This is a genomic window from Methylibium sp., assembly GCF_965279545.1.
Lineage (GTDB): Bacteria > Pseudomonadota > Gammaproteobacteria > Burkholderiales > Burkholderiaceae_C > Methylibium.
Genome location: NZ_OZ257250.1, coordinates 507,984 through 565,654, shown reverse-complemented (window position 1 = coordinate 565,654; position 57,671 = coordinate 507,984). Strand labels below are relative to the sequence as shown.

Annotated in this window: 45 protein-coding genes, 1 other RNA gene and 1 pseudogene (2 of these 47 cut by a window edge); 21 read left to right on the top strand and 26 right to left on the bottom strand. The window is 69.7% G+C overall.

Annotated elements, in window-relative coordinates:
- From hemH to ACQY9S_RS02605, 7 genes and pseudogenes are all read left to right on the top strand, one after another.
- On the top strand, positions 1–981 hold the 3' portion of the coding sequence (hemH, locus tag ACQY9S_RS02635) for a ferrochelatase (protein WP_428423023.1). Its footprint begins 111 nt before the window's first position; only the last 981 of its 1,092 coding nucleotides appear in the window; its start codon lies beyond the left edge, outside the window; the stop codon is at positions 979–981.
- Positions 978–1,382: an RNA-binding S4 domain-containing protein gene (locus ACQY9S_RS02630; RefSeq protein ID WP_428423022.1), complete on the top strand. Its 405-nt coding sequence runs from the start codon at positions 978–980 to the stop codon at positions 1,380–1,382. The genes hemH and ACQY9S_RS02630 overlap by 4 nt, the downstream gene beginning before the upstream one ends.
- 251 nt (positions 1,383–1,633) lie before the next feature.
- A pseudogene (gene grpE / locus ACQY9S_RS02625) lies at positions 1,634–2,074 on the top strand (nucleotide exchange factor GrpE); the annotation flags it as partial.
- Positions 2,075–2,151: 77 nt separating this feature from the next.
- Positions 2,152–4,110 carry a molecular chaperone DnaK gene (gene dnaK / locus ACQY9S_RS02620; protein WP_428423021.1) on the top strand — a complete coding sequence of 653 codons (1,959 nt, stop codon included), beginning with the start codon at positions 2,152–2,154 and terminating at the stop codon, positions 4,108–4,110.
- 81 nt (positions 4,111–4,191) lie between these two features.
- Entirely contained in the window at positions 4,192–5,325 is a 1,134-nt protein-coding gene (gene dnaJ, locus ACQY9S_RS02615) for a molecular chaperone DnaJ (RefSeq protein WP_428423020.1), read from the top strand.
- A 100-nt stretch (positions 5,326–5,425) separates the two neighbouring features.
- Positions 5,426–7,144: a phosphoethanolamine transferase gene (locus ACQY9S_RS02610; protein WP_428423019.1), complete on the top strand. Its 1,719-nt coding sequence runs from the start codon at positions 5,426–5,428 to the stop codon at positions 7,142–7,144.
- Positions 7,131–7,850, top strand: a complete 720-nt coding sequence (locus ACQY9S_RS02605; protein ID WP_428423018.1) for a phosphatase PAP2 family protein — start codon at positions 7,131–7,133, stop codon at positions 7,848–7,850. Before ACQY9S_RS02610 ends, ACQY9S_RS02605 begins: the two co-directional genes overlap by 14 nt.
- Before the next feature lie 184 nt (positions 7,851–8,034).
- Here the strand turns inward: ACQY9S_RS02605 and kdpE are convergent, their stop codons facing one another.
- The 10 genes from kdpE to ACQY9S_RS02555 all read right to left on the bottom strand — a co-directional run bounded on the left by kdpE (position 8,035) and on the right by ACQY9S_RS02555 (position 22,399).
- Positions 8,035–8,739, bottom strand: coding sequence for a two-component system response regulator KdpE (gene kdpE, locus ACQY9S_RS02600; RefSeq protein ID WP_428423017.1), 705 nt, complete (start codon positions 8,737–8,739; stop codon positions 8,035–8,037).
- Complete coding sequence (gene kdpD / locus ACQY9S_RS02595; RefSeq protein ID WP_428423016.1) at positions 8,736–11,450, bottom strand: two-component system sensor histidine kinase KdpD; 2,715 nt, start codon at positions 11,448–11,450, stop codon at positions 8,736–8,738. The genes kdpE and kdpD overlap by 4 nt, the downstream gene beginning before the upstream one ends.
- 25 nt (positions 11,451–11,475) lie before the next feature.
- Entirely contained in the window at positions 11,476–12,441 is a 966-nt protein-coding gene (gene corA, locus ACQY9S_RS02590; protein ID WP_428423015.1) for a magnesium/cobalt transporter CorA, read from the bottom strand.
- 70 nt (positions 12,442–12,511) lie between these two features.
- Positions 12,512–13,087 (bottom strand): potassium-transporting ATPase subunit KdpC, encoded by a 576-nt coding sequence (gene kdpC, locus ACQY9S_RS02585; RefSeq protein ID WP_428423014.1) that lies wholly within the window; start codon positions 13,085–13,087, stop codon positions 12,512–12,514.
- 16 nt (positions 13,088–13,103) lie between these two features.
- Positions 13,104–15,185 carry a potassium-transporting ATPase subunit KdpB gene (kdpB, locus tag ACQY9S_RS02580; RefSeq protein WP_428423013.1) on the bottom strand — a complete coding sequence of 694 codons (2,082 nt, stop codon included), beginning with the start codon at positions 15,183–15,185 and terminating at the stop codon, positions 13,104–13,106.
- A 16-nt stretch (positions 15,186–15,201) separates the two neighbouring features.
- Positions 15,202–17,010 carry a potassium-transporting ATPase subunit KdpA gene (kdpA, locus tag ACQY9S_RS02575; protein ID WP_428423012.1) on the bottom strand — a complete coding sequence of 603 codons (1,809 nt, stop codon included), beginning with the start codon at positions 17,008–17,010 and terminating at the stop codon, positions 15,202–15,204.
- Entirely contained in the window at positions 17,010–17,099 is a 90-nt protein-coding gene (kdpF, locus tag ACQY9S_RS02570; protein WP_428423011.1) for a K(+)-transporting ATPase subunit F, read from the bottom strand. The genes kdpA and kdpF overlap by 1 nt, the downstream gene beginning before the upstream one ends.
- A 239-nt stretch (positions 17,100–17,338) precedes the next feature.
- Positions 17,339–18,439 (bottom strand): PA0069 family radical SAM protein, encoded by a 1,101-nt coding sequence (locus tag ACQY9S_RS02565; protein WP_428423010.1) that lies wholly within the window; start codon positions 18,437–18,439, stop codon positions 17,339–17,341.
- A gap of 68 nt (positions 18,440–18,507) precedes the next feature.
- Positions 18,508–20,988, bottom strand: coding sequence for an EAL domain-containing protein (locus ACQY9S_RS02560; RefSeq protein ID WP_428423009.1), 2,481 nt, complete (start codon positions 20,986–20,988; stop codon positions 18,508–18,510).
- A gap of 70 nt (positions 20,989–21,058) precedes the next feature.
- Positions 21,059–22,399 (bottom strand): HD-GYP domain-containing protein, encoded by a 1,341-nt coding sequence (locus ACQY9S_RS02555; protein WP_428423008.1) that lies wholly within the window; start codon positions 22,397–22,399, stop codon positions 21,059–21,061.
- Between the two features lie 124 nt (positions 22,400–22,523).
- Between ACQY9S_RS02555 and ACQY9S_RS02550 the strand changes: the two genes are divergently transcribed.
- Positions 22,524–23,153 carry a LysE family transporter gene (locus ACQY9S_RS02550; RefSeq protein WP_428423007.1) on the top strand — a complete coding sequence of 210 codons (630 nt, stop codon included), beginning with the start codon at positions 22,524–22,526 and terminating at the stop codon, positions 23,151–23,153.
- Positions 23,154–23,192: 39 nt separating this feature from the next.
- Here ACQY9S_RS02550 and ACQY9S_RS02545 read toward each other — a convergent pair whose 3' ends face one another.
- From ACQY9S_RS02545 to ACQY9S_RS02535, 3 genes are read right to left on the bottom strand one after another with little or no spacing between them, the layout of a single operon-like run.
- On the bottom strand, positions 23,193–25,088 hold the full coding sequence (locus ACQY9S_RS02545; protein WP_428423006.1) for a propionate--CoA ligase: 1,896 nt from the start codon (positions 25,086–25,088) through the stop codon (positions 23,193–23,195).
- A 27-nt stretch (positions 25,089–25,115) separates the two neighbouring features.
- Positions 25,116–25,679 carry an isochorismatase family protein gene (locus tag ACQY9S_RS02540; protein WP_428423005.1) on the bottom strand — a complete coding sequence of 188 codons (564 nt, stop codon included), beginning with the start codon at positions 25,677–25,679 and terminating at the stop codon, positions 25,116–25,118.
- Entirely contained in the window at positions 25,679–26,341 is a 663-nt protein-coding gene (locus ACQY9S_RS02535) for a TetR/AcrR family transcriptional regulator (protein ID WP_428423004.1), read from the bottom strand. The genes ACQY9S_RS02540 and ACQY9S_RS02535 overlap by 1 nt, the downstream gene beginning before the upstream one ends.
- A gap of 114 nt (positions 26,342–26,455) precedes the next feature.
- On the opposite strand from ACQY9S_RS02535, the gene ACQY9S_RS02530 reads away from it, so the two are divergent.
- A complete protein-coding gene (locus tag ACQY9S_RS02530; protein ID WP_428423003.1) occupies positions 26,456–28,090 on the top strand; it encodes a 4-hydroxyphenylacetate 3-hydroxylase family protein in 1,635 nt (544 codons plus the stop codon).
- A gap of 10 nt (positions 28,091–28,100) precedes the next feature.
- Here ACQY9S_RS02530 and ACQY9S_RS02525 read toward each other — a convergent pair whose 3' ends face one another.
- Both ACQY9S_RS02525 and ACQY9S_RS02520 read right to left on the bottom strand, forming a co-directional pair.
- Positions 28,101–29,081 (bottom strand): MDR family oxidoreductase, encoded by a 981-nt coding sequence (locus ACQY9S_RS02525; RefSeq protein ID WP_428423002.1) that lies wholly within the window; start codon positions 29,079–29,081, stop codon positions 28,101–28,103.
- A gap of 44 nt (positions 29,082–29,125) precedes the next feature.
- Positions 29,126–29,788, bottom strand: a complete 663-nt coding sequence (locus ACQY9S_RS02520; RefSeq protein WP_428423001.1) for a TetR family transcriptional regulator C-terminal domain-containing protein — start codon at positions 29,786–29,788, stop codon at positions 29,126–29,128.
- A gap of 156 nt (positions 29,789–29,944) precedes the next feature.
- Here ACQY9S_RS02520 and ACQY9S_RS02515 point away from each other — a divergent pair, with 156 nt between their 5' ends.
- The 8 genes from ACQY9S_RS02515 to chrA all read left to right on the top strand — a co-directional run bounded on the left by ACQY9S_RS02515 (position 29,945) and on the right by chrA (position 38,028).
- Positions 29,945–30,652, top strand: a complete 708-nt coding sequence (locus ACQY9S_RS02515; protein ID WP_428423000.1) for a C40 family peptidase — start codon at positions 29,945–29,947, stop codon at positions 30,650–30,652.
- A 43-nt stretch (positions 30,653–30,695) separates the two neighbouring features.
- On the top strand, positions 30,696–31,823 hold the full coding sequence (moaA, locus tag ACQY9S_RS02510; RefSeq protein WP_428422999.1) for a GTP 3',8-cyclase MoaA: 1,128 nt from the start codon (positions 30,696–30,698) through the stop codon (positions 31,821–31,823).
- A gap of 7 nt (positions 31,824–31,830) precedes the next feature.
- Positions 31,831–32,448, top strand: coding sequence for a molybdenum cofactor guanylyltransferase MobA (gene mobA, locus ACQY9S_RS02505; protein ID WP_428422998.1), 618 nt, complete (start codon positions 31,831–31,833; stop codon positions 32,446–32,448).
- Complete coding sequence (locus ACQY9S_RS02500; RefSeq protein WP_428422997.1) at positions 32,441–33,019, top strand: GNAT family N-acetyltransferase; 579 nt, start codon at positions 32,441–32,443, stop codon at positions 33,017–33,019. Before mobA ends, ACQY9S_RS02500 begins: the two co-directional genes overlap by 8 nt.
- Positions 33,020–33,030: 11 nt before the next feature.
- Complete coding sequence (gene moeA, locus ACQY9S_RS02495; RefSeq protein ID WP_428422996.1) at positions 33,031–34,332, top strand: molybdopterin molybdotransferase MoeA; 1,302 nt, start codon at positions 33,031–33,033, stop codon at positions 34,330–34,332.
- A gap of 47 nt (positions 34,333–34,379) precedes the next feature.
- Positions 34,380–35,819 carry a dihydrolipoyl dehydrogenase gene (locus tag ACQY9S_RS02490; protein WP_428422995.1) on the top strand — a complete coding sequence of 480 codons (1,440 nt, stop codon included), beginning with the start codon at positions 34,380–34,382 and terminating at the stop codon, positions 35,817–35,819.
- Positions 35,820–36,198: 379 nt separating this feature from the next.
- Positions 36,199–36,624 (top strand): c-type cytochrome, encoded by a 426-nt coding sequence (locus tag ACQY9S_RS02485; RefSeq protein ID WP_428425559.1) that lies wholly within the window; start codon positions 36,199–36,201, stop codon positions 36,622–36,624.
- Between the two features lie 66 nt (positions 36,625–36,690).
- Positions 36,691–38,028, top strand: a complete 1,338-nt coding sequence (gene chrA / locus ACQY9S_RS02480; protein ID WP_428422994.1) for a chromate efflux transporter — start codon at positions 36,691–36,693, stop codon at positions 38,026–38,028.
- Between the two features lie 3 nt (positions 38,029–38,031).
- Here chrA and ACQY9S_RS02475 read toward each other — a convergent pair whose 3' ends face one another.
- Entirely contained in the window at positions 38,032–38,487 is a 456-nt protein-coding gene (locus tag ACQY9S_RS02475) for a ribonuclease H family protein (protein ID WP_428422993.1), read from the bottom strand.
- A gap of 74 nt (positions 38,488–38,561) precedes the next feature.
- Positions 38,562–39,386 (bottom strand): class I SAM-dependent methyltransferase, encoded by an 825-nt coding sequence (locus ACQY9S_RS02470; protein WP_428422992.1) that lies wholly within the window; start codon positions 39,384–39,386, stop codon positions 38,562–38,564.
- Here ACQY9S_RS02470 and gloB point away from each other — a divergent pair.
- Complete coding sequence (gloB, locus tag ACQY9S_RS02465; RefSeq protein ID WP_428422991.1) at positions 39,385–40,164, top strand: hydroxyacylglutathione hydrolase; 780 nt, start codon at positions 39,385–39,387, stop codon at positions 40,162–40,164. The genes ACQY9S_RS02470 and gloB overlap by 2 nt on opposite strands.
- Positions 40,161–41,813: a transglycosylase SLT domain-containing protein gene (locus ACQY9S_RS02460; RefSeq protein ID WP_428422990.1), complete on the top strand. Its 1,653-nt coding sequence runs from the start codon at positions 40,161–40,163 to the stop codon at positions 41,811–41,813. The genes gloB and ACQY9S_RS02460 overlap by 4 nt, the downstream gene beginning before the upstream one ends.
- Before the next feature lie 15 nt (positions 41,814–41,828).
- Here ACQY9S_RS02460 and recR read toward each other — a convergent pair whose 3' ends face one another.
- The 3 genes from recR to dnaX form a co-directional block, all read right to left on the bottom strand.
- Positions 41,829–42,419 (bottom strand): recombination mediator RecR, encoded by a 591-nt coding sequence (recR, locus tag ACQY9S_RS02455; RefSeq protein ID WP_428422989.1) that lies wholly within the window; start codon positions 42,417–42,419, stop codon positions 41,829–41,831.
- A gap of 132 nt (positions 42,420–42,551) precedes the next feature.
- Positions 42,552–42,878 (bottom strand): YbaB/EbfC family nucleoid-associated protein, encoded by a 327-nt coding sequence (locus ACQY9S_RS02450; protein ID WP_428422988.1) that lies wholly within the window; start codon positions 42,876–42,878, stop codon positions 42,552–42,554.
- Positions 42,879–42,895: 17 nt separating this feature from the next.
- Positions 42,896–44,749, bottom strand: a complete 1,854-nt coding sequence (gene dnaX, locus ACQY9S_RS02445; protein ID WP_428422987.1) for a DNA polymerase III subunit gamma/tau — start codon at positions 44,747–44,749, stop codon at positions 42,896–42,898.
- A gap of 120 nt (positions 44,750–44,869) precedes the next feature.
- Between dnaX and ACQY9S_RS02440 the strand changes: the two genes are divergently transcribed.
- On the top strand, positions 44,870–45,985 hold the full coding sequence (locus ACQY9S_RS02440; RefSeq protein WP_428422986.1) for an AIR synthase-related protein: 1,116 nt from the start codon (positions 44,870–44,872) through the stop codon (positions 45,983–45,985).
- A gap of 55 nt (positions 45,986–46,040) precedes the next feature.
- Positions 46,041–46,138, top strand: an RNA gene (gene ffs, locus ACQY9S_RS02435) — signal recognition particle sRNA small type.
- Between the two features lie 424 nt (positions 46,139–46,562).
- Here the strand turns inward: ffs and ACQY9S_RS02430 are convergent.
- The 6 genes from ACQY9S_RS02430 to ACQY9S_RS02405 form a co-directional block, all read right to left on the bottom strand.
- Complete coding sequence (locus ACQY9S_RS02430; protein ID WP_428422985.1) at positions 46,563–48,599, bottom strand: diguanylate cyclase domain-containing protein; 2,037 nt, start codon at positions 48,597–48,599, stop codon at positions 46,563–46,565.
- 411 nt (positions 48,600–49,010) lie between these two features.
- A complete protein-coding gene (locus ACQY9S_RS02425; protein ID WP_428422984.1) occupies positions 49,011–49,967 on the bottom strand; it encodes an alpha-E domain-containing protein in 957 nt (318 codons plus the stop codon).
- 21 nt (positions 49,968–49,988) lie between these two features.
- On the bottom strand, positions 49,989–51,425 hold the full coding sequence (locus tag ACQY9S_RS02420; RefSeq protein WP_428422983.1) for a circularly permuted type 2 ATP-grasp protein: 1,437 nt from the start codon (positions 51,423–51,425) through the stop codon (positions 49,989–49,991).
- Between the two features lie 73 nt (positions 51,426–51,498).
- Positions 51,499–52,458, bottom strand: coding sequence for a transglutaminase family protein (locus ACQY9S_RS02415; protein ID WP_428422982.1), 960 nt, complete (start codon positions 52,456–52,458; stop codon positions 51,499–51,501).
- Positions 52,436–55,087: a circularly permuted type 2 ATP-grasp protein gene (locus ACQY9S_RS02410; protein WP_428422981.1), complete on the bottom strand. Its 2,652-nt coding sequence runs from the start codon at positions 55,085–55,087 to the stop codon at positions 52,436–52,438. The genes ACQY9S_RS02415 and ACQY9S_RS02410 overlap by 23 nt, the downstream gene beginning before the upstream one ends.
- Before the next feature lie 18 nt (positions 55,088–55,105).
- Positions 55,106–57,671: the 3' portion of a DUF2126 domain-containing protein gene (locus tag ACQY9S_RS02405; RefSeq protein ID WP_428422980.1), read on the bottom strand. It continues 917 nt past the right edge of the window; only the last 2,566 of its 3,483 coding nucleotides appear in the window; its start codon lies beyond the right edge, outside the window; the stop codon is at positions 55,106–55,108.

Genomic DNA, 57,671 nt, shown 5'->3' with positions numbered 1-57,671 from the left:
TACCTGGCCGAGTTCCTGAGCGATCCGCGGGTGGTCGAGATCCCGCGCGCCCTCTGGCTGCCCATCCTGCACGGGATCATCCTGCGCGTGCGGCCCGCGAAGTCGGCGGTCAAGTACGCCAGCATCTGGACGGCGGAGGGCTCACCGCTGAAGGTCTGGACCGAGAAACAGGCCAAGCTGCTGACGGGCTACCTGGGCGAACGCGGCCATCCGGTGCTCGTGCGCGCGGCGATGCGCTACGGCCAGCCCTCGGTCGCGAGCCAGCTCGATGCCCTGAAAGCCGACGGCGCGACGCGCATCCTCGTGCTGCCGCTGTACCCGCAGTACGCGGCCGCCACTACGGCCAGCGTGTTCGACGCCGTCTACGCCTGGGCCGGGCGCACCCGGCGCGTGCCCGAGCTGCGCTTCGTGAACCACTACCACGACGACCCCGGCTACATCCTCGCGCTCGCCCGGTGCATCGAAGACCACTGGATGAGCCACGGCCGCGCCGACCGGCTGGTGCTCAGCTTCCACGGCGTGCCCGAGCGCACGCTGCGCCTGGGCGATCCCTACCACTGCGAGTGCCAGAAGACCGCGCGGCTGCTGGCCGAGCGGCTGCGGCTGCCCTCCGGACAGGTGCTCGTGACCTTCCAGAGCCGGTTCGGCAAGGCCAAATGGCTCGAGCCCTACACCGAGCCGACGCTGGTGCAGCTGGCGCAGCAAGGCATCAAACGCGTCGACGTGGCCTGCCCCGGCTTCACCTCCGACTGCCTTGAGACACTCGAAGAGATCGCCCAGGAGGCGCGCACGGCCTACCTGCATGCCGGGGGTGAAGAGTTCCGCTACATCGCCTGCCTGAACGACCGCCACGAGTGGATCGCAGCGCTCAGCGACATCGCGATCCGCCACCTGCAGGGCTGGCCGACCCAGAGCGCACCGGACCCGGCAGCACTGCAGGCCCAGGCCGACCGGGCCAGACGGCTCGGAGCCGGATCGTGAGCGGCACCGGCGTGCGCCTCGACAAGTGGCTGTGGGCGGCGCGCTTCTTCAAGACGCGCAGCCTCGCCGCCGAAGAGATCGGCAAGCACCGGGTGGACGTCAACGGCCAGCCGGCCAAGGCCTCGCGCGAACTGAAGATCGGCGACGAACTCGTGCTGCGCCAGGGTGGCGTGTCACGCACGGTGCTCGTGCGTGGCGTGTCTCAAATGCGTGGACCGGCGCCGCAGGCCCAGGCGCTGTACGAGGAAACCGCGGCCAGCATCGCGTTGCGGGCCGCCCAGGCTGCGCAGCGGCGCATCGCACCCGATCCCGCCCTCAGCATCGACCAGGGACGCCCCACCAAGCGCGACCGCCGCCAGCTCGCCGACTGGGACCGCTGGAGCGCTTCGCTGGACAAGTGAACCCGCGGGCACGACCCTTGCCGCCCGGCATGGAGCCCGGCCCACGATCACCGTCCGGCCACGTGCCATAGCACGCATCAAAATACCCCTCTTGAAAAAACGGGCACCACCCCCAGTTCCCTACCGACCCGCAGAAGCTCTCGCTGAAAATGGAAAAACCTGAAGAAAATCAAGCACCTGGCACGACCGATCCGTCCAGGCCCGGAGCCGCTCCCGACTTGAGCAGCGCCCCCCCGACGCCTGAGCAGCGCCTGACCGAGTTGGAAGCCAAGCATGCGGAGATGGCCGATGCCTACCTGCGTGCCAAGGCCGAGGCCGAGAACACCCGCCGTCGCGCCGACGAGGAGATGAGCAAGGCACGCAAGTTCGCGGTCGAGAATTTCGCCGATGGCCTGCTGCCGGTGAAGGACAGCCTCGAGGCCGCTCTCGCGATCGAGAACGCCAGCGTCGAGCAGTTGCGCGAGGGCACGCACGCCACGTTGCGCCAGCTCGCCGCGGCGCTGGAGCGCAACAAGGTGGTCGAGATCGTGCCGCCGGCCGGCACGAAATTCGACCCGCACCAGCACCAGGCGATCACCGTGGTGCCGGCCGAGCAAGAAGCGAACACCGTGGTGGCCGTGCTGCAGAAAGGCTACTTGATCGCCGACCGCGTGCTGCGCCCGGCACTGGTCACCGTGGCGGCGCCTAAATAACACCGTGCCACCTTGAATCGCGGGAAGTTATCCACAGCTTTCCTACCACCAGATTTCAGTTTGAAGGAGTTTTGACCATGGCCAAGATCATCGGCATCGACCTGGGGACCACCAACTCGTGCGTCGCCATCATGGAAGGCAACACCACCAAGGTGATCGAGAACAGCGAGGGCGCGCGCACCACGCCGTCGATCATCGCCTACCAGGAAGACGGCGAGGTGCTCGTCGGCGCGTCGGCCAAGCGCCAGGCCGTCACCAACCCGCGCAACACGCTGTACGCGGTGAAGCGCCTGATCGGCCGCAAGTTCACCGAGAAGGAAGTGCAGAAGGACATCGACCTGATGCCCTACACCATCGCCGCGGCCGACAACGGTGACGCCTGGGTCGAAGTGCGCGGCAACAGGCTCGCACCGCCGCAGGTCAGCGCCGAAGTGCTGCGCAAGATGAAGAAGACCGCCGAGGACTACCTCGGCGAGCCGGTCACCGAGGCCGTGATCACCGTGCCCGCGTACTTCAACGACGCCCAGCGCCAGGCCACCAAGGACGCCGGCCGCATCGCCGGCCTCGATGTCAAGCGCATCATCAACGAGCCGACTGCAGCCGCGCTGGCCTTCGGCCTGGACAAGCACAACGATGGCAAGGGCGGTGACCGCAAGATCGCCGTCTACGACCTCGGCGGCGGCACCTTCGACATCTCGATCATCGAGATCGCCGACGTCGACGGCGAGATGCAGTTCGAGGTGCTGTCGACCAACGGCGACACCTTCCTCGGTGGTGAAGACTTCGACCAGCGCATCATCGACTACATCATTGCCGAGTTCAAGAAGGAACAAGGCGTCGATCTGGGCAAGGACGTGCTCGCGCTGCAGCGCCTGAAAGAGGCGGCCGAGAAAGCGAAGATCGAGCTGTCGAACAGCACCCAGACCGACATCAACCTGCCCTACGTGACGGCCGATGCCTCGGGCCCGAAGCACCTGAACATCAAGCTCACGCGTGCCAAGCTCGAGGCGCTGGTCGAGGAGCTGATCGAGCGCACGATGGCGCCCTGCCGCACCGCCATCAAGGACGCCGGCGTGTCGGTCGGCCAGATCAACGACGTGATCCTGGTCGGCGGCATGACCCGCATGCCCAAGGTGCAGGAGAAGGTCAAGGAGTTCTTCGGCCAGGAGCCGCGCAAGGACGTGAACCCCGACGAGGCGGTGGCCGTCGGTGCCGCGATCCAGGGTCAGGTGCTGGCCGGCGACCGCAAGGACGTGCTGCTGCTCGACGTGACCCCGCTGTCGCTCGGCATCGAGACGCTGGGCGGCGTGATGACGAAGATGATCACCAAGAACACCACCATCCCGACCAAGTTCGCGCAGACCTTCTCGACCGCCGACGACAACCAGCCGGCGGTGACGATCAAGGTGTTCCAGGGCGAGCGCGAGCTGGCCTCGGGCAACAAGATGCTGGGCGAGTTCAACCTCGAGGGCATCGCGCCGTCGCCGCGCGGCATGCCGCAGATCGAGGTCAGCTTCGACATCGACGCCAACGGCATCCTGCACGTGGGTGCGAAGGACAAGGGCACCGGCAAGGAAAACAAGATCACCATCAAGGCGAACTCGGGTCTCAGCGAGAGCGAAATCCAGGCGATGGTGAAGGACGCCGAGCTCAATGCCGCCGAGGACAAGAAGAAGCTCGAACTGGTGCAGGCCCGCAACCAGGCCGACGCGATGGTGCACAGCGTGAGGAAGAGCCTCGCCGAGCACGGCGACAAGCTCGACGCCGGCGAGAAGGACAAGATCGAGGCCGCGCTGAAGGACACCGAGACGGCGCTCAAGGGCGAGGACAAGGCCGAGATCGAAGCCAAGACCGAGGCGCTGATGACCGCGAGCCAAAAGCTCGGCGAGAAGGTCTATGCCGACATGCAGGCGGCCCAGGCCGCTGCCGGCCCGGCAGCGGGCGGCAGCGCGCCCGCTGCCGACGCGGCACCCCCGAAGGCGGCCGACGACAATATCGTCGATGCCGAGTTCAAGGAAGTCAAGGACCAGAAGTAAGAGACTTCAGTCCCCTCGTGAGCCTCCCCCGTGGGCTGATGCCAGCGCACGGGGGCTTTGCACATCCAGAAGGCAGCCCTCATGGCGAAGCGTGACTACTACGAGACCCTCGGCGTCGCCAAGAACGCCAGCGACGAAGACATCAAGAAGGCCTATCGCAAACTGGCGATGAAGTACCACCCCGACCGCAACCAGGGCGACGGGGGGAAGAAAGCCGAAGAAAGCTTCAAGGAGGCCAAGGAGGCCTACGAGATGCTTTCCGACGGCCAAAAGCGTGCGGCCTACGACCAATACGGCCACGCCGGCGTCGACCCCAACATGGGCGGCCGCGGCGGCGAGGCCTATGGCGGCTTCGCAGAAGCCTTCGGCGACATCTTCGGCGACATCTTCGGCCAGGGTGGGCAGCGGCGCGGCCCCGGTGGGCAACAGGTCTATCGCGGCAACGACCTGAGCTATGCGATGGAGATCACGCTCGAGGAAGCCGCGCGCGGCAAGGACACGCAGATCCGCATCCCCAGTTGGGACAGCTGCAGCAGCTGTGACGGCACCGGCGCCAAACCCGGCACCAGCGCCAAGACCTGCCCCACCTGCAATGGATCCGGTCAAGTGCACCTGCGCCAGGGCTTCTTCAGCATCCAGCAGACCTGCCCCGGCTGCCATGGCAGCGGCAAGATCATTCCCGAGCCCTGCGCGACCTGCAATGGCGCCGGCCGTATCAAGACCAACAAGACCCTCGAGGTCAAGATCCCCGCCGGCATCAACGAGGGCATGCGCATCCGCTCGGCCGGCAACGGCGAGCCCGGCACCAATGGCGGGCCGGCAGGGGACCTGTACATCGAGATCCGCATCAAGGCGCACGACATCTTCGAGCGCGACGGCGACGACCTGCATTGCACGATCCCGATCGGTGTCGCGACCGCAGCACTCGGCGGTTCGATCGAGGTGCCCACGCTGGGCGGCAAGGCCGAGATCGAGTTGCCCGAAGGCACCCAGCACGGCAAGACCTTCCGCCTGCGCGGCAAGGGCGTCAAGGGCGTGCGCTCCAGCTACCCGGGCGACCTGTACTGTCACATCGCGGTGGAGACGCCGATCAAGCTGACGGAACACCAGCGCAAGCTGCTGAAGGAACTCGACGAAAGCCTGAAGAAGGGCGGCGAGCGCCACTCGCCGAACGCCAAGAGCTGGACCGACCGGGTCAAGGACCTGTTCAAGTGAACCGTTGCGACCGGTCGCAAGCCCGGTCGCAGCCAAGGGCCGCAGCCTGGGGGCGCAGGCCTTAAGGCCACGCTAATGCGGCGACACCACAGTGGTGCGGATGTCGTTGCCGTACCCGCTCTCCCGCCTCCCAGCCCTCGCCCGCGGACGCACCGCACCCGACAACACCCAGCCCGCACGCGACCGTAGCCCGCTCGCACTGATCTGGCTCTGCGCGCTGTGGATCGCCGGCCCGGCCAACTGGCCGCTGTGGCGGGCCTTCATCGATCTGCCCGATCTCACGGGGGGCCGTGGCGTGCTGTTCGGCATCGCCTTCGGCTTGATGATCGCGGCGCTGACCGCGGCGCTGCTGAGTTTGCTGGCCTGGCGCCACGCGCTCAAACCGGCCATCACGCTGCTGCTCGTAACGGCCGCGGCGAGCGCCCATTTCATGGGCAGCTACGGCATCGTCATCGACCCGACGATGATGCTCAATGTGATGGGCACCGACCCGCGCGAAACACGCGACCTGTTGAGTGTTCCTCTGTTCGGCTCCCTGCTGCTGCTGGCGGCCTTGCCGCTGTGGTGGGTGTGGCGACTTCCGGTCGACTACCGGCCCTGGCCCGCCCGTGCGGCCCGCAATGCGCTCGGGCTGATCGGCGCGCTGGCACTGCTCGTTGCGATGACCCTGCTGTCGTTCCAGGACCTGTCGGGCACGATGCGCAACCACAAGGAGTTGCGCTACCTGGTGAACCCGCTCAACGTGTTCTATTCACTGGGGCGCGTGGCCTACGCCGCACAAGCCAGGCCGGCCGGGCCACCGTTGCCGATCGGCCTCGATGCCCGGCCCGCCGCGCCGCTGCCGGGTCAGCGCACACCGCTGCTGCTGCTGGTGGTCGGCGAGACCGCGCGCGCGGATCACTTCGCGCTCAATGGCTACGACCGCGACACCAACCCGGAACTGCGTGCGCTCGGCGTGTTGAGCTTCCGCAGCGTCACGTCCTGCGGCACCAACACCGCCGCCTCGCTGCCTTGCATGGTGTCGCACCTTGGACGCACCGCCCACGAAGCCCGCGACCACGATCACGAGAACCTGCTCGACCTGCTGCAACGTGCCGGCCTCGCCGTGCTGTGGATCGAGAACCAGGCGGGCTGCAAGGGCGTGTGCGAGCGCGTGCCGCACACCCGCCCCGAGCTGCCGGCGCCCGGCGCCACGCCGCCCGATGCCACGCTGTGCCCTCGAGGAGAGTGCCTGGACGAAGCCATGCTGCACGGACTCGACCAGCGCCTCGCCGCCCTGCCGGCCGACAAGCGCGCCCGCGGCGTGGTGCTGGTGATGCACCAGATGGGCAGCCACGGGCCGGCCTACTCGCAGCGTTCGCCGGCCGACCGCAAGCGCTTCGAACCGGAGTGCACGAGCAACGTGCTGCAGCAATGCGACCACCAGCAACTGGTCAACGCCTACGACAACTCGATCGCCTACACCGACCACGTGCTGGCGCGCGCCTCTGCCTGGCTGCAGCAGCAGACGACCGGCTACGACCCGGCGCTCCTCTACCTGTCTGACCATGGCGAATCGCTGGGCGAGAACAACATCTACCTGCACGGTCTGCCCTTTTCGATCGCCCCGCGCGAACAGACGCAGGTGCCGCTGATTGCCTGGCTGCCAGCGCAGAGGCTGCAGGCCGACCGGCTCGACCTGCGATGCCTGCGCGGGCGTCTCGACACCGCGCTGAGCCACGACAACCTGTTCCACACCGTGCTGGGCCTGGCGCGCGTGCAGGCCAGCGAGTACCGATCGGCACTCGACATCCTGGCCCCCTGCCGTGCCGCGTCCTGAACCCTCGCGCCTCCCGACCGCACAGCGCGATCTGCTGCTCGCGCTGGCCGGTCTGGCACTGCTGATGCTGTGGGACGGCAGCGGCCTCGACCTGGCGCTGCTGCGGCTCGTCGGCAACGCCGACGGCTTTCCCTGGCGCGAACACTGGCTGACCGCGGGCCTGCTGCACAGGGGCGGCCGCTGGCTGAGCGTGGCGCTGTTCACCCTGACGGTGGCCGTCGCGGTGTGGCCGTTCGGCCCCTGGCGCGGCCTCACGCCGCGCGAGCGCCTCTGGTGCCTGGGCGTCACGCTCATCTGCCTGCTGCTGATCCCGCTGCTCAAGCGCCACAGCCTGACCAGTTGTCCCTGGGAGCTGCAGGAGTTCGGCGGCGTGGCGCACTATGTTTCCCACTGGCGCTTCGGCGTCGCCGACGGCGGTCCGGGACACTGCTTTCCGTCGGGTCACGCCTCGGGCGCGTTCTCCTTTCTCGCGCTGGCCGTCGTGCTGCGTGCGAAGCGCCCCGCTGTGGCGCGGTCGATGCTGATCGCGCTGTGCGTGATCGGTGCGCTGTTCGGTTTCGCGCAGATGGCGCGCGGTGCGCACTACCTGAGCCACACGCTCTACACCGCCTGGCTGTGCGGAAGCCTCACGGCGCTGTCCTGGCATGCCCTGATGCAACCTGCCGCGCCCAGGCAGCCTCAGCCCCAAGGCCTGCCGGCAGACTGACGGGTCAACCCAGCGCGGGCGGGCGTGAATAACCGGCCCATGCGGCGGTGGTGAGTGCTGGCGAGGGCGTCGGCAACCCACGCTCACGAACTGCTGCAACGAGCCGAAGAGCGCCGGCTGATTTGATGCGGGTGAACGCGACTGGCTATCGATCCTCCCGAAGTGGCCCGGCACGGGCTGACCCTCAGGGCACCGCCTGGACCATGAAGCGATAGCCGACGCCCGTTTCGGTCAGGAAATGCGCCGGCCGCGCAGGATCGGCCTCGAGCTTGCGCCGCAGCTGACTCATGTAGATGCGCAGGTAGTGGCTCTGCTCCACCGCGTTCGGCCCCCACACCTCGCGCAGCAGCTGGCGATGCGTCAGCACCTTGCCGGCGTTGGCGATCAGCAGCGCGAGCAGCCGGTACTCGATCGGGGTGAGGTGCACGGCCTCGCCGTCGCGCGTCACCACGCGCGCCGCGAGATCGATGTCGACGGCTCCGAAATGCAGGCGCGCCGTCCCGGCCTCCGCGACGCCCTGGGCGCGGCGCCTTGCCACCCGCACCCGCGCCAGCAGTTCGCCGACGCCGAACGGCTTGGTCAGGTAGTCGTCGGCACCGGCATCGAGTGCCGCGATCTTGTCGGCCTCGTCGCCGCGCGCCGACAGCACGATCACCGGCACCTGCGACCAGCTGCGCAGGTCGTGCAGGTAGTCGACGCCATCGCCATCGGGCAGGCCGAGGTCGAGCACGACGAGATCAGGCCGCCGCGTGCCGGCTTCGACGAGACCCTGCTTCAGCGTGGCGGCCTCGAACACCTGCCAGCCTTCGCCCTCCAGCGCGGCGCGCACGAAGCGGCGGATCTGCGGTTCGTCTTCGACGATGATCGCGGTGGGGGTCGGCTCACTCATGGCGCCACGGCGGAGTCGACTGCCAGCGGTTCTTCGGGCATAGGCAGCGAGGGCGGCGTGCCGAGGGGCAAGGTGAAACTGAAGGTCGCCCCCGGCCGCCCCGCCGGGCCGGCGCCCCGCTCGGCGTGGATGCGGCCGCCGTGCGCCTCGACGATGGCACGGCAGATCGCCAGGCCGAGCCCCACGCCCGGCGTCGCGGATTCGCGCTCGCCGCGCACGAACTTCTCGAACAGCGCGTCCTCGCGCCCGGCCGGCAGACCGTGTCCTTCGTCGCGCACGCTCACGAGCAGATGGGCTCCATGCACCCGGGCCGCGATCGTCACGCGGCTGCCGGCAGGCGTGTACTTGGCGGCATTCTCCAGCAGGTTGCACAGCACGCGCTCGATCAAGGCCGCATCGAAGTTCACCAGCGGCAGGCTGGCCGGCAGGTCGGTGAGCACGGGATGGCCGGCAAGCGCCAGGCCAAGCGCCCGCAAGGCACTGCCCACCACCTCCTCGATCGGCTGCCACTGCTTGTCGAGGTGCACGGCGCCGCTCTGCAGCCGTGCCATGTCGAGCAGCTTGCCCACCATGGCGTTCAGGCGCCGGGCCTCGGCACTGAGCGCACGCGCCAATTCCTGCGCGTCGCCCTGCGTGCCGTCGACCAGCGTGTCGGCCAGGCCGTAGAGCGCCGCCAGCGGCGTGCGCAGGTCGTGCGACAAGGCCGAGAGCAGCGAGTTGCGCAAGCGCTCCGATTCGATCTGTACCGTCGCCTGCTGCGCCACCTCGACGTAGTGCACGCGTTCCAGCGCGATCGCCCCCAGCACCGCGAAGGTCTCGAGCTGCTGGCGCTGCTCCGGTATCAGCAGCAGCCGCGGCTGCGCGGGCTGCAGCGCCAGCACGCCGCGCGCGCGCATCGGCGCCTTCAGCGGCAGGTAGAGCCAGGCGCTGCCGGGCAGCGTGTCGGTGCCCAGGCCGGCGGGCTCGGCGTGATCGAGCGCCCATTGCGCCGTGCCGAGGTCCAGCCCCGGCGCATCGGCCCCGGTGCGCGGCGGCTGCAGGCGGCCGTCGTCGTCCTGCAGGAAGACGCGGGCGCGCCCGCGGAACTCGCGCTCGATCGCACGTTCGGCCGTCTCGACCACCTGCTCCGTCAGCAACTCGCCGGACAGGTCGCGCGCCAGCTCGAACAGCGCCCGCGAACGCGCCTCGCGGTGCGTGGCCACCCGCACCTGGTAGCGCAGGCCGGCCGTCAACTGGCCGGTGACCAGCCCCACCACGAGCATCACCGCGAAGGTCAGCAGGTACTGCACGTCGGACACCGCGAACGACAGCTGCGGCGCGACGAAGAAGAAGTCGAAGGCCGCGACATTCAGGAACGCGGCCAGCACCGCCGGCCCGCGGCCGAAACGCAGCGCAACGCCGACCACCGCGAGCAGGAACAGCATCACGATGTTGGCCAGGGCCAGGATCGGCTGCAGCGGCAGCGCGACGAGCGTGGTCAGGCCGCAGGCCGCCGCGGCCCACAGATAGCGCCAGGGCCTGGCAGGCAGTGTCTTGCCGTCGTCGCGCTGCCACCGCTGCGGCGACGGCGCGCCGCGCTGGCCCTCCCCGACCTCGATCAGGTCCACATCCGGCGCCAGGCGGGCGAGGTGCTGGGAGAAGGTGTCGCGCCGCCACCAGGGGCGCTCGCGGTTGTGGCCCATCAGCAGCTTCGACAGGTTGTGCTCGCGCGCATGGGCGACGAGCGCGGTCGCCACGTCCTGCGCCGGCAGCACGGCGGTGGTGGCGCCCAGCTCCTCGGCCAGCTTCACGGTTCGCAGGATGCGCTCGCGCTGCGCGTCGGGCAGGCGCTGCAGTGCGGGCGTCTCGACGTAGACCGCGTGCCAGGCCACCGCGAGCTGCTGCGCGAGGCGCGCGGCGCTGCGCACGACGTGGTCGGAGTCGTCACGCGGGCCGATGCAGCACAGCAGCGCGGCCTCGGTCTTCCAGACCGGCGCGATGGCCTGGTTGACGCGGTAGGCCTGCACGTCGCCTTCGACCCGGTCGGCCGTGCGGCGCAGCGACAGCTCGCGCAGCGCCATCAGGTTGCCCTTGCGGAAGAAGTGGCGCGCCGCCCGCTCCGCCTGCGCCGGCAGGTAGACCTTGCCGGCCTTCAGGCGCTCGATCAGCTCGTCGGCCGGCGTGTCGACCAGCACCACCTCGTCCGCCCGGTCGAAGAAGGTGTCGGGCAGGGTCTCGTGCACCCGGATGCCGGTGATGCCGCCGACCACGTCGTTCAGGCTCTCCAGGTGCTGGACATTGAGGGTCGTGTAGACGTCGATGCCGGCGTCGAGCAGTTCCTCGACGTCCTGCCAGCGCTTGGGGTGGCGCGAGCCGGCCACATTGGAATGCGCCAGCTCGTCGACCAGCAGCAGCGCGGGCCGGCGTGCCAGTGCGGCATCGAGGTCGAACTCCGGCAGCGTGCGGCCCCGGCAGGCCACCTGCGCGAGCGGCAGCACTTCGAGCCCTTGCAACTGCGCCTGCGTCTCGGCACGGCCATGGGTCTCGACCACGCCGGCCAACACGTCGACGCCCTCGCCGTGCAGCTTGCGCGCCGCGGCCAGCATCGCGTAGGTCTTGCCGACGCCGGCCGACGAGCCGAAGTAGATGCGCAGCCGCCCGCGCGCGGAGCGCGCCTCGTCGGCGCGGATTTGTTGCAGCAGCGCGTCGGGATCCGGTCGGACTTCGCTCATGGGAGTGAAGCAAACGGCCTGCGGCTCACAACCAGCCCGCCCGCCTGAAGCGCCACCAGACGAAGCCGCAGGTCGAGGCGATCAGCCCCAGCGCCAGCGGATAGCCCCAGCGCCATTTCAGCTCGGGCATCAGGTCGAAGTTCATGCCCCAGATGCCGGCGAACGCGGTGGCCACCGCGAAGATGCCGGCCCAGGCCGCCAGGCGCTTGGTGACCTCGCTCTCCTCGATCGCCACCATCGACAGGTTGACGTGGATCGCGGTGCCGACCGTGTCGCGGATCGACTCGATGGAGGCGTTGATGCGCGTCAGGTGGTCGACCACGTCGCGGAAGTACTCCTGCGTGCCGGCGCACATCTGCGGCACGCGACCGCCGTGCAGCTTGGCCGCGGCCTCCAGCAGCGGCGCCACGGCGTGCTTGAGCACCATCACCCGGCGCTTGAGGTCGTAGAGCCGTTCGATGTTGGTCCGCGCGGTGCCCTTGACGAAGATCTGCTCCTCGATGGTCTCGAGTTCGGACTCGAGCATGTCGATGATGGGGAAGTAGCGGTCCACCACCGCATCCATCAGCGCGTACAGCACGAAGCCGGCGCCACGCTTGAGCAAATGCGGCTCGCGCTCGCAACGGTCGCGCACGCCGAGGAAGCCCTGCGTGCTGCGGTTGCGCACCGACAGCACGTAGTTGTGCCCGACGAACACGTCGACCTCGCCGACGTTGAGCTCCTGGCCGACGGCTTCCACGAGGTGCAGCACTGCGAAGATCGAATCGCCATACTCCTCGATCTTCGGGCGCTGGTGGCCGTGCTGCGCATCCTCCACCGCCAGTTCGTGCAGGCCGAACTCGTGGCGCATCACCTCCAGCTCGTCGTGACTGGCGTCCTGCAGCGCGACCCAGACAAAGCAGCCGGGCCGCGAGATGTAGTCGCTGATCTTCTCGACCGGCAGGTCCGCCAGCTTGCTGCCGTCCTGGTAGGCCACGCAATTGATGAGCATGGGTGATTGTGCGTCTCGCGAGAAGGGTCCGAAAGCCTGCGCGCGGGACACCCCGGGGGAGAACGAGGTCTCAGCGCTGCAGTGCGTCGAGCGTCAGGTTCAGCGCCAGCACGTTGACGCGCGGCTCGCCGAGGAAGCCGAAGCGCCGGCCTTCGCCGTGCTGCTCGATCAGCGCTTGCACCGCCGCCTCGGACAGCCCGCGGGCGCGCGCCACCCGTCCCGCCTGGTACCGGACAGCAGCCAGGCTCAGCTCCGGATCGAGGCCGCTGGCGGAGGCGGTGACGAGGTCGACCGGCACCGGCAGCGCATTGCCCGGGTCCGCTGCGCGCAGCGCCTCGATGCGGCCCTTGACGGCATCGACGAGCGCCGGATTCGACGGCCCCAGGTTCGAGCCGCCCGAGGCCTGTGCGTTGTTCGGCATCGGCGCGGTCGCCGAAGGACGGCCCCAGAAGTACTTCGGATCGCTGAAGGCCTGACCGATCAGCGACGAGCCGACCGGCTTGCCGTCGCGAAACACGAGGCTGCCGGCAGCCTGCGCGGGAAACAGCGCCTGGCCGATGCCGGTCACGGCCAGGGGGTAGGCCACGCCGGTCACGAGAGTCAGCGCCGCGAACAGCACGAGGGCAGGCCGAAGGATGGCTTTCATGGGTGGGTTCTCCGGTTCAGACGAGATGCACGGCGGCCAGCAGCAGGTCGATCGCCTTGATGCCGACGAAGGGCACGACCAGCCCGCCCAGGCCATAGACCAGCACATTGCGACGCAGCAGCGCGGCCGCCCCGATGGCGCGGTACTTCACGCCCTTGAGCGCCAGCGGGATCAGGAACACGATCACCACCGCATTGAAGATCACCGCCGACAGGATGGCCGACGAGGGGCTGGTCAGCCGCATCACGTCCAGCGCCGCCAGTTGTGGATAGGTCGTGGCGAAGGCCGCCGGGATGATGGCGAAGTACTTCGCCACGTCGTTGGCGATCGAGAACGTGGTCAGCGAGCCGCGCGTCATCAGCAACTGCTTGCCGGTCTCGACGATCTCCAGCAGCTTGGTCGGGTTCGAGTCGAGGTCGACCATGTTGCCGGCCTCCTTGGCCGCCTGGGTGCCGGTGTTCATCGCCACCGCCACGTCGGCCTGGGCCAGCGCCGGCGCGTCGTTGGTGCCGTCGCCGGTCATCGCGACCAGCCGGCCTTCGGCCTGGTAGTCGCGGATCAGCTTGAGCTTGGCTTCGGGCGTCGCCTCGGCCAGGAAGTCGTCGACCCCCGCTTCGGCTGCGATCGCCGCGGCGGTGAGCCGGTTGTCGCCGGTGATCATCACCGTGCGAATGCCCATGCGGCGCAGCTCGGCGAAGCGCTCCTTGATGCCGCCCTTGACGATGTCCTTGAGCTCGACGACGCCGAGCACCCGGCCGGTGTCGGACACCACGAGCGGCGTGCTGCCGCGCCGCGCCACGTCGTCGGCGATCTTCTGCACCTCGGCGGGAAAGCCCTGGCCCTCGGCCTCGACGTGCGCGCGGATCGCATCGAGCGCCCCCTTGCGCAGGCGCCGCGTGCCGAGCGGGCCGATGTCGGCGCCGCTCATGCGGGTCTGCGCGGTGAAGGGAATGAAGGTGGCCTGCAGGCTTGCCATGTCGCGCTCGCGCAGGCCGGCCACCTGCTTGGCCAGCACCACCGTGCTGCGGCCTTCCGGCGTCTCGTCGGCCAGCGAGGCCAGCTGCGCCGCGTCGGCCAGTGCCTGCACCGTCACGCCGGGTGCCGGCAGGAAGACCGCAGCCTGGCGGTTGCCGAGCGTGATGGTGCCGGTCTTGTCCATCAGCAGCACGTCGACGTCGCCGGCCGCCTCGACCGCGCGCCCCGAGGTGGCGATCACATTGGCCTGCATCATGCGGCTCATGCCGGCCACGCCGATGGCGGACAGCAGCGCCCCGATCGTCGTCGGGATCAGGCACACCAGCAGCGCGATCAGCGCGGTGATCGTCACCGCCGTGCCCAGCTTCGCGGTCTGGACGGCGAAGATCGACATCGGCAGCAAGCTCACGACGACGACCAGGAACACGATGGTCAGCGTCACCAGCAGGATGTTCAGCGCGATCTCGTTGGGCGTCTTCTGGCGCTTCGCGCCCTCGACCATGGCGATCATGCGATCGAGAAAGGCCTCGCCGGGGTTCACGCCGACGCGCACCACCAGCCAGTCCGACAGCACCCGGGTGCCGCCGGTCACCGAAGCGAAGTCGCCGCCGGACTCGCGGATCACCGGGGCGGACTCGCCGGTGATCGCGCTCTCGTCGACCGAGGCCACACCCTCGATCACCTCGCCGTCCAGCGGGATGGTGTCGCCGGTCTCGACCAGCACGACCGCGCCCTTGCGCAGCTCGTCGGCCGGCATCGGATGCCAGGACGAGCCGTGCCGGGGCTGGTCCAGCTTCTTCGCAACCACCTTGCGCTTCATGCCGCGCAGCGAGGCCGCCTGGGCCTTGCTGCGGCCTTCGGCCAGTGCCTCGGCGAAGTTCGCGAACAGCACCGTGAACCACAGCCACACCGCCACGGCGAGAATGAACGTCGGCGGTGCTTCGCCCGAGCCCGCGAGGGCCTGGACGCCGAGCCCCGTCGTCAGCAGGCTGCCGACGTAGACGACGAACATCACCGGGTTGCGCCACTGCACCCGCGGGTCGAGCTTGCGGAACGCCGCGCCGATGGCCGGCCGCAGCAGCACCGGGTCGAGGAGTGCGAGGGATTTCTTGTCGTTGCTCATGGGGTTCTCCGCCCGCTCAGCGGGCCGTGCCCTGCACCAGGTGCTCGACCACCGGGCCGAGTGCGAGCGCGGGCACGTAGTTCAGCAGGCCGATCAGCAGCACGGAGCCGATCAGCAGCACGACGAACAGCGGTCCGTGCGTCGGCAGCGTGCCGGCGGTCACGGGCAGGCGCTTCTTCGCGGCCAGGCTGCCGGCGATCGCCAGCACCGGCACGATGACACCGAAGCGGCCGAACCACATCACGGCAGCGAGCAGCAGGTTGTAGAACGGCGTGTTGGCGGACAGCCCGGCGAAGGCGCTGCCGTTGTTGTTGGCGGCCGAGCTGAGCGCATAGAGGATTTCCGAGTAGCCGTGCGGCCCCGGGTTGGCCATCCCCACCGGGCCGGCCGGGCTGATCAGCGCGATGGCCGTGCCGGCCAGCACCAGCACCGGCGTGACGAGGATGGTGATGGCCGTCATCTTCATCTCGAAGGGCTCGATCTTCTTGCCCAGGTACTCCGGCGTGCGTCCGATCATCAGGCCGGCGATGAAGACCGCGAGGATCGCGAAGATCAGCATGCCGTACAGGCCCGAGCCGACGCCGCCGAACACCACCTCGCCAAGCTGGATCAGCACCAGCGGCACCGCGCCGCCGAGCGGCGTGAACGAGTCGTGCATCGCGTTGACCGCGCCGCAGGACGCGGCGGTCGTGATGGCGGCGAACAGCGTCGACGCAGCGATGCCGAAGCGTGCCTCCTTGCCTTCCATGTTGCCGCCGGACTGCAGCGCGCTCGCCACCTGGTCGACGCCCAGCGCCGCGAGCTGCGGGTTGCCCTGCTGCTCCTGCGCGCTGACGACCCACACCGCCACGACGAAGATCGCGGTCATCGCCGCCAGCAGCGCCCAGCCCTGGCGCATGTCGCCGACCAGGCGGCCGAAGGCGAACACCAGCCCGGCCGGGATCAGGAAGATCGCCAGCATCTGCACGAAGTTGGCGAGCGGCGTCGGGTTCTCGTAGGGGTGGGCCGAGTTGGCGTTGAAGAAGCCGCCGCCATTGGTGCCGATCATCTTGATGGCCTCCTGCGACGCGACCGGACCCATCGCGATGGTCTGGGTGGCGGTCTTCCGGTCCTCCATCGCCGGCCGGCCCTGCGCGTCCTGCACCGGCTGGCCGTCGGGACCGGTCCCGGCTTGCTGGTAGGTGGTCGTCTCCAGCGTCGTCACGTCCCGGTAGGCGCTGAAGTTCTGGATCACGCCCTGCCCGACCAGGAACACCGCGAACACCAGCGACAGCGGCAACAGCACGTAGAGCGTGATGCGGGTGACATCGGTCCAGAAGTTGCCGATGGCCGACGGCGAGCGCGCCGCGAAGCCGCGGATCAGCGCGAACACCACCGCGATGCCGGTCGCGGCCGACAGGAAGTTCTGCACCCCGAGCGCGAGCATCTGCGTCAGGTAGCTCATCGCCGCTTCGCCGCCGTAGCCCTGCCAGTTGGTGTTGGTGACGAAGCTGACCGCGGTGTTGAACGAGGAGTCGGCACCGACGCCGGCCAGGCCCTGCGGATTGAGCGGCAGCAGCGCCTGCAGCCGCTGCAGCGCATACACCGCCAGCACGCCCAGCGCATTGAAGGCCAGCAGCGCCAGCGCATAGGACTTCCAGCCCATGCCGGCCTCGGCGTCCACGCCGGCCACGCGGTACAGCGCCGCTTCGACGCGGGCCACGGGCGCGAGCAGCTTCGGCAGGCGGCCATGCGCCACCGCGGCAAGCCAGCGGCCCAGCGGCCAGGCCAGCAGCGCCAGCAGCGCGAAGAAGACGGCGAGTTGGATCCAGGCTTGCGAGCTCATCAGTACGCCTCGGCCTTCAGCAAGGCATGGACGAGATAGACCAGCAGGCCCGCCGCGACCACGGCCCCCAGCAGGTAGAGGCCGCTCACGGCCGCGCTCCCAGCGCGTCGCAGGCCTTCACGAGGCCGGTGATCAGCACCACGAACAAGGCCACCAGCCCCAGCATCACGACATCCATGCACACCTCGAACTCGGTTGTTCTGTGCAGGAGATGCTAGGCAGCGCGACCTCAGGACGGCATACAAAGCGGCGCGGTGCGCATCAAGAAAGCGTAAAGACGCGCGCACCTTGCAGCCGGAGCAGCGGCTCTCGGGTGTCGGCACTGCGGTCAGAACAGCGTCTGCTGCGCCGGGTCGCCGGTCGGCGGACGAAAGCGACTCACATCGAGCACCAGCCGCTCGCGCGTCAGGCCCTGCCTCAGCGCGGCCTTGAGGATGCGCTGGCGGATCAGCTCGGCCCAGGGCCCGGCGCCTTTCATGCGGGTGGCGAAGTCGGCCTCGTAGTCCTTGCCGCCGCGCATCTCCTGCACACGCGCCATCACGCGCGCGGCGCGCTCGGGCACATGCTGCGTCAGCCACTGGCGGAACAGCGGCGCCACCTCCCAGGGCAGGCGCAGCACGGTGTAGTGGACGGATCTCGCGCCGGCCCGCGCGGCGGCCTCGACGATGCGCTCGATCTCCGGCTCGTTGACGAAGGGGATGATCGGCGCCACGTTCACGCCGACCGGCACGCCGGCGTCGCTGAGCCGTTTCACGGCCTGCAGGCGGCGCTGCGGCGAGGCGGCACGCGGCTCGAGGCGGCGCGCCAGGCCGGCATCGAGCGTGGTGATGCTGATGAACACCAGCGCCTGCCGGCGCCGCGCGGCCGGAGCGATGAGATCGAGGTCGCGCTCCACGCCGGCCGACTTGGTGATGATGCTGAACGGGTGCTCGCAGGCCGTCAGCACCTCCAGCAGCGCGCGCGTGATGCGCAGGCGCCGCTCGACGGGCTGGTAGGCATCGGTCGCGGAGCCGATGTTGATCGGGCTCGGCCGATAGGCCGGTCGCGCCAGTTCGGCGCGCAGGCGCTCGGCGGCGTTGACCTTCGCAACCAGTCGTGTCTCGAAATCCAGCCCGGGCGACAGGTTCAGGTAGCTGTGGGTCGGGCGCGCGTAGCAGTAGCTGCAGCCGTGCTCGCAACCGCGGTAGGGGTTGATCGACAGGTCGAAGGGGATGTCCGGCGAGTCGTTGGCACTGAGGATCGTCTTGACGCGCTCCTCGCTGACCTGGGTGACCGGCGGCGGCCGTTCGCCGTCATCGCCCTCGGGCGGCGTCTCCCAGCCGTCGTCGACCGCCTCGCGCTGGTCGCGCTCGTAGCGGTGGGCGATGCGCACCGGTGTGCCACGCCCCTTGATCGGGCCCGGCGGTGCGACAGGGTGGGGCGTGGTCATGACGGCCACAGAATACTGTATTTATATACAGCTTTCAAAGCGCAACGCGCCCGGGCCCTTGACCGCCTTCAGGCCAGCGCGCGAGCCTTTTGACCGCTGGGCAGTTCCAGCATTGTCGCGGTGCGCGCCTCGAACTCCGCCACCGGCAGCGCCGGCGCGAACAGAAAGCCCTGGATCTCGTCGCAGCCGGCGCGCTTGAGGAAGTCGCGCTGCGCCGTCGTCTCCACGCCCTCGGCGATCACGCGCAGCCGCAGCGCCCGGGCGACCTGGATCACGGCCTGCGCGATGCCCGCATCGCTCTCGTCGCCCGGCAGGCCCTTGATGAAGCTGCGGTCGATCTTGAGCTTCCTGATCGGGAAGCGTTTCAGGTAGCCCAGGCTCGAGTAGCCAGTGCCGAAGTCGTCGATCGCGAGCTGCACGCCGAGCCGGTCGAGCGCGCGCAGGCGCTGCAGCGCTTCGTCGGCATCGCGGATCAGGATCGATTCGGTCAGTTCGAGTTCCAGCCATTGCGCCGGCAGGCGAGCCTCGGCCAGCACCGCGGCCACGCGGCCGACGAAGTCGGCCTGCTGGAACTGCAGCGCCGACACATTGACCGACACCACCATCGAGCGGCCCTGCGCGCGCCACAGCGCGGCCTGACGCACCGCTTCGCTCAGCACCCAGTCGCCCAGCGCGACGATGAAGCCGCTCTCCTCGGCCACCGGGATGAACTCGCCCGGCGACACGTCGCCGATGTCGGTGTCGCGCCAGCGCAGCAGCGCCTCGGCCCCGACCACGGCGCCGCTGCTGATCTCGACCTGCGGCTGATAGTGCAGCCGGAAATCGCCGCGTTCGAGCGCGATGCGCATCGCGTGGTCGAGCTTCATGCGCGCCAGCAGGTCGACGTTCATCTGCGGCTGGTAGAAGCGAAAGCCCGCGCGGCCCCGCTCCTTCACGCGGTACATCGCGGCGTCGGCGTTCTTGATCAGGTCGTCCATCGACTCGCCGTCGTTCGGGTACATCGCGATGCCGATGCTCGCGGTGACGCTGAAGCTCATGCCCTCCAGCGTGAACGCCTGGCCCAGCACCTCCAGCACGCGCCGCGCGATGGCCTCGGCGCCACGGGCGTCGGTCTGGTTCAGCAGCATCACGAACTCGTCGCCGCCGAGCCGCGCCACCGTGTCGATCTGGCGCAGGCAGGTCTTCAGCCGCTCCGACACCTCGACCAGCACGCGGTCACCGAACACATGGCCCAGCGAGTCGTTGATCTGCTTGAAGCGGTCGAGGTCGAGGAACAGCAGCGCGAACGGCGCCTGGTGCCGGTGCGACATGGCCAGCGCGAACTCCATGCGCTCGGTCAGCATCACGCGGTTGGGCAGACCGGTCAGCGCGTCGGTGAAGGCCAGCTCCTCGATGCGCTTCTGGGCCGCCACGGTCTCGGTTAGGTCCTTGAAGAAGCCGACGTGGCGCACGCCGGCCTCGGCGCCCGCGCCGCTCTCGCCCGCGAGGCGCACCAGCGAGACCTGCCCCGGCAGCGTGCCGCCGTCGGTGCGGCGGTGCCACAGCTCGCCCTCCCACACGCCCTGGGTTTCGAGCTGCCGGCGCACCGGCTCGAACCAGCCCGTGTTCGCGTCATCGGTTGCGGGCGGGTGCAGCAGCGCCTCGGTCCGCACGCCGACCAGCTGTGCGCGGCCGAGCCCGGTGATGCGCTCGCAGCTGGCATTGACCGTCACGATGCGGTGCTCGGCGTCGGTCACGAAGATCGCATCGAGGCTGGACTCGAACACCTGGGCGGCCAGCTGCAGGCGCGCCGCACTGGCCAGCTGCTCGGTGATGTCGCGGAACGAACAGACGCGCCCGATCGGCTGGCCACGGCCGTACTGGGGCAGCACCACGCGCTCGAGCACACGCCCGCAGCGCAGGCGCAGCATGTCGCTGGCACGCAGCAGCGGGTCACGGTCGATCTCGCCCAGGCGGTCGACGAAGCGCGCTTCGTCGACGACCTGGGTCCGCATCCATTCGAGGATCTGGCTGTCGTCACGCTGTGTCAGCAGTTCGACCGGCATGTCCCACAGCTGCGCGAACAGCTGGTTGCAGCCGCGGATCGCGCCGTGCAGGTCGGTGACGAGGATGCCCTCGGCGGTCGACTCGAGCGTGGCGCGCAGTTCGGCCACCAGTTTCTCGAGCTCGTCCTCGGCCTGGCGCTGCGCGCTCTGGTCACGCAGCCCCAGCACGTAGATCGCCTGGCCCGGGCGCATCCAGATCCGGTTCACACGCCGCTCGACGGGGATCATGCGACCGTCGGCATGGCGCACGAAGCTGTCGGAATGAATCTGCGGCCCCTCGGCCGTGCCGACGCCGGCTGCCATGTCCTCCCAGAAGCACTCGTCCTCGGGCGTGGCCGACAGCTCGATCACCGGCCGCCCGACCAGCGCCGACAAGGGCACGCCGAACAGCGCGGCCGCGGCCTCGTTGGCCGCGACGATGTGCAGCGTCAGCGGCTCGACCAAGCAGACGGCCTCGAGCAGGCTGCCGATCAGCGGTTCCCACACCGGCGGCGGCGTGTTCATCGGGGCACCCTGCGCACTTCGTGCGGCCCCGCCGAGCGGGAGCCTTCGCACTTGGGGCGGCTCGGCCTGCTCATGCCGCGCTCCCGGCGCTCAGCAGGAAAGGCTCGCGCGCGCGCTCGAAGAAATAGCACACGCGCGGCCGCGGCGACAGGTAGTCGAGCGTGGCGCGCGGCAGGTGCTGGGGCTTCAAGCTGCGCCGGATGCCCAGCGACGGTGTGGTCTCGAGGTTCAGCGGCACGGCCTCGTTGCGCGGCTGCCTGGGCTCGTGCACCAGCACGCAGGGCTTGAGCGGCCGGGCCGAGTTGACGGACACGACCATGCCGTAGCGGTCGTCGGTCAGTTGCACCACCGAGCCCGGCGGGTACACGCCCATCATCTTGACGAAGGCACCGAACACCGCCGTGTCGAACTTCGCCTTCATCTGCCCGTACATCAGCGCCAGCGCCTCGTGCGGCGTCAGGGCCTGGGCCGGCGTCGCCGGGTTGCACAGGTTGTCGTAGCGGTTGACCAGCGCGACGATCTTCGCCGCGGTGTTCATCTTGTCGGCACCCAGCTTGAGCGGGAAGCCGGTGCTGTCGGCATGTTCGTGGTGCTGCGCAAGAACCAGCAGCGCACCGGGCGCCAGCGCCATCTTGCGGCCGAGGGCCACACCGTGCGCGACGTGCTCCTGGTAGAACTGACGCTCGTGATTCGAGACGCCGGGCGACAGCGGATCGATCCATCGCACGCGCTCGGGCAGCTCGATCTTGCCGATGTCGTGGAGCATCGCGCCGGTGCCGAGATCGAACATCTCGGGCTTGCCGAGACCCATCTGCTTGCCCAGCAGCAGCGCGATGACGGTGACGTTGATCGCATGCATCGAGCCGCGGTCCCCGGCGCCCTCGCTGAGCAGGCGGATCGCCATCTCCTGGGCACCGAGCACCGTGTCGAGAAAGCCGTTGACCTGGGCCTCGCACTGCTCGCGGGCCGCCTGGGGCTGGGAAGCCGCCAGCTCGAAACTGCGCCGCAGCGCCCGCCCGGCCTCGCTGTAGTGACGTTCCGCCTGGGCCGCGCAGGCCTGCTCGGCCTGCAGCGCCTCGCGGCGGCGGCGGCGCTCGGCGGCCTCCGGGGTTTCGGCCGGGACCGCTGGTTCCGGGGCCGCTTCAGGAGCTGCCGGCTCGGATGCCGCGACACCGGCCACCTCCGGCGACAGCAGCCCTTCGCCGACCAGCCCCTGCAGCGTGAGGGCGTCGCTGCGCTGCGGAGAGATCCGCACCCGATCGAGGCCGAGCCCGCGCAGCGTCTCGAGCTGCTGCTCGGTCGAGATGCGGAAACTGCTGAGCGGGAAGGGATGCGCCATCCACCCCAGGTCGAGGTGCACGTGCAATCCGATCCGCAGCTTCCGAACGTCGATGGTGGGGCTGTCGTTCATGGGGAGTTCGAGCCGGGAGTGGCCCTGGCCTGCCCCTACTTTCGGCATCCATCGGCATTCCTTGAATGCGTGGACTGCCGGGCACCGCTACAGTGACGGACCTCACGCTCTTCTGAAAGCTCTCATGGCCTTGTCGGTCTGGTTGACGTTCTTCCTGGCAGCCTGGGCCATCAGCATCTCGCCCGGGGCCGGCGCCGTGGCGGCGATGAGCGCCGGCGCGCGCCACGGCTTCGCCCGCGGCTACTGCATGAGCTTCGGACTGGTGCTGGGCATCTGGACCCAGGTCGTGGCGGTCGGCGTGGGCCTGGGCGCGCTGATCGCGACCTCGGCCACCGCCTTCGCGGTGCTCAAGTGGCTGGGTGCAGCCTATCTGGTCTGGCTCGGTGTGCAGCAATGGCGTGCACGGCCGGTGCCGCTGGTCGAGGCGGCGGCCGAGAAAACCGTGCCGGCGGTGCGCACGCTGGTGCTGCGCGGCTGGATGGTGAATGCCGTCAACCCGAAGGGCACCGTGTTCCTGCTCGCCGTGGTGCCGCAGTTCCTGGACCTGGCCGCGCCGCTGGCGCCGCAGTACCTGGTGATCGCCGCGACCCTGGGCTTCACCGACCTGGTGGTGATGGGCGTCTACACCGCGCTGGCCGCGAAGCTGCTGCGAGCGCTCGAGGCGCCGCGGCAGATCCGCTGGATCCACCGCGTGTTCGGCAGCCTGCTCATCGTGGCGGGAGCCTTGCTGGCGAGCTTGCGACGCGCGGCCTGACGCCCGTGGCCGCCGGGGCCCGCCTGAGCGGCCGGCCGCTCAGGTGCGACCCAGCAGCTCGCGGATGTTCTGCAGCGCCGTCGGGTCCTCGATGGTCGTCAGGTCACCCGGGTCGCGGCCTTCGGCCACGGCCTGGAGGGCGCGGCGCAGCAGCTTGCCCGAGCGCGTCTTGGGCAGCGTCGTCACGAAATGGACCCGGGCCGGCCGCGCCACGGCGCCGAGCTGGTTGTCGACCGTCTTCATGATCTCGCCCTCGAGTTTGAGGCGCGCAACCGGCTCGTCGAGGCCCTTTGCATCCTTCGGCACCACGAAGGCGATGGCCACCTGGCCCTTGAGCTGGTCGGCCACGCCGACGACGGCGACCTCGGCCACGTTGGCGTGGCTGGAGATGCTCTCCTCGATCTCGCGGGTGCCGAGCCGGTGGCCGGCGACGTTGATCACGTCGTCGGTGCGGCCGAGGATGAAGTAGTAGCCGTCCTCGTCGCGGATGCCCCAGTCGAAGGTGCTGTAGACCATCTTGCCCGGCACGCTCTTCCAGTAGGTGTCGACGAAGCGCGCGTCGTCGCGCCACACGGTCTGCATGAAGCCGGGCGGCAGCGGGCCTTCGATCACGACCACCCCCTTCTCGTTGGCGCCGAGCAGTTCCTCGCCGGTGCTGTCGCTGACGAGCTTGACCTTGTAGCCGTAGGTCGGGATGCCGGGGCTGCCGAACTTGCTGGGCTGGTGCTGCACGCCGTTGGCGATGCTCAGGATCGGCCAGCCGGACTCGGTCTGCCAGTAGTTGTCGACGATCGGCACGCCCAACGCGTCGGCGATCCACTGCGCGGTCGGCTCGTCGAGCGGCTCGCCGGCCAGGAACAGCGCTCGCAGGGAGCTGAGGTCGTGTTTCTTGAGCGCCGCGGGGTCCTGCTTCTTCAGCACCCGCACCGCGGTCGGCGCGCTGAACATCGCGGTGACCTTGTACTTCTCGACCAGGCTCCACCAGATGGCGGCATCGGGGCGGATCGGCAGGCCCTCGTACATGATGGTCGCCATGCCGGCGATCAGCGGCCCGTAGACGATGTAGCTGTGGCCCACCACCCAGCCGATGTCGCTGGTGGAGAAGTAGGTCTCGCCGGCGTTGCCGAGGTAGATGTGCTTCATGCTCGCGGCCAGCGCGACGGCGTAGCCGCCGGTGTCGCGCTGCACGCCCTTGGGCGTGCCGGTGGTGCCGCTGGTGTAGAGCGTGTAGCTCGGGTGCGTGGCGTCGACCCAGGTGCAGGGCACGCGGCTGTCGAGGTGGCGCTGGCGCAGCGCCGCGTAGTCGACGTCGCGGCCGTCGACCGCCTGCATCGGCGCCAGGCCACGGTCGACCATCAGCACCTTCTCGGGCTTGTTCCTGGCGAGGCGGATCGCCTCGTCGAGCAGCGGCTTGTAAGGCACCACCTTGCCCGAGCGGCTGCCGGCGTCGGCGCTGACGATGAGCTTGGGCTCGGCGTCGTCGATGCGGCTGGCCAGGCTCACGCTGGCGAAGCCGCCGAACACCACCGAATGGATGGCGCCGATGCGCGTGCAGGCGAGCATCGCGAACGCCGCCTCGGGAATCATCGGCATGTAGATCAGCACCCGGTCGCCCTGGCCCACGCCCAGCTCGATCAGGCCCGCCGCCATGCGCTCGACCTCGCGCTGCAGTTCGGCAAAGCTGTAGACGCGCTCCTGCTCGACCTCGGTGGAGACCCAGATCAGCGCATTGGCGTCGGGGCGCTGCGCGGCATGGCGGTCCACCGCGTTGTGGCACAGGTTGGTCTGGCCGCCGACGAACCAGCGCGCGAACGGCGGATTGCTGTCGTCGAGCACCTGATCGAACGGGCGGTGCCAGTCGATCAGCTGCGCCTGCTCGGCCCAGAAACCCTGCGGGTCGTCGATCGAGCGACGGTAGAACGCGGCGTAGTCCATGCGCTTGTCTCCTGTTTTGTCGTTCTGTCAGGTCGCCCGGGCCACCGGTGTCTTCAGCAGCTCGAGCACCTCCTTGAATCGCGGGTGACGGCACGAATGCAGCCACTCGAACACCACCATCTCGGTACTCACGACCACCGCACCGGCCTGGCGCAAGCGCTGCATCGCAAACTCGTGATCGCTCGGCTTGCGCGAACCGCAGGCCGCAGCGACCACCCACACGCGATGCCCCGCCCGCAGCAGCCCCAGCGCCGTCTGCAACAGACACACGTGCGCTTCACAACCGGCGATCACCACGTCGCCCGGCACACTGCCGTGGTCCCGCAACATCTCCGGCAGACCATCGATGCAGGCGTCGAAGTGCATTTTCGACAGCGTACTTTCGCAGACCTGACGCAGACGTTCGACCCCGGGACCCAGCCCCTGCGGGTTTTGCTCGGTTCCCACCACGCGCACCCCCAGCAACCGCGCCGCTTCGGCGAGGCGGCCGGCCTCTGCGACGACCTCGGCACCGCGGTCGATGGCCGGCATCAGGCGCGCCTGGTAGTCGACCAGCACGAGCGTGCTGGCTTGGGCATCGATCGCATTCATCACGGGGCTCTCCTTGTCCGGCTTGCAGGCTGCAGCACCGCTGCAGCGCCGCGCAAGACGCGTTCGACCAGCGCGTCGAGATAGCGGTCGAACAGGGCCTGGGACTCCTGGTGGAACATGCGGATGCGCCCGGTGTGGCTCAGCAGCAGCAGGCCCACAGTGTGCGCGAACAGTGCGGTCACTTCGGCCAGTGCGTCCCGGGCCTCGAGGCCCAGACGCTGCAGTGCCCGCTCGGCAGGTGCCAGCGCATCGCGCAGCCGGGCATTGAGGCGTTCGTTGAGTTCCGGCGTCAGGCCACGCGGCTGCAGGCCCTGGAACAGGTAGAAGCCGAGATCGAGGTCGCGCGGGTTCTCGCGGTAGAAGCCGAAGAAGGCGTTCGCCGAGGCGCGCAGCACCGCCACCTCGGCCGGCTCGCCGCGGCGAGCGGCCACCGGCGACGGCGCGGCCACGCTCGCGTTCAGGCGCTCCAGCGACTCGCCGAGCAAGGCACCGTACATCTCTTCCTTGCTCGCGAAGTAGCTGTAGATCGCGCCCGGCGTGTAGCCGGCGCGCCGGGCGATCTCGCGCACGCTGGCGCGTTCGAGCCCGAGCTCGAAGAAGGCGGACCGTGCGGCATCGAGCACCAGCGCGCGGCGGGCATCGGCCACGGCGCGTTGGCGCATTCCCCGCTCGGTGGTGGGCAAGGCGGTTGATTTCGGCATCGCTCGAATATACAGTCGATCAATTATTTGAACACTGTTCAATTTTTCAACCTATCACGCCCGTGGAGGCCCGCCATGAACGCACCGCAATCCACCGCCCTCGCCCCGCCGGCCCGCCCGGCCACGCTGATGTCCGGCGCCGACTACCGCGACTCGCTGCGCCGCTACAAGCCGACGGTCTACGTCGATGGGCAATTGGTCGACTCGGTGGCCGATGCGCCGTCGCTGCGCCCGGGCGTCAACGCCCTCGCCTACACCTACGACTTCGCCCGCGACCCGGCGATGGCCCCGCTGGCGCTGGCCGTGCAATCGGGCCGCGGCCTCACCGTGAACCGCATGGCGCACGTCAACGAGTCGGCCGGCGACCTGCTCAACAAGCTCGAGGCCGTGCGCCTGCTGTGCCAGGAGACCGGCTGCGCGCAGCGCTACCTGATGCACGATGCGCTGAACGGCATCGCCCAGGTCAGCGCACGCCTCGACGACGCCAAGGGCGGCACCGAGCACCGCGCCCGCTTCCAGGCCTACCTGGCGCGCGTGCAGGACGAGGACCTGAGCCTCGGCGTCGCGATGACCGACGCCAAGGGCGACCGCAGCAAGCGGCCGCACCAGCAGGCCCACCCCGACACCTATGTGCACGTGGTCGAGCGCAACGGCAAGGGCATCGTCATCTCGGGCACCAAGGCCATCGTGACCGGCGCGCCCTACCTGCACGAGCTGCTGGTCATGCCCGGGCGCAACATGGGCGTGGAGGACGCCGATTTCGCAGTCTGCTGCGCGGTGCCGATCGACGCGCCGGGCATGACGCTGGTGTCGCGCCCGGCCGGACGGCCGGGCGACAAGCTCGAGCACGGTGCCGCGCTGTTCTCGCGCCGCTACGGCCAGGCGACCGCGGTGGTGATCTTCGACCGCGTGTTCGTGCCCTGGGAGCGCGTGTTCTACGCCGGCCAGGACGGCGAGTGGGAGCACAGCGGCGTGCTGACCTACAGCTACGCCACCCACCACCGCCACAGCTGCATCGCCGCGCGCGCCGGCTTCGGCGACCTGCTGATCGGCGCCGGCGCGCTGATGTGCGAGGCCAACGGCTTCGATCCCGGCGAGAAGAGCAACCTGCGCGAGCCGATGGTCGAGCTGATCAAGATCACCGAGGGCTTCTTCGCCTGCGGCGTGGCCGCCAGCGTGTACGGCACGGCCGATCCGTACAGCGGCAGCTTCATGCCCGAGCCGGTGTTCAGCAACATCGGCAAGCTGCTGATGTCGACCCAGATCTACGACATGCACCGCCTGGCGCACGAGGTGTCGGGCGGCCTGATCGTCGCGCTGCCCGGCCCCGACGAGGACCACAACCCGGCCACCGCAGCCACGCTGTCCGAGGTGCTGCGCGCCAACCCGACGGTGCCCTACGACAAGCGCATCGAGGTCGCGCGCTTCATCGAGGACCTGACCGCCTCCTACCAGGGCGGCTGGTATTCGGTGATCAGCCTGCACGGCGGCGGCTCGCCGGCCGCGCTGAAGCAGGAGATCTGGCGCAACTATCCCGTCGGCAGCAAGGTGGAGCTGGTCGAACGGCTGCTCGACCGCGGCGTGCTGCATGACGAGACGCGCGCGATCACGCGGAACCGCCAGCCGGGCCGCTGCTGCGACACCGGCTGCACCGTGCCGGGCCAGCCGGTGATGGTGGTGCTGCCGGCGTCGACGCGGCAGCAGGGCTGAGAGTACGCACTCAGCCCTGCGTGCGCACCACGATGCGGCCACGCACCTCGCCGCGCATCAGCCGGGCGGCGGCATCGATGGCCTCGTCGAGGCCGATCTCGGTGGTCATCGACTGCAGCAGCGCGGGGTCCAGATCCTTCGCGAGGCGCGCCCAGGCCTGCTGGCGCAGCGCCAGCGGCGCCATCACGCTGTCCACGCCGAGCAGCGCCACGCTGCGCAGGATGAAGGGCATCACCGTGCCCGGCAGGTCGGCGCCCTGCGCCAGGCCGCAGGCGGTCACGGCACCGCCGTAGCGCGTCTGCGCACAGGCGTTGACGAGCGTGTGGCTGCCCACCGCGTCGACCACTGCGGCCCAGCGTTCGGTCTGCAGCGGCTTGCCGGGCGCGCTCAGCTCGGCGCGGTCGATCACCGACTCGGCGCCGAGCTGTTTCAGGTAGGCCGCCTCGCTGGCCTTGCCGGTGGCCGCGACGACGCGATGACCCAGCTTGTGCAGCAGCGCCACCGCCACCGAGCCGACTCCGCCGGTCGCGCCGGTCACCAGCACCTCGCCATCGCCCGCCTGGATGCCGTAGCGCTCCAGCGCCAGCACGCTCAGCATCGCGGTGTAGCCGGCCGTGCCGATCGCCATCGCCTGCCGGGGCGTGAAGGCATCGGGCAGCCGCACCAGCCAGTCGCCCTTGAGCCGTGCCTTGCCGGCCAGGCAGCCCTTGTGCACCTCGGCGACACCGAAGCCGTTCAGCACGACACGGTCGCCGGCCTTCCAGTCGGGGTGGGTGCTCTCGATCACCGTGCCCGCGCCGTCGATGCCGGCGACCATAGGCCAGCTGCGCACGACGGGCAGACGGTTGGTGATCGCCAGGCCGTCCTTGTAGTTGAGGGTGGAGTAGTCGATCGCCACGGTGACGTCGCCGTCCGGCAGGAAGCTGTCTTCGACCTCGCGCACCTCGGCGCGGAAACCCTCGCTCTTGTCGAGCACCAGCGCCTTGAACATGTCTGTCTCCTCGTGAATGAATCGTCGCGGTGGATGGCGACCGATCAGTCGGGCGCGACGAGCCGCCGGAAATCGGCGACAGCCGCCTCCAGCGGCCCACCATCGCGTGCAAGACGGGCGCGCAGCACAGCGCCCTCCCACGCGGCCCAGAAGCCGCGTGCGGTCTGGCGGGGATCGAGTCCGGGGCGCACCTCGCCGCGCGCCTGTGCCGCCGCGATCGCGCGAGCCAGCACCTCGCCCCATGCGTCGAGCGATGCCAGCAGGCGCCCGCGAAAGCCCTCGTGCAGTCCGCCCAGTTCCTGGCCCAACGCACCGACGAGGCAGCCGCGCCGCCAGCCGTGGCGCGCCATGCCGTCGAGCGATTCGGCCAGGAAGGCGTCGAATTGCTCGCGCAGGCAGCGCCCCGGAACGTCCCCGCCGAAGCAGCGCCCGAGTCGCTTCAGGAAGAAGGCCTGGTAGCCCTCCAGCACCGCGTAGCCGAAGTCGTCCTTGCTGGGAAAGTAGTGATAGAACGATCCTTTCGGGACGCCGACCGCGCGCAGGATCGTGTCCACGCCACTGGCCGCCCAGCCGCGTTCGAGCACCGTCTCGATGCCGGCGCGCACCAGCCGGGTCCGCGTGTCTTCACGGGCCTCGCCGCGTTCGGCATGGCTGCGCCGAGCAGCCGCGGAGGATGAGCGGGCAGGGGCGGGTGCGGCGACGGGCATGGCACGAGATTAGACCGATCGTCTACATTTTTCAAGTACCCCCTCGAACCGAACCGCGCCTCGGCCAGCGATCGACCGAAAAAGCGCGCTAAGTGCTTGTGAAACAAGAAGTTTCCGCCTTGACGCAATGCAGCGGCGCCCGCTATCTTCGCGCCCATGACCCGTTCGCCCGGAAGACTGCGGCTGTTGCCAGCTGTCGTTTCGCTGGCCTTGTGCCTGGCGGGCGGCGTTGCGAACGCCGAGCCGGGCGGCGAACCGACCGCGGACGCCGTCACCCGCTTCCTCACCGAGCGCGGCCTGATCGACCCACAGGCGGGCGACACCTCGCTCGCGCAACAGGTGCGCGCGCGGGCTTCCGACTGGACGTCCGACCTGGTCCTCTCGGCCATGAATTTCCTGGGCGTGCGCTACCGCCGCGGCGGCGAGACCGCCGAGCAGGGCTTCGACTGCAGCGGCTTCACACGCCATGTGTTCGAAGCCAGTGTCGGGCTGGTGCTGCCGCGCCGCTCGAACGAGCAGGCGAAGGCGCCCGGACTGCTCGATGTGAATCGCGACGAACTCAAGCCCGGCGATTTGGTGTTCTTCAACACCCTGCGCACGGCGTTCTCGCACGTGGGCATCTACGTCGGCGATGGCAAGTTCATCCACGCACCGCGCACCGGCGGCAAGGTGCGCGTCGAGGACATGCGCGTGGCCTACTGGAGCAAGCGCTACAACGGCGCGCGCCGTGCACCGCAACCGGCCGATGCGATCGGCACCGCCCCGACGCCGCCGACGCTGCCTGCAACCGTGCCGGCGCTGCAACCCGCGATCGCCGTCGGCGCGACCGCGCTGAACTCCTCGCTGACGGCCACCGGGCATTGACCCGTTTGCGCGAACGCGCCTTCCTCCCGCGGCACAATGCCGCATGGCCGAACGCAGCATCCCCCTGATCGACCACCGGCAGCTCGCCGCCCGGCCGGTGGTGCCTGTCCACGCCCCGGTGCCGAGCGGTCTGCTGAGCGACCGTCGCGGTCGTCCGCTGCACGACCTGCGCATCTCGGTCACCGACCGCTGCAACTTCCGCTGCAGCTACTGCATGCCCAAGGAAGTGTTCGACAAGGACCACCGCTTCCTCCCCCACAGCGAACTGCTGAGCTTCGAGGAAACCACGCGGCTCGCCCACCTGTTCACGCTGCACGGCGTGCACAAGATCCGCCTGACCGGCGGCGAGCCGCTGCTGCGCAAGAACCTCGAAATCCTGGTCGGGCAGCTGGCCGCACTGCGCACGCCCGATGGCGAGCCACTCGACCTCACGCTGACCACCAACGCCTCGCTGCTCGCGCGCAAGGCGGTGGCGCTGAAGGACGCCGGGCTGCGGCGCGTGACCGTCAGCCTCGACGCGCTCGACGACGCCGTGTTCCGCCGCATGAACGACGTCGATTTTCCGGTCGCCGACGTGCTGGCCGGCATCGAGGCCGCGATCGCCGCGGGGCTGGCGCCGATCAAGGTCAACATGGTGGTCAAGCGCGGCAGCAACGACCAGGAGATCGTGCCGATGGCGCGCTTCTTCCGCGACCACTTCGGCGGCAGGGTCGTGCTGCGCTTCATCGAGTACATGGACGTCGGCATCACGAACGGCTGGCGCATGGACGAGGTGCTGCCGTCGGCGCAGGTGGTGCAACGCCTGCACGAGGTCTTCCCGCTGTGCGCGCTGGAGCCCAGCGCCCCCGGCGAGACCGCCGAGCGCTGGGGCTATGCCGACGGCCGCGGCGAGATCGGCGTGATCTCCAGCGTCACGCACGCCTTCTGCGGCGACTGCAATCGCGCCCGGCTGTCGACCGAGGGCAAGCTCTACCTCTGCCTGTTCGCACAGCGCGGCCACGACCTGCGCGCCCTGCTGCGCGACCCGGCCGGCTACGACGACCGGCAGATTGCTGCAGCCCTGGCCGCCATCTGGGAGCAGCGCGACGACCGCTACTCCGAACTGCGCGGCAGCGACTCTGGCGCGGCAGCGTCACAACCCCGGGTCGAGATGAGCTACATCGGCGGTTGAACAGGCCATGATCGACAAGAGCCAGATCACGGGTTTGATCCTGGCCGGCGGCCGCGGCAGCCGCATGGGCGGCGTCGACAAGGGGCTGCAGCCCTACCGGGGCATGCCGCTGGCACTGCACATCCTGATGCGCCTCGCGCCGCAGGTCGACCGGGTGCTGATCAACGCCAACCGCAACCTCTCGGCCTACGAGAGCTTCGGCGTGCCGGTGTGGCCCGACACCGACGGCGACTACGCCGGCCCGCTGGCCGGCTTCCTGGCGGGCCTGGAGCGTTGCGAAACGCCCTACCTGGTGAGCGTGCCCTGTGACACGCCGATCTTTCCCGAAGACCTGGTGGAGCGCCTCGCGCACGCGCTGGAGGCCGAGGACGCCGAGCTCGCGATGGCGCGCAGCCCCGACGAAGGCGCGCCAGGACGCCCCGGACCGCAGCCGCAGCCCGTGTTCTGCCTGATGCGTGCCACGTTGATGCAGAGCCTGCTGGCGTTCGTCCACGGCGGCGGCCGCAAGATCGACGTGTGGACCGCCCGGCAGCGCTGTGCGATGGTCGACTTCGACGACCCGGCCGCCTTCGCCAATGCCAACACGCTGGCCGAGTTGCGCGAACTCGAGGCGCGCCGTGTCTGAGTCGACCCTGACCCGGCTCGCGAACCTGCAGCAGCCGGCCGTGATCCGCCGTCTCGGCCCGGCGGACCTGCAGGCCTACAAGACCCTGCGCGACGAGGCGCTGCGCCTGTACCCCGAGGCCTTCACCTCCGACCACGAAAGCCAGCGCCTGCGCACGCCTGAAAGCTACCTCGGCCGCCTCGGGCTGAACGAGCCGCTGGGCGGCAGCTTCCTGCTCGGCGCCTTCGTGAAGGAGAACGGACGCGAGCATCTGGTCGGTTCGGTCGGGCTCGAGCGCGACACGCGCAACAAGACCCGCCACATCAGCCGGCTGATCGGCCTGATGGTCCTGCCCGCCCACACCGGCCATGGCACGGGCAGTGCGCTGGTGCACGCCTGCGTTGGTGCCGCACGCAAGGCGACCGGCCTGCAACTGATCGTGCTCAGCGTCACCGCGTCGAGCGACGGTGTGCTGCGGCTCTACGAGCGCGCGGGCTTCCGCCGCTGCGGCCTGCTGCCGCGCGTGGTGCGCCTCGTCGATGCGCGCGGCGAGCACTATTTCGACCGCGCGCAGATGCTGCTGACGCTGTGATGGCCACGACGATGCAAACCCCTGCCCTCCCCACGATCGAACAGATCGCCTCCTGCGTCGCCGGCTACGACCCGAACGCGCTGGCGGTGACGCAGGCGCAGGACTTCATCGCACGCTTCGTGCCGCAGGTCGGCGCGGTGGAGCGGCTTGCGCTGCGCTGCGCCCTCGGCCGGGCGCTGGCGCACGACGTGGTCTCGCCCTTCGACGTGCCGTCGCACGACAACTCGGCGATGGACGGCTATGCCCTGCGCAGCGCCGACCTGCGCGGCGACGCGCCGACGACGCTGCGCGTGGCCGGCACGGGCTATGCCGGCCAGGCCTTCGACGGCCCCGTGGCCGCGGGCGAATGCGTGCGCATCATGACCGGTGCGGTGATGCCGGCCGGCCTCGACACCGTGGTACCACAGGAGTTCACGACCGCTCGGGACGGCACGGTCGTCGTGCCGCCGGGCGTGGTGAGCGCCGGCGACAACCGCCGGCTCAAAGGCGAGGACCTGGCGCGTGGCGAAGCGGCGCTCCATGCCGGCCGCGTGCTGCGCCCCGCCGACATCGGCCTGCTCGCCTCGCTCGGCCAGGCCGAAGTGCCGGTGCGGCGCCGCCTGCGCGTGGCCTTCTTCTCGACCGGCGACGAACTGCGCTCGATCGGCGAGCCGCTGGCCGCCGGCTGCGTCTACGACAGCAACCGCTACACGATCCACGGCATGCTCACACGCCTGGGCGTCGAGCTGCTCGACCTGGGCGTGGTGCGCGACGATCCGGCCGCGCTCGAAACAGTCTTCCGCAGCGCCTGCGAGAACGCCGACGCGGTCATCACCTCGGGCGGCGTCAGCGTCGGCGAGGCCGACCACACCAGGCAGGTGATGGGCCGGCTCGGCGAGGTGGCGTTCTGGCGTATCGCAATGCGGCCCGGGCGGCCGATGGCCTTCGGCCGCATCGCCTCGAACGGCCGGACCGCGGTGCTGTTCGGCCTGCCCGGCAACCCGGTCGCGGTGATGGTGACCTTCTACGCCTTCGTGCGCGACGCGCTGCTGGTGATGGCCGGCGCCTCGTCGCAGGGTCTGCAGACTTTGCCGCTGCTGCGCGCACGCACCACCGAGGCGATCCGCAAGAAGCCCGGCCGCACCGAATACCAGCGCGGCATCGTCACGCGCGCCGCCGACGGCGACTGGGACGTGCAGCTCACCGGCGCGCAGGGCTCGGGCATCCTGCGCAGCATGAGCGTGGCCAACGGCCTGGTGGTGCTGCACCACGAGCAGGGCTCGGTCGAGCGTGGTGACTACGTGGACATCCTGCCGTTCGACGGCCTGGTCTGAACCCTCCGGACGCCTGCCCCGTCCGGAACGATCCGCGAGGAGCCATCATGCGAACGCACGAAGTCGACGTGGCGATCCTCGGCGCCGGCTCGGCCGGGTTGAGCGCCTACCGCGCGGCGCGCGAGCACACCGGGCGGGTGCTGATGATCGACCCCGGTCCCTATGGCACCACCTGCGCCCGCGTCGGCTGCATGCCGAGCAAGCTGTTGATCGCCGCCGCGGAGGCTGCGCACGCGGTTCACGATGCCGCGCGCTTCGGCATCGACGTGCAGGGCGTGCGCGTCGATGGCGTGCGCGTGATGGCGCGCGTACGCGCCGAGCGCGACCGCTTCGTCGGCTTCGTGCTCGACGACATCGAGCGCATCGATGCCGCGCACCGCCTGCAAGGCACGGCCCGTTTCGTCGACCCGCACCGGCTGCAGGTCGACGGACCCGGCGGCGCCGTGGACGTGCGTGCCGATCGCGTCGTGCTGGCCACCGGCTCGCGCCCCGACGTGCCGGCCGACTGGCGCAGCGCGCTCGGCGACCGCCTGATCGTCAACGACGACGTGTTCGACTGGCAGGACCTGCCGCGCTCGGTGGCCGTGATCGGCACCGGCGCGATCGGCCTCGAACTGGCGCAGGCGCTGCACCGGCTCGGCGTGCGGGTGCGCCTGCTCGGCCGCGGCCCCCGGGTCGGCCCCTTGAGCGACCCGGCGCTGGTGGCGCTGGCCGCCAGCACGTTCGACGCGAGCCTGCCGCTGCAGCGCGAGGCCGCGGTGCACAGCATCGAGCGCCTCGGTGACGAGGTCGCCGTTCACTGGCACGCGCCGTCCGGCGAACACCGCGAGCGTTTCGACTTCCTGCTCGCCGCCACCGGCCGGCGCCCCAACACCGACCGGCTGGGGCTCGAACACGCCGGCCTGGCGCTCGACGACGACGGCGTGCCGCTGCACGACGCCGGGACGATGCGCAGCGGCCACTCGCATGTCTTCATCGCCGGCGACGCCGGCGACGACCGGCCGCTGCTGCACGAGGCCGCCGACGAGGGGCTGATCGCCGGCCACAACGCCGGCCGCTACCCGGATGTGCGGGCCGAGCGACGCCGCACGCCGCTCGCGGTGGTGTTCTGCGAACCCCAGATCGCGATGGCCGGCCGCAGCCACCGCGAACTCGGCACCGCCGGCATCCGCTTCGCGACCGGCCGCGTGAGCTTCGAGAACCAGGGCCGCAGCCGCGTGATCGGCCGCAACGTCGGCGCACTGCATGTCTACGGCGAGCGCGGCACGCGCCGCCTGCTCGGCGCCGAGATGCTGGGGCCGGCGGCCGAACACCTGGGCCACCTGCTGGCCTGGAGCATCGGCCGCAACGAGACGGTCGACGATGCCTTGGCACAACCCTTCTATCACCCGGTGATCGAAGAAGGCCTGCGCACGGCGCTGCGGCAGTTGCGCAAGGCACTCGACACCGCCGAGCCGCCGTGCGAAGGCTGCTCGCCGGGCGAATGATGGCTTCCTGCTCACGCCATCGCGTGATCGCGCGCCGCGACGGCGGTCCCGCATCGCGAGCGGGAGCTGACATCTGCCTGATGTGAGAAGCGGCCTGCACATATCGCCGGCCTTGACCGACTACGGTGCCTTCGCGGACGCACTGCGGTTCGCACGAACCCGGCGCGTCGAGCCGCTCGACGCGAGTGCCCCATCGAACCCAACCAGGAGTCAAGGAATGCGCATCAGTGGAACAAAGCCGTTGTGGAGACATCGTGTCGCGCCTTTCGGTGCGTTGGCGATGGTGCTGGCGGCGGGTGGCTCGCGCGCCGACGTGGAAGCCGACCGGCAGTATTGCGAGTCACTGCAGGCGGGGGCAAAGATCGTCTGCCTGCGCGACCTGAAGGACACGCCGGCGGCCACGCCTCCCGCCGCCGCCAAGCCCGCCACACCGGCCGCTCCCGCCGCCGAAGCCAAGACGGCTGCGGCCCCTGCGACCGGCGGCGCGGCGCCGTACAAGGTGGTCGATGGCTACAAGGTCGATGCAGAGACGCTGAAAGGCTTTCGCACCTGGCGCGCTGCGGCCTGCGACCGCTGCCACGGCCCGAACCAGGAAGGCCTGGTCGGACCGTCGCTGCTCAACAGCCTCAAGACCCTGAGCAAGAGCGAGTTCGTCACCACCGTGACGAACGGCCGCCTCGAGAAGGGCATGCCGAGCTTCGGCCAGAACCCCAACGTGGCGCCCAACCTGGATCAGCTCTACGCGTACCTGAAGGGCCGCTCGGACGGCGCGATCACCAAAGCCCATGTCGAGGCGATGCCCTGAGGCGTCGCGGGACGCTGAGATACTCGTCGGTGCGACGGCGCGAGGCCGTGAGGACACGCACCACCGATGAGCCCCAGCAACACCGAACGACCCGCCAACGTCGGCCTCCGCGAAGCCTTCGCGTTCTGGCTCAAGCTCGGATTCATCAGCTTCGGTGGCCCGGCGGGACAGATCACGATCATGCACCAGGAGCTGGTCGAGCGGCGCCGCTGGATCTCGGAGCAGCGCTTCCTGCATGCGCTGAACTACTGCATGGTCCTGCCGGGTCCCGAGGCCCAGCAGCTGGCGACCTATATTGGCTGGCTGATGCACCGCACCTGGGGCGGCATCGTCGCGGGCGGCCTGTTCGTCCTGCCCTCGCTGTTCATCCTGATCGCGCTGTCGTGGGTCTACCTGAGCTTCGGCAGCGTGCCGGCGGTGGCAGGCGTGTTGTACGGCATCAAACCGGCCGTCACGGCGATCGTGGTGTTCGCCGCCTGGCGCATCGGCTCGCGGGCGCTGAAGAACGCCTGGCTCTGGGGCATCGCGATCGCCGCCTTCGTCGCGATCTTCGCCTTGCACGCGCCGTTTCCGCTCATCGTCCTGGTGGCCGGCTTCGTCGGCCACCTCGGGGGCCGGTATGTCCCCGACAAGTTCGCGGTCGGCGGCAGCCACGGCAACGGGGCCCGGCGCCTGGGGCCGGCGCTGATCGACGACGGCACGCCGACGCCCGATCACGCCCGGTTCTCGTGGCCCCATGCGATCCGCGTGCTGGCGGTGTTCACGACACTGTGGATCGCCGCGCTCGGCGGGCTGACGCTGGCCTTCGGCTGGACAGCGGTGCTGACGCAGATGGGCTGGTTCTTCACGAAGGCGGCACTGCTGACCTTCGGCGGCGCCTATGCCGTGCTGCCTTATGTCTACCAGGGCGCCGTCGAGCACTACCAGTGGCTGACGGCCACGCAGATGATCGACGGCCTGGCGCTCGGCGAAACCACGCCGGGGCCGCTGATCATGGTGGTGTCCTTCGTCGGCTTCGTCGGCGCGTGGACCCACGCCATCTTCGGCCCGCACGCCTTGTTCGCGGCCGGTGCGACGGCGGCCATGGTGGTCACCTTCTTCACCTTCCTGCCGTCCTTCCTCTTCATCCTGCTGGGCGGGCCGTTCATCGAGACCACGCACGGCAAGCTCGCGTTCACCGCGCCGCTGACCGGCATCACGGCCGCTGTCGTCGGCGTGATCGTCAACCTGGCGGTGTTCTTCGCCTACCACGTGCTGTGGCCCGAAGGACCGGCCGGACGCTTCGAATGGCCCTCGGCAGTGATCGGCGCGGCGGCGGCCGTCGCGCTGTTCCGCTTCAAGATCGGTGTGATCCCGGTCGTGCTCGCGGCCGGCCTGCTGGGACTGGCCTGGCGGCTTCTTTGAAGGCTACGCCACCGTGCTGCCCGACTTCAACGCCAGGGCCTTGTTCGCCAGCGCGTCGGCGCGCTCGTTGTAGACGTCGCCGTTGTGCCCGCGCACCCAGCGGGTCGACACCTTGCGGGCGTCCGCCAGCGCGAACAGCTTCTTCCACAAGGCCAGGTTGGCAACCGTTTCACCCTTCGAGTTGCGGTAGCCCTTGCGCTCCCAACCGGCACGCCACTCGCTCAGGCCCTTGAGCACGTACTGGCTGTCGGACACCAGCTCGACCGCCGCCCCCGCCGGCACCCGCGTCAGGCCCTCGATCGCCGCCGTCAGCTCGGCGATCTGGTTGGTGCCCTGGCCGATGAACCCATAGTGATCGGTCTCGGTCTTGCCGTCCGGCGCGATGAGGACGGCACCCCATGCCGACGGGCCCGGGTTGGAAGGCGCACAGGCCCCGTCTGTGTAGGCAACCCACTTCATGACTCGAATCTCTTTTCGTTCTGGAGGAAGAATCCGTCGTGCCAGGCCATCGCCCGAGCCGACGCTCTGAGCTGTCAGGGCGCGTCCTTGCCGATCTGCCGATGCTTGTGACTCACGACCGCAGGAGCGGCCCGCGGCTTCGGCACTGTCTTCCACGCCGGGCCGATGAGGCGCATGCCGCGCACGCGCTTCACGGCCTTGAGCAGATAGACCGCGCCGAACACCGGCCACCATCGCTGACCCGCACGCTCCATCCAGGCATAGCGGTCGAGCCAGGCCTGGGACCGCAAGGCCGGCCGGTAGCAGCCGAAGCCGCCGCTCTCGACCTCGAAGCTGAGCAGGCGCAGCCAGTCGCGCAGCCGCCGGTGCGCGATGAACTCGCCGGCGCGCGGCAAGAACAGTCGCTGGTCGTCGGCCCGTGCGTCCAGGCGCTGCGCTGCGCGACCGGCGGCCTGGCGCAGCCCCCACAGGCTCGCCGGGTTGAGGCCGGTGATCACGACCTGGCCTTCGGGCACCAGCACCCGCTCGACCTCGCGCAGCGTGTGGTGCGGGTCGCGCGCCAGCTCCAGCGTGTGCGGCAGCACCACGAGATCGAGACTCTGGCTCGCGAACGGCAGCGCGTCGAAGTCGCACGACAGTGCCACCGCGCGCGGCCCCGTCCCGCAAGCGGCCTCGGGTTCGGCTTGCGACGCTTCGCGGGCCGACAGCGCGAGCCAGCGGTGCGGCATGCGGTTCGCGTGCAGCGCGTCGATCTCCGGCAGGCCGAGTTGCAGCGCGTGGAAGCCGAACACATCGGCCACGTGCGCGTCGATGCGCGCCTGCTCCCACGACAGCACGTATCTCCCCGGCGGCGTCCGCAACCACAGGGGCAAATCTATACTCGACGCTTCTTGCACCATGAACCTGATCGCTGTTCCCGCCTTCACGGACAACTACATCTGGATACTCCACGATGGCCTGTCCGCCATCGTCGTCGATCCGGGGGAAGCCGCGCCGGTGATGCACGCGCTCGACGAGTGTTCACTGAAGCTCGCTGCGATTGTAGTGACCCACCACCACGACGATCACGTCGGGGGCGTCGACGGGCTGCGCGCACGCCTGCCGGATGGCCAGGGGCCCGTGTACGGCCCGGCGCGCGAGCGCATCCCGCCGCCGTTCACGCCGCTGCGCGATGGCGACGCGATCGATTTGTTCGGCACGCGCTTCGAGGTGATCGACGTGCCCGGCCACACCTCCGGCCACATCGCCTACTTCGGCCAGCCGGCGGGCGAGGCACCGATCCTGTTCTGCGGTGACACCCTGTTCAGCGGCGGCTGCGGCCGGCTGTTCGAGGGCACGCCGGCACAGATGCACGCCTCGCTGTCGCGCCTGGCCGCGCTGCCGGGCGACACGCGCGTGTGTTGTGCCCACGAATACACACTCGGCAACCTGAAGTTCGCACGGGCGGTGGAACCCGACAACGCGCAGGTGGTCCACTACATCGCGCAGTGCGAATCGCTGCGGCAGCGAGATCTGCCCACCTTGCCAAGCACGGTGTCACGCGAGCGGCAGGTCAATCCCTTTCTGCGCGTCACGGCGCCGCAGGTCCGAACCAGCGCCCGCGCCCATGGCGCCTCGGGCGACGACGCGGTGAGCGTGCTCGCCGCGTTGCGCCAGTGGAAGAACGAGTTCCGATGACATCCCTGCTGCCCCTGCTGAAGCGCCATGCCACGCTGCCCGTCCTGGCCCTGACGCTCGCGCTCGCAGCCTGCGCCACCGCCCCCCCGCCCTCGACACCGGCACCGGCACTGCCGGACCGCAGCGCCCAGACCACGCCGCCGGACACCGCCGCCGCGGCCCGGCTCCCCGCGGCGGCGGCATCCGGCCCCGCCACCGAAGGCCGCAGCGCGCCGAACGAAGCCGCCGCGGCAGCAGGCCAGCCAACCGATCCGGTGCGCCCCGAGGAACCGGTGGACCTGGCGGCAGATGCCGCACAGCGCGACCTGTGGGCCCGTGTCAGGCGTGGCTTCGCGATGCCCGACATCGACAACGACCTGGTCCGCGACCGCGAGCAGTGGTACGCCAGCCGGCCCGACTACGTGCAGCGCATGACCGAGCGCTCGAGCCGCTACCTCTACCACGTCGTCGAAGAGATCGAGCGGCGCGGCATGCCCACCGAGCTGGCGCTGCTGCCCTTCATCGAGAGCGCGTTCAATCCGCAGGCCATGTCGACCGCCAAGGCCTCGGGCATGTGGCAGTTCATCCCGTCGACGGGCAAGCATTTCGACCTCGCGCAGAACGTCTTCCGCGACGATCGGCGCGACGTGCTGGCCTCCACGCGCGCCGCGCTGGACTACCTGCAAAAGCTCTATGGCATGTTCGGCGACTGGCACCTCGCGCTGGCCGCCTACAACTGGGGCGAGGGCAGCGTGGGCCGTGCGATCGCGCGCAACCAGAAGCTCGGACTGCCGACCGACTACCTCAGCCTGAAGATGCCGGACGAGACCCGCTACTACGTCCCCAAGCTGCAGGCGGTGAAGAACATCATCGCGCAGCCGCAGGCCTTCGGCCTGACACTGCCCGAGATCGACAACCACCCCTACTTCCTGAGCGTGCCGATCCAGCGCGACATCGACGCGGCCCTCGTGGCTCGTCTGGCGGGTCTGCCGCTGGACGAGTTCCACGCACTCAACCCGTCGCTGAACAAACCGGTGATCCTGGCCGCCGGCACGCCGCAGGTGCTGCTGCCCTACGACAACGCGAACCAGTTCGTGCGCGTGCTGCCCGGCCACGAGGGACCGCTGGCCAGCTGGACCGCGTGGGTCGTCCCGAAGACGATGAAGCCGGCCGATGCCGCCAGACAAGTGGGCATGAGCGAGGCCGAGCTGCGCGAGGTGAACCGCATCCCGCCCCGCATGCTGGTGCGCGCCGGCTCGACGCTGATGGTGCCGCGCCACGAGCACCGCCACCAGGATGTTTCGGAACGGGTGGCCGAGAACGCCACCATGTCGCTTGCGCCGGACGCGCCGCCCTTGCGCCGTTCCACCACCAAGGCCCGCAAGAACGACAGCGTGGCCTCGATCGCGAGCCGTTACCGGCTCAGCGCCGCCAGCGTGGCGAGCTGGAACAAGGTGGCGGCCGGTGCGACGTTCAAGCCCGGCCAGATCGTGGTGCTCTACCTGCCGTCGAGGGCGACGGCGCGAACGGGCACGGCCACCGCGAAGGCCGCCAGCCGCGGCACGCGCACCGCGAAGTCGACGGCCGGCGGCCGCAAACCGGCCGCCAAGGCCGTCGCCGCGCGGCCCCTCGCGCAGACCAAAAGCCGCGTCGCTGCCAACAGCCGCTGAGATCGGCACACCGGGCTAGCGCCGGTCGCTGAGCGCATGCGCGATCGTGCCCAGGTCCACATACTCCAGCTCGCTGCCGGCCGGCACGCCGCGCGCCAGGCGCGTGACGCCGAGGCTGCGGCCCTTGAGCGCCTGCGCGATCACGTGGGCCGTGGCCTCGCCTTCGGCGGTGAAGTTGGTGGCGACGATCAGTTCCTGCACCTCGCTGTCGGTCGCCCGCGCGAGCAGCTTCTCGAGCCCGATGTCGTGCACGCCGATCCCGTCGAGCGGGCTCAGGCGCCCCATCAGCACGAAGTACAGCCCGTGGTAGCTGCCGCTGCGCTCGACCGCCGCCTGGTCGGCCGGCGTCTCGACCACGCACAGCTGGCGCCGCTCGCGCGCCGGGTCGAGGCAGGTGCTGCACACCTCGGCCTCGGTGAAGGTGTTGCAGCGCTCGCAGTGGCGCACCGTCGCCACCGCCTGCTCCAGCGCCCGCGCCAGCCGCTGCGCGCCCTCGCGGTCGTGCTGCAGCAGGTGGTAGGCCATGCGCTGCGCCGACTTCACGCCGACACCGGGCAGCCGGCGCAGCGCGTCGGTCAGTGATTCAAGCGCTGAAGCTGTGGCCATGCGGCAGTGGTTCGGGCGTAGCGAGCGGCCCGCGGGCTAGGCGCAGCGCGCACAGGAACCGGAACGTACTTCCTGTACGTGAGGATTCCGCGCACGCTGCAACGACGCCCCCGGGGTGCGCAGCAGCCACGCTCAGAAGGGGAATTTCATGCCGGGAGGGAGGGGCATGCCCGCCGTCAACTTCCCCATCTTCTCCTCGCTGACCGCCGCCGCCCGGCGCACCGCGTCGTTGAAAGCCGCGGCCACCAGGTCTTCGAGCATGTCCTTGTCGTCGGCCAGCAGGCTGGGGTCGATGGTGAGGCGTTTGACGTCGTGCTTGCAGGTCATCACGACCTTCACGAGCCCGGCGCCCGACTGACCCTCGACCTCGAGCAGCCCCAGTTCGTCCTGGGCCTTCTTCAGGTTGTCCTGCATCGCCTGCGCCTGCTTCATCAGGCCGGCCAGTTGTCCTTTGAGCATGTCGTTCTCCGATGGATTCAGATGGGTTTGATCGAGCCCGGCACGATGCGCGCCGTCTTGAACTGCGCGGTGAGCTGCAGCACCAGCGGGTCGTTGTGGATCAGCACCTCGGCTTCGCGCTGGCGCCGCTCGCGCGCGGCCGCGTCGCGGCGCGCCGGCGTATCGTTCACCGCGCCGGCTTCGATGTCGAGCGTCACGGGGTGGCCCAGTGCCGCGGCCAGCGCGGCCTGCAGGCGCTCGGCGTGCGCCGGGTTGCGCAGGCTCTCGCGTTCGACCCGCAAGCGCAGCCGCGTCTCACCCGGCTCGATCGCCACGCATTCGGCCTGCAGCGCCAGCTCCCGCACCAGCGCGGCGATCGCATTCGCGTTGGTCAGCTGGTGCACCAGCACGGCCCAGCGGTCGCCCAGCGGACCCCGCGGGATTCCGGCGGATGCAGCGGCATGAGTCGCTGCGGCCCCGGCCACGTTCGCCACGACCGGTGCCACCGGGCGCGGCTCGGCGACCTCCAGCGCTTGTTCTTCGGCCGGCGGGATGTCGTCGTCCCACGGCGGCACGCTGGCTTGCGGCTCGTCGGGCGGCGGCCGCGCCGGCAGCGAGGCGGGCACGAGCGCCCGTACCGCGTGATCCCCTTTCACCGGCGCCACGGCCAGGCTGGCCGTGGCCGGTGCACGCGCCAGCGGCACCGCCGTCGCCGGGCTGCGGGCAGCCGCGACGGCCGTCCGCGGCGCGGTCGCCGCGCTCGGTTGGGCCCGGCCCTCGGAACGCGGCGTCCCGGGCAGCCGGAAGGCCAGCATGCGCAGCAGCACCATCACCAGACCGCTGTACTCGTCGGGGGCCAGCGCCAGCTCCGCGCGGCCGTGCAATGCAATGCTGTACAGCAACTGCGTCTCGTCGGGTGGCAGCAGGCCGGCACGCTGTGCCAGCGCCGCAGTATCGGGGTCCCCGGCGTCCAGCGCGTCGGGCAGCACCTGCAGCAGCGCGAGCTGCTGCAGCACCACCGCCATCTCCTCGAGCACTCCCTCGGCCGACTGGCCCTCGGCCCGCAAGGCGTCGGCCGTCGCCACCACGCCGGCGCCGTCGCCGGCCGCCAAGGCGTCGATCAGCGCGTAGACATGGCTGCGGCCCGCGGCGCCCAGCATCTGGCGCACACCGGCCTCGTCGAGCGCACCCGCCCCGAAGGCGATGGCCTGGTCGGTGAGCGACAGCGCGTCGCGCATCGAACCGTGGGCGCCGCGTGCAATCAGCCGCAGCGCACCGGGCTCGGCTGCAATGCCCTCGGCGGCCAGCACCTGCTGCAGATGGGCCAGCACCGTCTCGGGCGCCATCGGCCGCAGGTTGAACTGCAGGCAGCGCGACAGCACCGTGACCGGCACCTTCTGCGGGTCGGTGGTCGCCAGCACGAACTTGAGGTACTCGGGGGGCTCTTCCAGCGTCTTCAGCATCGCGTTGAATGCGGTGCTGGAGAGCATGTGCACTTCGTCGATCATGAAGACCTTGAAGCGTCCGACCACCGGCTTGTAGGCCGACTGTTCGAGCAGCTGCGAGATCTCGTCGACGCCACGGTTCGAGGCCGCATCGAGCTCGGTGTAGTCGATGAAGCGGCCCGCGTCGATGTCGCGGCAGGCCGGGCACACGCCGCAGGGCTGGGCGGTGATGCCGCCCTGGCCGTCGGGCCCGGTGCAGTTCAGGCTCTTCGCGAGAATGCGCGACACCGTGGTCTTGCCCACGCCGCGCGTGCCGGTGAACAGGTAGGCGTGGTGCAGCCGCTGCGACGTGAGCGCGTTGGCCAGTGCCCGCACCACGTGCTCCTGGCCGACCATCTCGCCGAAGTGGCGCGGGCGGTACTTGCGGGCCAGGACCAGGGTGCTCATGTGCGGCAGTTTACCGGCCGGGGGGTGGCCTCCCCGGCCGCGGGGCTGCCGGATAATCGTCCGCAATCTGCGGCCTGCTCGCCGCGCCGCCAGTCCACCGGGCACCCTGCCCTGCCGATCATGACCACGCCCACTCCCACCCCGCTGAGCTACGAACAGGCCGGCGTCGACTACGAGCTGATCGACCCGCTGAAGGTCGCCGCGCAGCGCGCCGCCAAGGACACCGCGAAGAACCTGGCCGCGCACGGCTTCGGCGAGGTGGCCGCGTCGCGCGGCGAGTCGGCCTATGTGGTCGACGTGGGACCGTTCTACCTGGCCAGCATCGTCGAATGCCTGGGCTCGAAGGCCTTGGTGGCCGACGAGATGAAGGCGCTGACCGGCAACAGCTATTACGGAGCCATCGCCCAGGACACCATCGCGATGGCGATCAACGACCTGATCACCGTCGGCGCCACGCCGCTGGTGGTGCAGGCCTACTGGGCCGCCGGCGGCAGCGAATGGTTCGCCGATGCGCAGCGCGCCCAGGCGCTGGTCGCGGGCTGGAAGCAAGCCTGCGACAGCTGCGGCGTGGCCTGGGGCGGTGGCGAGACGCCGGCGCTGGCCGGCATCGTCGAGGCCGGGCGCATCGACCTCGCGGCCTCGTGCACCGGGCTGATCAATCCGAAGGCCCGGCTCTCGGTCGGCGATGCGCTCGCTCCTGGCGACGCCATCGTGCTGCTCGCGTCCAGCGGCATCCACGCCAACGGCCTGAGCCTGGCGCGCAAGCTGGTCGAGCGGCTGCCGCAGGGCTACCTCACCGAGGTGGCGCCGGGCCTGAACTACGGCGAGGCGCTGCTCGCGCCGACCACGCTGTACTCGCCGGTGACCGAGGCGCTGTGGAACGCCCATATCGTGCCGCACTACAGCGCCAACATCACCGGCCACGGCTGGCGCAAGCTGCTGCGCCACCCGGCCACGCACACCTACCGCATCCGCACCGTACCACCGGTGCCGCCGGTGCTGCGCTTCATCGCCGAGCACGCGGGCCACGACGCGCGCGAGGCCTACAGCACGCTGAACATGGGCGCCGGCTTCGCGCTGTTCGTGAAGGCCGCCGATGCACAGCGCAGCGTCGAGGTCGCACGCGAGCAGGGTGTTGCCGCCTGGGTGGCGGGCACGGTCGAGGCGGGCCCGAAGCAGTTGCTGATCGAGCCGATCGGCGTGCGCTTCGGCGACGACGACCTGCAGCTGCGCTGACGCTCGAACACCCCCGCAAAGGGTGGCAGCGCACCCGTCACCTACAATCCGCGTCGACGGGCCTCCCCGCATGGGGGCGCGGCCAACCGGGTCAGGTCGGGAACGAAGCAGCCCTAACCGTTAGCCTCCAGTGCCGGGGTCGGGCTCGTCACCTTATTCCCTTGAATCCCCAGGAACGGCGCGGAATCCAGCATCTATGCGGATTCCCAAGGCGTCGACTGCGTACGGACGGTGTGTACTTTCATGGTCCGCTCATGAGCAACACGAGCGAACACATGGGAAGCGATTCACCGGGGGCTTCCAAGCGGGCCGGCTCTGCCGTGCGGCACCGTGGTGGAGTGGAAGAACCAGAACGCACAGGCACAGGGCGCAGCCGCGAGGTAGCCCGACAGGAACGCAAGCACCCAGGCGAGCACTGTGCATATGCCGAAGAACGATTGATTGATCGCCGTCATGACTTAGAGCAGGACGGCGCATGAGAGCAGACCTCCGGCGACGCACAGCCAAGTGATGATCCGAGGACCGAGGCGGCGCGGACCTATGGCGGTGCGAGGGCCCTAAACGGGCCGTGGGGCGTTCAAGTGTCTGAACTGCGAACAACGCTCAGACGCCCCTCCGTTCGGCTCCCGACGGCGTTCCGGCCTTGGCGCTTCGCCTCGTAGCAAGCCGCGTCAGCGCTTGCGATTACTGCGGCAACATCGGCGAGTTGGTCGTCGACTTGCACGAGGCCGATACTCGCTCCAATCTCGAACCACTCCCCGGCCCATTCGAGCCGGAATGCGGCGATCCGAGAGCGGATGCGCTGGGCGATGTTCATCCCACCTTCTTTGGTACAGCCACGCAGCAACACCGCGAACTCGTCGCCTCCTAGACGGGCGACAGTGTCGTGCGCACGCATGCCCTCGCTCATGAGGGCAGCCACGCGCCTCAGCAGTTCGTCTCCTGCGGCATGGCCGGCGCGGTCGTTTACGGCTTTGAAGCGGTCTAGGTCGATGAACAGCACGCAGGCGGTCTCTGTACTGCGACGCTCACGGAGCTGTTCTTCCAGGCGCATCTCAAACTCGCGCCGATTGACGAGGTCAGTTAGTACATCGTGTGAGGCCGACCACGACAATCGCTCACGTTGTGTCCGCTGCGCGGTAATGTCGGTACAGACCCAGATTGTTCCGGCAGATATGTCGCCGGCCCTCACAGGTGAGCCGTGCCGGCGGGCCCAAAAACGGCTCCCGTCCTTTCGCACGAGTTCAATCTCCTCATCGAACGACAGGCCAGAGGCGAACGCCTCTGCGACGCGCTGACCAAGCAAAGCGTGTTGCTCGTCCGAAAGGCAAATAAGCCGCGTCGGTTGGCCGGTTAGCTCCCCCTCCCGATAACCAAACAAGCGGTTGAACTCAGCGCTCAGTAGTTCGAAGCGACCTAGGCGGGTGAATGCGATCCCGGCGGGAGCGTTGCCGAGTACGGCCTGCATCTTGGCAAGCAACTCGGCGTTGGCGGCTTGGCTCGCGGCACGCTGCCGCATGACATGCTGGAAGATCCGGGATAAGCGCCCAAGCTCACCACTTGCTTGCGGCCATCCATCCTCGTCTGCCACGTCCTCATCAAGCAGTCGCTTTGCACGCACCTCAAGCCGTCGCAGAGGGCGCAACAGGATCAAGGTCAACACCAAGATTACTCCGCTTCCAACGAGCGCTACCGCCACGGCGATCCACGCTGTTTGCCACTGCGCCGCGGCAATTCCTCCGAACAACGTTTCGGAGGAAGCAGAGCGCATCACCAACCAGCCTGCCTGCGGAACGCCGGCCATCGCGACCATCCGCCCATCGACGATCGACGCAGAGCCCTGAGGCTCAATCGGGCGGCCCTGCGCGCTCCAGGCGGCCACGGCGCCCGCCACATGCGGCTCTGTGGCAGCGTCGCGCAGTATCCACTGCCGATCCGGGTGCGAGACGATCCGGCCCTCGGCATCCACGACGATCGTGATCGCCGGGTCGTCGGCGGCAAGCCCGGCCTCGGTCAGATCGGCCACCACGTCGCGCGAGGTCAGGCGGAGCACCCCACCGAGCGCGGCAGTGACCTGGCCGCCCTCAGTAAGAATCGGCATCGACAAGACCAAGACCGGCTCGCCAGACACCCGGCTGATAAAGGCATCGGACACATTGGGCCGCTTCTCGGCAAGCACCTTGCGAAAGTAGGGCCGGTCAGCGATCGTGACGTCGGAGGTCCTCACCAGATGGCCATCGGCCACGGCGAGCAATCGACCGTCTGCCGAGGCGACGTGAAAGCCGGAGAACAGGCCCAGCAGGACAGGATTGCGTGACAGGTAGCGCACCATCGCGTCGGCATCGCCAACCTCCCGCACCGGAAACACGCGGGCCGCGTTGTGGAGCGCGCCCTGCAAGGCTTCGACCCGAGCAGACAACACGGCCGACAGCTTCTCGGCTGCACTACGCTGGGAGTCAATCACCGTTCGCTCGGTGCGCTGAGCGACGGTGTTCAGAACAAACACCCCCGTCAACCCGACGCTCAGACTAATCAGCAGCAGTCCCGCGAGTGCTAGTCGAATCTTGAGCGAGCCAAGTGCTTCCGCCCACCGGCTCGATGGTCCAACCTGCATACGCGCCCCCTCCAGCCCCAACTTGTCTCTCGGCGCTCGATCTATTCTTGGGTGTCTGTCGAGCGGAGTTCATCGTATCGCATCCTAGGCACGCCGCTGTCTCCCGAAATGCCGGACCTTCGGTCAGCTCATCCTCCCCACTTGATCAGCCAGCCGCCCGTCGGGGCCTACCTCACTGCGTGCGCCACCGCGAACGGGACGAGGTAGCGCAACAGCACTGCGACAGCCCCAAAACGGCGTGCCGGAGTGCCTCCACTGCGGACCTGGACTGTGTACCTGACGCCTTTGGGACCCCGCTGGGACCCGCACCTATCCTAGGTTTCGGGTCCGACTCCACGAGAGTCGGGCTCGTCACCCCTTTTCCCTCGATATTGCCCTCGCGCCACGCAGCCCGACCGGGCGGCGTCCGCTTCAGACCGGCACCAGGAAGTCGCGGCTGATGCCCACGCCCAGGTCGCCGACACGGTCGAGGAACTGCGTCAGGAAGGCGTGCAGCCCGGTCGCCAGGATCTCGTCGATGCGGCCGAAGCTCAGGTCGGCGCGCAGCCGCCCGGCGCGGCGCAGCGTCTCGCCGCTCTGCTCGTTCGACACCATCTTCAGGTTGCCGACCACCTCGTTCATGCAGGCGGCCAGCGAGCGCGGCATGTCGGGCCGCAGGATCATCAGTTCGGCCACCTTCTCGGGGCGGATCACATTGCGGTAGACCTTGCGGTAGACCTCGAAGCCGGACACCGAGCGCAGGATCGCGCTCCAGTAGTAGAAGTCGACCTCGACCGGCTCGCGCTGCTCGCGCACGCCGAAGAATTCGCTCTGCGCACCGTGGAACTTGACGTCGAGCAGCCGCGCGGTGTTGTCGGCGCGCTCGAGGAAGGTGCCGATGCGCAGGAAGTGGAAGCTCTCGTCCTGCAGCATCGTGCCCAGCGTCACGCCGCGCGACAGGTGCGAGCGGAACTTCACCCACTCGAAGAAGTCGGCCGGGTCGCGCTTGAAGCTGCCCTCGGCAATGAGCCGCTTGAACTCCAGCCAGGTGGTGTTGGCGGTTTCCCAGACCTCGGTGGTCAGCGTGCCGCGCACCGCGCGGGCGTTCTCGCGCGCCGCGCGCAGGCAGGAGTGGATGCTCGACGGGTTGGACTCGTCGCGCACCATGAATTCCATGACCTCGCGCGGGTTCACGCTGTCGTGCAGGCGGTGGTAGTCATGCGTCAGCTCGCTGATGCTGAGCAGGCCGCGCCAGCCCTGCTCGGTGGCCTCGCTGGACTGCGGCAGCAGCGAGGTCTGGTAGTTCACGTCGAGCATGCGGGCGGTGTTCTCCGCGCGCTCGGTGTAACGGGCCATCCAGAACAAGTGGTCGGCGGTTCTTGACAACACGGCGGTCTCCTCAGGCCCGGTTCACGCTTCGAGCATCCAGGTGTCCTTGGTCCCGCCGCCCTGCGACGAGTTGACGACCAGGGAACCTTCCTTCAACGCCACCCGCGTCAGGCCGCCCGGCACCATCTGCACCGTCTTGCCCGACAGCACGAAGGGCCGCAGGTCGATGTGGCGCGGCGCGACGCCGCTCTCGACGAAGGTCGGGCAGGTCGACAGCGCGAGCGTGGGCTGGGCGATGTAGTTGTTCGGGTTCGCAACAAGCTGCAGGCGGAACTCCTCGATCTCCGCCTTGCTCGCCGCCGGGCCGACCAGCATGCCGTAGCCGCCGGCGCCGTGCACTTCCTTCACGACCAGCTCGCCCAGGTGCGCCAGCACGTACTGCAGGTCATCGCTCTCGCGGCACTGGTAGGTCGGCACGTTGTTCAGGATCGGCTTCTGGCCGAGGTAGAACTCGATCATCTTCGGCACGTAGGGGTAGATCGACTTGTCGTCGGCCACGCCGGTGCCGATGGCGTTGCACAGGTTCACGTTGCCGGCACGGTAGACCGACAGCAGGCCGGCGCAGCCGATCGTCGAATCGGCGCGGAAAGCTTTCGGGTCCAGGAAGTCGTCGTCGATGCGACGGTAGATCACGTCGACGCGGCGCGGCCCCTGGGTCGTGCGCATGTACAGGTAGTTGTCCTTGACGAACAGGTCCTGCCCTTCGACCAGCTCGACGCCCATCTGCTGCGCGAGGAAGGCGTGCTCGAAGTAGGCCGAGTTGTACATGCCCGGCGTCATGACCACCACGGTCGGTTCGGCCGCGCCGGGCGGCGCGACGGCACGCAAGGTGTCGAGCAGCAGGTCCGGGTAGTGCGCGACCGGCGCGACACGGTGGCTGCTGAACAGCTCGGGGAACAGCCGCATCATCATCTTGCGGTTCTCGAGCATGTAGCTCACGCCGCTGGGCACGCGCAGGTTGTCCTCGAGCACGTAGTAGCTGCCCGAGCCGTCGGGGTTGGCGGCCCGCACGATGTCGATGCCGGAGATCTGTGAATAGACATTGCCCGGCACGTCCACGCCCATCATCTCGGGGCGGAACTGCGCGTTCTTGAAGACCTGCTCGCCCGGCACGATGCCGGCCTTGATGATCTCCTGGTCGTGGTAGACGTCGTGGATGAAGCGGTTGAGCGCGTTGACGCGCTGCTTCAGGCCCTTCTCCATCTCGCGCCATTCCTGCGCGGGGATGATGCGCGGGATCAGGTCGAAGGGAATCAGCCGCTCGGTGCCGGAGCCGTCCTCGTCCTTCGCGCCGTAGACCGCGAAGGTGATGCCGACACGGCGAAAGATCATCTCCGCCTCGTCGCGGTGATCCTTCATGGCCTCGTGCGGTTGCTGGGCGAGCCAGCGGTCGTAGCCAGCATAGTGCTCGCGCACCTTGTCGCCGCTGGCATGCATCTCGTCGTAGAACTTCGTCATCGTGTCTCCTACGCTGAGGCTGAAGCTAGCAGAGATTGTGCCAAGCAGCCTGTTTTCGCCGGTCGCGGCCGGCTCATGCTGCGGGCACCACACGCGTACCGACACGCACGTCCAGGCGGTGGCGGCCGCCGCCGCGGATCACGCCGCACAGCGGCGTGACGTCGGCGTAGTCACGCCCCAGCGCGAGGCGCACATGGGTCGGGCCGGCCTCGCAATCGTTGGTCGGGTCGAGTTCGAGCCAGTCGACCGAGCCGTCCTCGCGCGGCATCGCCACGGCAACCCAGGCATGCGACGCATCGGCTCCTTCGAACCTGGGCTGGCCCGGGGCGGGCTCGGTCAGCAGGTAGCCGCTGACGTAGCGCGCCGCCAGGCCGAGCACGCGCAGGCTGCCGATCATCACGTGGGCGAAGTCCTGGCACACGCCGCGCCGCTGCTCGAAAGCCTCGAGCAGCGGCGTGCCGACCTCGGTGCTGTGCGGCGCATAGGCGAAATCGGCATGCAGGCGGTGCATCAGCTCGGTGGCCGCCTCGTCGAGGCGCCGGCCCGGCCCGAACGACGGCCGGGCCCAGGCGCGCAGCGCCGCGTGCGATGGCACCAGCGTCGACGGGAAGGTGAACTCGGCCGCAGGGTCGAGCGGCCGGCCCGACACGTAGCGCCAACGCTCGCGGCAAGCCTCCCACGGCAGGGCCGCCGCGCCGGAGCGTTCGGCGGGATTTGCACGCACGCGGCTGGTGGCTCTCACCCGCAGCACCTGGTGCGGCGCGGTCAGCGTGAACACGCGGCGGCTGTTGCCGTAGACATCGCAATCGTCGTGCTGGTGCGCCGGCAGCGGTTCGATCTCCATCTCGAAGTCCAGCAGCTGCTGTGCCCCCTCGTCGCGCGGCTTCAGAATGGCGATGTGCTGTGCCAGCTCGACCGGGCTGCCATAGCGGTACTCGGTCACGTGCACGACTTCGAGTTCGACCGGTCCCGAAGGGGGCTGCGCCACCCGCAGCGGCGGGCCGGGCGGCTCAGACCGAGAGATGCTGTTCATGCAAGCCGGCGAGCGCGAAGTAGCGCCGCCCCACGTCATCGGACAGGCGCGCGCCGGCCTCGGCCAGGCGATCGGCGAGGGCGACCACCAGGCCATCGTCGACCACCGCCTCCTGGCCGGGCTCGGCCCGCCGGCACAGCTGGACCAGCGTCGTGCCGACGCCGGCCGGCGGCAGCAGCGCCAGCATCCCCTCGACCGAATCGGCACTGCCCGGCAGCTTGGCCAGCTCGGTGCGCAGGCGCCGCAGCACGCAACCCAATGCGCGCGGATTGGCCGGATCGATCACCAGCAGGTCGAGCAGCGCCAGCGCCTCCTGCCGGCCGGGGTAGCGCGCGCGGTAGGTGAGGCTGCTGTCGAACAGGTCGAGCAGCAGGTCGAAGCCGTGGGCGCTGTGGACCGCCCCCTCCTCGAAGAAGCAGCGCAGCGTACCGCTCATCGCGATGAGCCGCTCGGCCTGCCGCCCCACGGTGAGCAGCCGCCAGCCGTCGTCGCGTGTCATGCGGTCGCTTTGGGCCCCGGTCACCGCGGCGAGCTGGCTGGCCAGGTGTTCGAGCGCGCCACGCAGCGCGTCGCTGGCCAGACCCGGTGCGGTCCCGGCAGGCGCATCGTCCTCGGCCCCGGACGCGACAATCTCCACCCGCGCATGGAAGTCTTCGACCATTGCGCGCACCAGCCGCCCGTGCTCGGGCGACAAGCGTTCGCGCAAGGCCCCGGCCACGCGGTCGAGTGCGGCCAGGTTGTAGGCGATGCTCTGGTGGTCGCCGGCATCGGTCAGCGCCGCGACGACGGAGCGCTCGAACACGCGCGGCGACTTCGTCAACGAGGGCACGCCTGCAGGCGCGAGCCCGCTGCGCTGCACGAGCTCGGACACGGCATCCAGCACCGCCGACGGCGTGTCGTCGTCGTCGTCGACCAGCGCCGCGGTGGCCAGCGCCAGGCGCACCAGCTGTTCGGTGCGTTCGGTGTAGCGACCCATCCAGAACAGGTTCTCGGCGGTGCGGCTCGACACGGGCCGCTGGTGCACCGCGATTTCCTCGGGCCGCAGCCGCTGCGGCAGCATGGAATAGGTGTCCACCGCCCCTTCGCGCAGCACCCAGGTGTCGAGGCTCGCGCCACCGTGCTGCATCGACACCACGTGCGGGTCGCGTGCAGCGATGCGCGTCATGCCGCCGGGCAGCACGCGGTAGCCGCCGCGGCCGTCGGCGATCGCATAGACGCGCAGCATCGCGGTGCGCGGCAGGAAGGCGCCGGACTCCCACCACGGCGTCTGCGAGAACGGCTGGTAGCGTTGCAGCGTGAATTCGTCGGGCTCGTCCTCGATGCGCTCGCGCCATTCGTCGCGGGCGGCCGGCGCCAGCGTCGCCATGATCTGCGGCTCGAAGCTGCGGCCGCGCACGCCCTGGTAGGTGGGCCGGATCACGCGCTCGGGCAGTTCGTCGCGCGTGGCCTGCCAAGCCGCTTCCTCGCCGCACCACCAGCTCGGCAGCGCCGGCAGCGACAAGGGCTCGCCGAGGAGCTGGCGCGCGATCGCCGGCATGAAACCCAGCACGCCGGGCGACTCCAGGAAGCCCGCGCCCAGCGCATTGGCCATCACCAGCCGGCCGGCCCGCAGCACCTGCAGCAGGCCGGGCACACCGAGCGCCGAATCGGCGCGCAGCTCCAGCGGGTCGCACCAGATGTCGTCGAGCCGCCGCAGCAGGCCGTGCACCGGCTCCAGGCCCTGCACGGTCTTGAGGTAGAGGCGATCGTCGCGCACCGTCAGGTCCCCGCCCTCGACCAGCGGCAGGCCCAGGTAGCGGGCGAGGTAGGCCTGCTCGAAGTAGGTCTCGTTGTACGGTCCGGGGGTGAGCAGCGCCAGGCGGGGTGTTGCGCAGCCATCGGCCGCGGCGATCACAGACGCGGGGCCGAGCAGCGAGTCGAGCAGGCTGCGGTAGCTCGATGCGACGTGCTCGACGCGCAGCTCGCGGAAGGCCTCGGGAAACTGGCGCGAGACGATCAGCCGGTTCTCCAGCACATAGCCGAGTCCCGAGGGCGCCTGGCTGCGCTGCGACACCACCGACCACTCGCCACCGGCGCCACGCGCGATGTCGAAGGCCAGCACGTGCAGCCGCACGCCTCCGGCCGGCTCCACGCCATGCAGCGCACGCAGGTAGCTCGGGTGGCCGAGCACCAGCGCGGGCGGCAGCAGGCCCTCGTGCAGCAGGCGCTGCGGCCCGTAGCAATCGGCCAGCATCGCCTCGAGCAGGCGCGCGCGCTGGGCGATGCCGGTTTCGATCACCTGCCAGTCGGCCGGCTCGATCAGCAACGGCAGCACGCCCAGCGACCACGGTCGCTTGCCGCTCTCGCCGGTCGTGCTGCTCACGCCGGCCGGCTGGTAGACGTTGTAGGTCACGCCGTTGCGATGGATCTGCTGCGCGATCTGCGCGGCGCGGCGGTCCAGTCCGCTCAGGCTGTCGAACCCCAGCAACCCGAAGAAGCGCTGCCAGCGCTCGCGCAGTGCCTGCCCGGTGTCCTGCAGCAACTCGTCGTAGTGACCCGGATCGGCGCGCCGCGCCGCATGCAGGACCCCATGCACCACCGCGTCGGAATGCCAGCCGGAGGCGTCGAATTCAAGCGAGGACTGCAGCACGGCGGCGGTGGTTGAGACTCAGAGGTGGCGCAGATCGAGGCTGAAGGGAAACTCGCGACTCGGCAGGGCCGGCGCGACCTGCATCTTGCCCGGCGTGTGACCGAGCTTGAAGAAGCGCGCCAGCCGGCGGCTCTCGGCCTCGTAGGCGTTGACCGGAAAGCTGTCGTGGTTGCGCCCGCCGGGATGAGCCACATGATAGCGGCAGCCCCCGAGCGAACGGCTCATCCAGGTGTCGACCACGTCGAAGGTGAGCGGCGCATGCTCGCCGATCGTCGGGTGCAGCGCCGACGGCGGCGCCCAGGCCTTGTAGCGCACCCCGGCCACGAATTCGCCGACGCGGCCCGTGGGCTGCAGCGGCAGCGCCCGGCCGTTGACGGTGACGACGTGACGGTTGCCGTTGAGCCCGGTGACCTTGACCTCCACGCGCTCCAGCGACGAATCGACGTAGCGCACCGTGCCGCCGGGCGAACCCTCCTCGCCCATCACGTGCCAGGGCTCGAGCGCGGCCCGCAAGCCCAGCTCGACACCGGCCACCGTCAGCCCGCCGATCACGGGAAAGCGGAACTCGAAGTGCGGCGCGAACCAGGCGGGATCGAAGGCGAAGCCGTCCTGGCGCAACTCGGCCAGCACGTCGTCGAAGTCCATCTGCACGAAGGTCGGCAGCAGGAAGCGGTCGTGCAGCTCGGTGCCCCAGCGCGTCAGGCGCGTCACGCTGCCGCCGGTATAGGGCGTGCGCCAGAAGCGCGCGACCAGCGCGCGCAACAGCAGTTGCTGCACCAGGCTCATGCGCGCGTGCGGCGGCATCTCGAAGGCGCGCAGCTCGAGCAGGCCCAGCCGGCCGGTCGGGCCGTCCGGCGAGTACAGCTTGTCGATGCAGAACTCGGCACGGTGGGTGTTGCCGGTGACGTCGATCAGGATGTTGCGCAGCGTGCGGTCGACCGTCCATGGCGGCACCTGCGCGAAGCTCGCGGTCTGGCGCTCGATCTCCTGCAGCGCGATCTCGAGCTCGAACACCTGGTCGTTGCGCGCCTCGTCGATGCGCGGGGCCTGACTGGTCGGGCCGATGAACATGCCCGAGAACAGGTAGGACAGGCTCGGATGGTTGTGCCAGTAGGCCAGCAGGCTCGCCAGCAGGTCGGGCCGGCGCAGGAAGGGGCTGTCGGCCGGCGTGGCGCCGCCGAGCACGAAGTGGTTGCCGCCACCGGTGCCGGTGTGGCGGCCGTCGAGCATGAACTTCTCGGTCGACAGCCGCGTTTCGTGGGCCGCCTCGTAGAGGAACTCGGTGTGGTCGACCAGTTGCTCCCAGCTCGAGGCCGGATGGATGTTGACCTCGATCACGCCGGGGTCGGGGGTCACCTGCAGCATCTTCAGCCGCACGTCGCGCGGCGGCGGATAGCCTTCGAGCACGAGCTTGATGCCCAGCGCCGCCGCCGTGGCCTCGATCGCGGCCAGCAGGTCGAGGTAGTCGTCGAGCAGCTCCAGCGGTGGCATGAAGACATAGAGGATGCCCCCACGCACCTCGACGCACATCGCAGTGCGCGTGATCCACGCGGCCGATTCGAAGCGGGCGGGCCTGTGCGTCAGCCCGCGGCGGGCGGCAGCGCCTGGCGTCGAGCCCGCCCCCGTGCCCACACCCGCACCTGCCCCTGCGCCCTCACCGGCACCGGCTCCAGCGGGCGAAGCACCCGCGAGCGCGGCCGCCCCGCCCCCATCGCTGCCGTCCGCAGACGGGCCGGCCCCCGCGCCCTGCGCAGCGCGGAAGGCGTGCTCGCCGTACTGCGCCCGCAGCGCGGCGACCGAGCGCAGCCGGCCGGCCGGCGCGAACGGGTCGGCGTCGATCAGGTAGGGGTAGTCGCCCTTCGTGACCCACGGCAGCGAATCGAGCGGCAGCCGGTAGCCCATCGGCGAGTCGCCCGGCATCAGGTACATGCGCTCGTCACGGAAGAACCAGGGGCCGGTGGTCCAGCTCGGCCCGGCCAGACCGGGCGCACCCGGCTCGCGCTTGATCGGCAGCATGTAGCCGACGACCTTGGCGAGCCCCTGGTCGAACACCTTGCGCAGGCGGGCGCGCTCCAGCTCGTCGTCGAGCCGCGCATCGAAGGGGTCGACGTTGACCGGCAGCCGGCGTTCGCGCCACAGGTAGTACCAGGTGTCTTCATAACCGGCCTGGATGTAGTCGGTGGCCAGGCCGAGCTTGCGCGCCAGCAACTCGATGAAGGCCTTGGACTCGACCTCGCTGTAGCCGGTGGGCTGGCGCTCGTCGGCGAACAGCGTCGGGTCGATCCAGCACGGCTCGCCGTCGGCGCGCCAGAAGATGCTCAGCGCCCAGCGCGGCAGCTGCTCGCCCGGGTACCACTTGCCCTGCCCGAAGTGCAGGAAGCCGCCGACGCCGTAGCGCGCACGCAGGCGCTGCACCAGCTCGTTGGCGAAGCCGCGTTTCGTGGGGCCGAGCGCGGCGGTGTTCCACTCGGCGCCCTCGCGGTCGTAGACCGACACGAAGGTCGGCTCGCCGCCCTGCGTGAGCCGCACGTCCTGCGCCTTGAGCTGCAGGTCGACCTGCTCGCCGAGCGACAGCACCTGCGCC

Coding starts and splice junctions, on each gene's coding strand:
- dnaK (WP_428423021.1), top strand. CDS start 2,152: ATGGCCAAGATCATCGGCATCGACCTGGGGACCACCAACTCGTGCGTC.
- dnaJ (WP_428423020.1), top strand. CDS start 4,192: ATGGCGAAGCGTGACTACTACGAGACCCTCGGCGTCGCCAAGAACGCC.
- ACQY9S_RS02610 (WP_428423019.1), top strand. CDS start 5,426: ATGTCGTTGCCGTACCCGCTCTCCCGCCTCCCAGCCCTCGCCCGCGGA.
- kdpE (WP_428423017.1), bottom strand. CDS start 8,739: ATGAGTGAGCCGACCCCCACCGCGATCATCGTCGAAGACGAACCGCAG.
- kdpD (WP_428423016.1), bottom strand. CDS start 11,450: ATGAGCGAAGTCCGACCGGATCCCGACGCGCTGCTGCAACAAATCCGC.
- corA (WP_428423015.1), bottom strand. CDS start 12,441: ATGCTCATCAATTGCGTGGCCTACCAGGACGGCAGCAAGCTGGCGGAC.
- kdpC (WP_428423014.1), bottom strand. CDS start 13,087: ATGAAAGCCATCCTTCGGCCTGCCCTCGTGCTGTTCGCGGCGCTGACT.
- kdpB (WP_428423013.1), bottom strand. CDS start 15,185: ATGAGCAACGACAAGAAATCCCTCGCACTCCTCGACCCGGTGCTGCTG.
- kdpA (WP_428423012.1), bottom strand. CDS start 17,010: ATGAGCTCGCAAGCCTGGATCCAACTCGCCGTCTTCTTCGCGCTGCTG.
- ACQY9S_RS02565 (WP_428423010.1), bottom strand. CDS start 18,439: ATGACCACGCCCCACCCTGTCGCACCGCCGGGCCCGATCAAGGGGCGT.
- ACQY9S_RS02560 (WP_428423009.1), bottom strand. CDS start 20,988: ATGAACACGCCGCCGCCGGTGTGGGAACCGCTGATCGGCAGCCTGCTC.
- ACQY9S_RS02555 (WP_428423008.1), bottom strand. CDS start 22,399: ATGAACGACAGCCCCACCATCGACGTTCGGAAGCTGCGGATCGGATTG.
- ACQY9S_RS02550 (WP_428423007.1), top strand. CDS start 22,524: ATGGCCTTGTCGGTCTGGTTGACGTTCTTCCTGGCAGCCTGGGCCATC.
- ACQY9S_RS02545 (WP_428423006.1), bottom strand. CDS start 25,088: ATGGACTACGCCGCGTTCTACCGTCGCTCGATCGACGACCCGCAGGGT.
- ACQY9S_RS02540 (WP_428423005.1), bottom strand. CDS start 25,679: ATGAATGCGATCGATGCCCAAGCCAGCACGCTCGTGCTGGTCGACTAC.
- ACQY9S_RS02535 (WP_428423004.1), bottom strand. CDS start 26,341: ATGCGCCAACGCGCCGTGGCCGATGCCCGCCGCGCGCTGGTGCTCGAT.
- ACQY9S_RS02530 (WP_428423003.1), top strand. CDS start 26,456: ATGAACGCACCGCAATCCACCGCCCTCGCCCCGCCGGCCCGCCCGGCC.
- ACQY9S_RS02525 (WP_428423002.1), bottom strand. CDS start 29,081: ATGTTCAAGGCGCTGGTGCTCGACAAGAGCGAGGGTTTCCGCGCCGAG.
- ACQY9S_RS02520 (WP_428423001.1), bottom strand. CDS start 29,788: ATGCCCGTCGCCGCACCCGCCCCTGCCCGCTCATCCTCCGCGGCTGCT.
- ACQY9S_RS02515 (WP_428423000.1), top strand. CDS start 29,945: ATGACCCGTTCGCCCGGAAGACTGCGGCTGTTGCCAGCTGTCGTTTCG.
- moaA (WP_428422999.1), top strand. CDS start 30,696: ATGGCCGAACGCAGCATCCCCCTGATCGACCACCGGCAGCTCGCCGCC.
- mobA (WP_428422998.1), top strand. CDS start 31,831: ATGATCGACAAGAGCCAGATCACGGGTTTGATCCTGGCCGGCGGCCGC.
- moeA (WP_428422996.1), top strand. CDS start 33,031: ATGCAAACCCCTGCCCTCCCCACGATCGAACAGATCGCCTCCTGCGTC.
- ACQY9S_RS02490 (WP_428422995.1), top strand. CDS start 34,380: ATGCGAACGCACGAAGTCGACGTGGCGATCCTCGGCGCCGGCTCGGCC.
- chrA (WP_428422994.1), top strand. CDS start 36,691: ATGAGCCCCAGCAACACCGAACGACCCGCCAACGTCGGCCTCCGCGAA.
- ACQY9S_RS02475 (WP_428422993.1), bottom strand. CDS start 38,487: ATGAAGTGGGTTGCCTACACAGACGGGGCCTGTGCGCCTTCCAACCCG.
- gloB (WP_428422991.1), top strand. CDS start 39,385: ATGAACCTGATCGCTGTTCCCGCCTTCACGGACAACTACATCTGGATA.
- ACQY9S_RS02470 (WP_428422992.1), bottom strand. CDS start 39,386: ATGGTGCAAGAAGCGTCGAGTATAGATTTGCCCCTGTGGTTGCGGACG.
- ACQY9S_RS02460 (WP_428422990.1), top strand. CDS start 40,161: ATGACATCCCTGCTGCCCCTGCTGAAGCGCCATGCCACGCTGCCCGTC.
- recR (WP_428422989.1), bottom strand. CDS start 42,419: ATGGCCACAGCTTCAGCGCTTGAATCACTGACCGACGCGCTGCGCCGG.
- ACQY9S_RS02450 (WP_428422988.1), bottom strand. CDS start 42,878: ATGCTCAAAGGACAACTGGCCGGCCTGATGAAGCAGGCGCAGGCGATG.
- dnaX (WP_428422987.1), bottom strand. CDS start 44,749: ATGAGCACCCTGGTCCTGGCCCGCAAGTACCGCCCGCGCCACTTCGGC.
- ACQY9S_RS02440 (WP_428422986.1), top strand. CDS start 44,870: ATGACCACGCCCACTCCCACCCCGCTGAGCTACGAACAGGCCGGCGTC.
- ACQY9S_RS02430 (WP_428422985.1), bottom strand. CDS start 48,599: ATGCAGGTTGGACCATCGAGCCGGTGGGCGGAAGCACTTGGCTCGCTC.
- ACQY9S_RS02420 (WP_428422983.1), bottom strand. CDS start 51,425: ATGACGAAGTTCTACGACGAGATGCATGCCAGCGGCGACAAGGTGCGC.
- ACQY9S_RS02415 (WP_428422982.1), bottom strand. CDS start 52,458: ATGAACAGCATCTCTCGGTCTGAGCCGCCCGGCCCGCCGCTGCGGGTG.